The sequence below is a fragment of the Paracnuella aquatica genome (assembly GCF_003332885.2).
GTDB lineage: Bacteria > Bacteroidota > Bacteroidia > Chitinophagales > Chitinophagaceae > Flavisolibacter > Flavisolibacter aquaticus.
Window position 1 is genome coordinate 692,060 of the sequence record NZ_QOWJ01000001.1, and the last position, 57,671, is coordinate 749,730.

At 48.6% G+C, this 57,671-nt stretch carries 51 protein-coding genes and 1 tRNA gene (1 of these 52 cut by a window edge); 20 read left to right on the forward strand and 32 right to left on the reverse strand.

From position 1 onward, the window contains the following. Positions 1 to 87 carry the final stretch of an ABC-F family ATP-binding cassette domain-containing protein gene (locus DRJ53_RS02995; protein ID WP_114234076.1) on the forward strand. It extends 1,866 nt beyond the left edge of the window, so the window shows 87 of its 1,953 coding nt (coding positions 1,867–1,953); the start codon falls outside the window, past its left edge; the stop codon is at positions 85 to 87. A gap of 301 nt (positions 88 to 388) precedes the next feature. Here DRJ53_RS02995 and DRJ53_RS03000 read toward each other — a convergent pair whose 3' ends face one another. The 3 genes from DRJ53_RS03000 to hutH all read right to left on the reverse strand — a co-directional run bounded on the left by DRJ53_RS03000 (position 389) and on the right by hutH (position 5,696). Further along, entirely contained in the window at positions 389 to 1,450 is a 1,062-nt protein-coding gene (locus DRJ53_RS03000; protein WP_114234077.1) for an arginase family protein, read from the reverse strand. A 220-nt stretch (positions 1,451 to 1,670) separates the two neighbouring features. Further along, positions 1,671 to 3,899 carry a bifunctional alpha,alpha-trehalose-phosphate synthase (UDP-forming)/trehalose-phosphatase gene (locus DRJ53_RS03005; protein WP_114234078.1) on the reverse strand — a complete coding sequence of 743 codons (2,229 nt, stop codon included), beginning with the start codon at positions 3,897 to 3,899 and terminating at the stop codon, positions 1,671 to 1,673. Positions 3,900 to 4,136: 237 nt separating this feature from the next. Beyond that, entirely contained in the window at positions 4,137 to 5,696 is a 1,560-nt protein-coding gene (gene hutH / locus DRJ53_RS03010; RefSeq protein ID WP_114234079.1) for a histidine ammonia-lyase, read from the reverse strand. Positions 5,697 to 5,778: 82 nt separating this feature from the next. Between hutH and DRJ53_RS03015 the strand changes: the two genes are divergently transcribed. The 3 genes from DRJ53_RS03015 to DRJ53_RS03025 all read left to right on the forward strand — a co-directional run bounded on the left by DRJ53_RS03015 (position 5,779) and on the right by DRJ53_RS03025 (position 8,403). After that, entirely contained in the window at positions 5,779 to 7,026 is a 1,248-nt protein-coding gene (locus DRJ53_RS03015) for a nucleoside permease (RefSeq protein ID WP_114234080.1), read from the forward strand. 63 nt (positions 7,027 to 7,089) lie between these two features. Beyond that, positions 7,090 to 8,283, forward strand: a complete 1,194-nt coding sequence (locus DRJ53_RS03020) for a Gfo/Idh/MocA family protein (RefSeq protein WP_114234432.1) — start codon at positions 7,090 to 7,092, stop codon at positions 8,281 to 8,283. 46 nt (positions 8,284 to 8,329) lie between these two features. After that, positions 8,330 to 8,403, forward strand: a tRNA-Arg gene (locus DRJ53_RS03025). 165 nt (positions 8,404 to 8,568) lie between these two features. Here the strand turns inward: DRJ53_RS03025 and DRJ53_RS03030 are convergent. The 6 genes from DRJ53_RS03030 to DRJ53_RS03055 form a co-directional block, all read right to left on the reverse strand. After that, positions 8,569 to 9,393 (reverse strand): hypothetical protein, encoded by an 825-nt coding sequence (locus DRJ53_RS03030; protein ID WP_114234081.1) that lies wholly within the window; start codon positions 9,391 to 9,393, stop codon positions 8,569 to 8,571. Between the two features lie 402 nt (positions 9,394 to 9,795). After that, positions 9,796 to 10,560, reverse strand: coding sequence for an oxygenase MpaB family protein (locus tag DRJ53_RS03035; RefSeq protein WP_114234082.1), 765 nt, complete (start codon positions 10,558 to 10,560; stop codon positions 9,796 to 9,798). Between the two features lie 142 nt (positions 10,561 to 10,702). Next, positions 10,703 to 12,571 carry a glycoside hydrolase family 13 protein gene (locus tag DRJ53_RS03040; RefSeq protein WP_114234083.1) on the reverse strand — a complete coding sequence of 623 codons (1,869 nt, stop codon included), beginning with the start codon at positions 12,569 to 12,571 and terminating at the stop codon, positions 10,703 to 10,705. Next, a complete protein-coding gene (locus DRJ53_RS03045; RefSeq protein ID WP_206609708.1) occupies positions 12,568 to 13,974 on the reverse strand; it encodes an MFS transporter in 1,407 nt (468 codons plus the stop codon). Before DRJ53_RS03045 ends, DRJ53_RS03040 begins: the two co-directional genes overlap by 4 nt. A 288-nt stretch (positions 13,975 to 14,262) precedes the next feature. Then, positions 14,263 to 15,534 (reverse strand): glucose-1-phosphate adenylyltransferase, encoded by a 1,272-nt coding sequence (locus tag DRJ53_RS03050; RefSeq protein WP_114234085.1) that lies wholly within the window; start codon positions 15,532 to 15,534, stop codon positions 14,263 to 14,265. Next, a complete protein-coding gene (locus tag DRJ53_RS03055) occupies positions 15,531 to 16,982 on the reverse strand; it encodes a glycogen synthase (RefSeq protein ID WP_114234086.1) in 1,452 nt (483 codons plus the stop codon). Before DRJ53_RS03055 ends, DRJ53_RS03050 begins: the two co-directional genes overlap by 4 nt. 169 nt (positions 16,983 to 17,151) lie before the next feature. Here DRJ53_RS03055 and DRJ53_RS03060 point away from each other — a divergent pair, with 169 nt between their 5' ends. After that, positions 17,152 to 18,888 (forward strand): MFS transporter, encoded by a 1,737-nt coding sequence (locus DRJ53_RS03060; RefSeq protein ID WP_240040602.1) that lies wholly within the window; start codon positions 17,152 to 17,154, stop codon positions 18,886 to 18,888. Between the two features lie 47 nt (positions 18,889 to 18,935). Then, positions 18,936 to 19,898: an ROK family protein gene (locus DRJ53_RS03065; RefSeq protein ID WP_206609709.1), complete on the forward strand. Its 963-nt coding sequence runs from the start codon at positions 18,936 to 18,938 to the stop codon at positions 19,896 to 19,898. Between the two features lie 170 nt (positions 19,899 to 20,068). Here the strand turns inward: DRJ53_RS03065 and DRJ53_RS03070 are convergent, their stop codons facing one another. Next, positions 20,069 to 20,944, reverse strand: a complete 876-nt coding sequence (locus DRJ53_RS03070) for a VOC family protein (protein ID WP_123893328.1) — start codon at positions 20,942 to 20,944, stop codon at positions 20,069 to 20,071. Between the two features lie 190 nt (positions 20,945 to 21,134). Between DRJ53_RS03070 and DRJ53_RS03075 the strand changes: the two genes are divergently transcribed. After that, on the forward strand, positions 21,135 to 22,118 hold the full coding sequence (locus DRJ53_RS03075; protein WP_114234089.1) for a GlxA family transcriptional regulator: 984 nt from the start codon (positions 21,135 to 21,137) through the stop codon (positions 22,116 to 22,118). A 37-nt stretch (positions 22,119 to 22,155) separates the two neighbouring features. Here the strand turns inward: DRJ53_RS03075 and DRJ53_RS03080 are convergent, their stop codons facing one another. The 4 genes from DRJ53_RS03080 to DRJ53_RS03095 all read right to left on the reverse strand — a co-directional run bounded on the left by DRJ53_RS03080 (position 22,156) and on the right by DRJ53_RS03095 (position 26,388). Next, positions 22,156 to 22,974, reverse strand: coding sequence for a universal stress protein (locus DRJ53_RS03080; protein WP_114234090.1), 819 nt, complete (start codon positions 22,972 to 22,974; stop codon positions 22,156 to 22,158). Between the two features lie 135 nt (positions 22,975 to 23,109). Further along, on the reverse strand, positions 23,110 to 24,090 hold the full coding sequence (locus tag DRJ53_RS03085; protein WP_114234091.1) for a calcium/sodium antiporter: 981 nt from the start codon (positions 24,088 to 24,090) through the stop codon (positions 23,110 to 23,112). A 335-nt stretch (positions 24,091 to 24,425) separates the two neighbouring features. Continuing rightward, entirely contained in the window at positions 24,426 to 25,358 is a 933-nt protein-coding gene (gene lipA / locus DRJ53_RS03090; RefSeq protein WP_114234092.1) for a lipoyl synthase, read from the reverse strand. A gap of 226 nt (positions 25,359 to 25,584) precedes the next feature. Continuing rightward, complete coding sequence (locus tag DRJ53_RS03095; protein WP_123893330.1) at positions 25,585 to 26,388, reverse strand: hypothetical protein; 804 nt, start codon at positions 26,386 to 26,388, stop codon at positions 25,585 to 25,587. A gap of 43 nt (positions 26,389 to 26,431) precedes the next feature. Here DRJ53_RS03095 and DRJ53_RS03100 point away from each other — a divergent pair, with 43 nt between their 5' ends. After that, positions 26,432 to 26,845: an OsmC family protein gene (locus DRJ53_RS03100; RefSeq protein ID WP_175580730.1), complete on the forward strand. Its 414-nt coding sequence runs from the start codon at positions 26,432 to 26,434 to the stop codon at positions 26,843 to 26,845. A gap of 280 nt (positions 26,846 to 27,125) precedes the next feature. On the opposite strand, the gene DRJ53_RS03105 is transcribed toward DRJ53_RS03100, so the two are convergent. From DRJ53_RS03105 to DRJ53_RS03135, 7 genes are all read right to left on the reverse strand, one after another. After that, the gene (locus tag DRJ53_RS03105) at positions 27,126 to 28,418 is read right to left on the reverse strand and encodes a DUF2851 family protein (protein ID WP_114234435.1); all 1,293 of its coding nucleotides are present in this window, start codon (positions 28,416 to 28,418) and stop codon (positions 27,126 to 27,128) included. Positions 28,419 to 28,787: 369 nt separating this feature from the next. Beyond that, positions 28,788 to 29,360, reverse strand: a complete 573-nt coding sequence (locus tag DRJ53_RS03110; RefSeq protein ID WP_114234094.1) for a Maf family protein — start codon at positions 29,358 to 29,360, stop codon at positions 28,788 to 28,790. A gap of 3 nt (positions 29,361 to 29,363) precedes the next feature. Further along, a complete protein-coding gene (locus tag DRJ53_RS03115) occupies positions 29,364 to 30,278 on the reverse strand; it encodes a geranylgeranylglycerol-phosphate geranylgeranyltransferase (RefSeq protein WP_114234095.1) in 915 nt (304 codons plus the stop codon). A 9-nt stretch (positions 30,279 to 30,287) separates the two neighbouring features. Beyond that, the gene (locus tag DRJ53_RS03120; RefSeq protein ID WP_114234096.1) at positions 30,288 to 30,809 is read right to left on the reverse strand and encodes a KdsC family phosphatase; all 522 of its coding nucleotides are present in this window, start codon (positions 30,807 to 30,809) and stop codon (positions 30,288 to 30,290) included. Positions 30,810 to 30,933: 124 nt separating this feature from the next. Next, positions 30,934 to 31,173: a Fe-S cluster assembly protein IscX gene (iscX, locus tag DRJ53_RS03125; protein WP_114234097.1), complete on the reverse strand. Its 240-nt coding sequence runs from the start codon at positions 31,171 to 31,173 to the stop codon at positions 30,934 to 30,936. Positions 31,174 to 31,315: 142 nt separating this feature from the next. Next, on the reverse strand, positions 31,316 to 31,651 hold the full coding sequence (locus DRJ53_RS03130; protein WP_114234098.1) for a 2Fe-2S iron-sulfur cluster-binding protein: 336 nt from the start codon (positions 31,649 to 31,651) through the stop codon (positions 31,316 to 31,318). A 43-nt stretch (positions 31,652 to 31,694) separates the two neighbouring features. After that, positions 31,695 to 32,453 (reverse strand): Rossmann-like and DUF2520 domain-containing protein, encoded by a 759-nt coding sequence (locus DRJ53_RS03135; RefSeq protein ID WP_114234099.1) that lies wholly within the window; start codon positions 32,451 to 32,453, stop codon positions 31,695 to 31,697. 145 nt (positions 32,454 to 32,598) lie between these two features. Here DRJ53_RS03135 and DRJ53_RS03140 point away from each other — a divergent pair, with 145 nt between their 5' ends. Next, positions 32,599 to 33,441, forward strand: a complete 843-nt coding sequence (locus DRJ53_RS03140; RefSeq protein ID WP_114234100.1) for an alpha/beta hydrolase — start codon at positions 32,599 to 32,601, stop codon at positions 33,439 to 33,441. Positions 33,442 to 33,530: 89 nt separating this feature from the next. After that, on the forward strand, positions 33,531 to 34,142 hold the full coding sequence (locus tag DRJ53_RS03145; RefSeq protein WP_206609710.1) for an SGNH/GDSL hydrolase family protein: 612 nt from the start codon (positions 33,531 to 33,533) through the stop codon (positions 34,140 to 34,142). Between the two features lie 16 nt (positions 34,143 to 34,158). On the opposite strand, the gene DRJ53_RS03150 is transcribed toward DRJ53_RS03145, so the two are convergent. Further along, on the reverse strand, positions 34,159 to 34,860 hold the full coding sequence (locus DRJ53_RS03150; RefSeq protein ID WP_114234102.1) for a DUF3575 domain-containing protein: 702 nt from the start codon (positions 34,858 to 34,860) through the stop codon (positions 34,159 to 34,161). Positions 34,861 to 35,033: 173 nt separating this feature from the next. Between DRJ53_RS03150 and topA the strand changes: the two genes are divergently transcribed. The 4 genes from topA to DRJ53_RS03170 all read left to right on the forward strand — a co-directional run bounded on the left by topA (position 35,034) and on the right by DRJ53_RS03170 (position 39,417). Continuing rightward, positions 35,034 to 37,640 (forward strand): type I DNA topoisomerase, encoded by a 2,607-nt coding sequence (gene topA, locus DRJ53_RS03155; RefSeq protein ID WP_114234103.1) that lies wholly within the window; start codon positions 35,034 to 35,036, stop codon positions 37,638 to 37,640. An 18-nt stretch (positions 37,641 to 37,658) separates the two neighbouring features. After that, the gene (locus tag DRJ53_RS03160; RefSeq protein WP_114234104.1) at positions 37,659 to 38,519 is read left to right on the forward strand and encodes a transglutaminase family protein; all 861 of its coding nucleotides are present in this window, start codon (positions 37,659 to 37,661) and stop codon (positions 38,517 to 38,519) included. A 65-nt stretch (positions 38,520 to 38,584) separates the two neighbouring features. Next, a complete protein-coding gene (locus tag DRJ53_RS03165) occupies positions 38,585 to 38,923 on the forward strand; it encodes a tRNA-binding protein (protein WP_114234105.1) in 339 nt (112 codons plus the stop codon). Beyond that, complete coding sequence (locus DRJ53_RS03170; RefSeq protein ID WP_114234106.1) at positions 38,923 to 39,417, forward strand: methylated-DNA--[protein]-cysteine S-methyltransferase; 495 nt, start codon at positions 38,923 to 38,925, stop codon at positions 39,415 to 39,417. Before DRJ53_RS03165 ends, DRJ53_RS03170 begins: the two co-directional genes overlap by 1 nt. A gap of 11 nt (positions 39,418 to 39,428) precedes the next feature. On the opposite strand, the gene DRJ53_RS03175 is transcribed toward DRJ53_RS03170, so the two are convergent. Next, positions 39,429 to 39,914 carry a cytidine deaminase gene (locus DRJ53_RS03175; RefSeq protein WP_114234107.1) on the reverse strand — a complete coding sequence of 162 codons (486 nt, stop codon included), beginning with the start codon at positions 39,912 to 39,914 and terminating at the stop codon, positions 39,429 to 39,431. A gap of 55 nt (positions 39,915 to 39,969) precedes the next feature. Next, positions 39,970 to 41,511 (reverse strand): signal peptidase I, encoded by a 1,542-nt coding sequence (gene lepB / locus DRJ53_RS03180; protein WP_114234108.1) that lies wholly within the window; start codon positions 41,509 to 41,511, stop codon positions 39,970 to 39,972. A 110-nt stretch (positions 41,512 to 41,621) separates the two neighbouring features. Between lepB and DRJ53_RS03185 the strand changes: the two genes are divergently transcribed. The 6 genes from DRJ53_RS03185 to DRJ53_RS03210 all read left to right on the forward strand — a co-directional run bounded on the left by DRJ53_RS03185 (position 41,622) and on the right by DRJ53_RS03210 (position 50,883). Beyond that, positions 41,622 to 42,515, forward strand: a complete 894-nt coding sequence (locus DRJ53_RS03185) for a MerR family transcriptional regulator (RefSeq protein WP_114234109.1) — start codon at positions 41,622 to 41,624, stop codon at positions 42,513 to 42,515. 125 nt (positions 42,516 to 42,640) lie between these two features. Next, positions 42,641 to 43,084 (forward strand): hypothetical protein, encoded by a 444-nt coding sequence (locus tag DRJ53_RS03190; protein WP_123893331.1) that lies wholly within the window; start codon positions 42,641 to 42,643, stop codon positions 43,082 to 43,084. Between the two features lie 177 nt (positions 43,085 to 43,261). Then, positions 43,262 to 44,041 carry a DeoR/GlpR family DNA-binding transcription regulator gene (locus tag DRJ53_RS03195; protein WP_241558436.1) on the forward strand — a complete coding sequence of 260 codons (780 nt, stop codon included), beginning with the start codon at positions 43,262 to 43,264 and terminating at the stop codon, positions 44,039 to 44,041. A gap of 68 nt (positions 44,042 to 44,109) precedes the next feature. Further along, positions 44,110 to 47,295: a SusC/RagA family TonB-linked outer membrane protein gene (locus tag DRJ53_RS03200; RefSeq protein ID WP_114234111.1), complete on the forward strand. Its 3,186-nt coding sequence runs from the start codon at positions 44,110 to 44,112 to the stop codon at positions 47,293 to 47,295. 18 nt (positions 47,296 to 47,313) lie between these two features. After that, positions 47,314 to 48,969: a RagB/SusD family nutrient uptake outer membrane protein gene (locus DRJ53_RS03205; RefSeq protein WP_114234112.1), complete on the forward strand. Its 1,656-nt coding sequence runs from the start codon at positions 47,314 to 47,316 to the stop codon at positions 48,967 to 48,969. A gap of 69 nt (positions 48,970 to 49,038) precedes the next feature. After that, positions 49,039 to 50,883: an outer membrane protein assembly factor BamB family protein gene (locus DRJ53_RS03210; protein WP_114234113.1), complete on the forward strand. Its 1,845-nt coding sequence runs from the start codon at positions 49,039 to 49,041 to the stop codon at positions 50,881 to 50,883. A 34-nt stretch (positions 50,884 to 50,917) separates the two neighbouring features. On the opposite strand, the gene DRJ53_RS03215 is transcribed toward DRJ53_RS03210, so the two are convergent. The 8 genes from DRJ53_RS03215 to DRJ53_RS03250 form a co-directional block, all read right to left on the reverse strand. Continuing rightward, entirely contained in the window at positions 50,918 to 52,834 is a 1,917-nt protein-coding gene (locus DRJ53_RS03215) for a monovalent cation:proton antiporter-2 (CPA2) family protein (RefSeq protein ID WP_114234114.1), read from the reverse strand. Then, positions 52,821 to 53,444, reverse strand: a complete 624-nt coding sequence (locus DRJ53_RS03220) for an NAD(P)H-dependent oxidoreductase (RefSeq protein ID WP_114234115.1) — start codon at positions 53,442 to 53,444, stop codon at positions 52,821 to 52,823. Before DRJ53_RS03220 ends, DRJ53_RS03215 begins: the two co-directional genes overlap by 14 nt. Before the next feature lie 167 nt (positions 53,445 to 53,611). Then, positions 53,612 to 53,980 carry a hypothetical protein gene (locus tag DRJ53_RS03225; RefSeq protein WP_123893333.1) on the reverse strand — a complete coding sequence of 123 codons (369 nt, stop codon included), beginning with the start codon at positions 53,978 to 53,980 and terminating at the stop codon, positions 53,612 to 53,614. A gap of 47 nt (positions 53,981 to 54,027) precedes the next feature. Then, positions 54,028 to 54,792, reverse strand: a complete 765-nt coding sequence (gene tpiA / locus DRJ53_RS03230; protein WP_114234117.1) for a triose-phosphate isomerase — start codon at positions 54,790 to 54,792, stop codon at positions 54,028 to 54,030. A 2-nt stretch (positions 54,793 to 54,794) separates the two neighbouring features. Then, on the reverse strand, positions 54,795 to 54,998 hold the full coding sequence (locus DRJ53_RS03235) for a DUF4177 domain-containing protein (protein ID WP_114234118.1): 204 nt from the start codon (positions 54,996 to 54,998) through the stop codon (positions 54,795 to 54,797). Between the two features lie 43 nt (positions 54,999 to 55,041). Continuing rightward, a complete protein-coding gene (locus DRJ53_RS03240) occupies positions 55,042 to 56,223 on the reverse strand; it encodes a putative sugar nucleotidyl transferase (RefSeq protein WP_114234119.1) in 1,182 nt (393 codons plus the stop codon). Positions 56,224 to 56,638: 415 nt separating this feature from the next. Beyond that, positions 56,639 to 56,887 (reverse strand): type B 50S ribosomal protein L31, encoded by a 249-nt coding sequence (locus tag DRJ53_RS03245; RefSeq protein WP_114234120.1) that lies wholly within the window; start codon positions 56,885 to 56,887, stop codon positions 56,639 to 56,641. A 138-nt stretch (positions 56,888 to 57,025) separates the two neighbouring features. After that, positions 57,026 to 57,517 (reverse strand): YajQ family cyclic di-GMP-binding protein, encoded by a 492-nt coding sequence (locus DRJ53_RS03250; RefSeq protein ID WP_114234121.1) that lies wholly within the window; start codon positions 57,515 to 57,517, stop codon positions 57,026 to 57,028. Positions 57,518 to 57,671: the final 154 nt, after the last annotated feature.

Here is a 57,671-nt window from a genome sequence, read left to right on the forward strand (position 1 = left end):
AAAGCAGTAGCCGATATTGCTATCCTGACGAAAGAATACGAACAGCTATTTGAGCAGTTGATGGATCTGGAAGAAAAAGCAAAATAGTTGTTGATAGAAATAGAAAAGCGCATCCACTTTTAGGTGCGCTTTTTTTAATATATAGCACTTTGTAAAAAGACTATTTAACCAACCATTTACCTATTCTATTTAAAATTGAGTAAACAATGTCCTGTCGGAGTTGTCATGCCGAACTTGTTTCGGCATCTCCATTAACTTAAGGACACTTCATTAGGTGTGGTGGTATTTGTATATCTTTTTTAAAACATCTGTTATGCAGGAGATGCCGAAACAAGTTCGGCATGACAACCTCCAAAGACAAATGGTGCTTTGTAATTAGCACGTAGCACTAATCCGCATTCTCCTCAATCGCCTTTATAAAATCAATCACCAGGCAAGCAATCAATTGTCCCACTGCCCCATCACCGCCGTTCTGAAAGTTGGCAGCGCCTTCGCAGATATGCAGGTAAGCGGCTTGTGCTGATGACGCAGTAAGCGTAACATATTGACGGGCTTCTCTTGCACTTATTCCGGCCGGCGATGCGCCGGTACACAGCAGTCCTTGTACGGCGTCGAGGTCTAATTCCAGCCCGGTATAACCCTCGGCAGTAAATCCGATTGCATCGGCAACAGCCTGCACAAAGGTTCGTTTACCCCGCACGAAAATGTCTTCGAAAGTGATGCAATCCATAAATGGATTGTTTACCATATCTACCCACACGTTCTGCTGCAGGTATGTTTCCTGCAATCCAAGCACACAATATTTCTGCAAAAAGCCATCGTCCTCGGCATACCGGAACGGGTTATCGCTGTGCCTGCCTTCTGCCGGGCCATAGCCTGAATGCGCATCGAGGTTAATGCAATTCAATTGCGGCAGATCAAGTTTGCCCGCTTGCTGTAAACCTTTTGCCGCGCCTTTCAATAATGGGTACGCGTTGTTGTGTCCACCTCCAATCACGATCGGGATTTTGCCCGCCTGTACAATGGCCTTTGCCAATCCTTCCACTTCGGCATCTATGGTGTTTACGGCATGGCGAAAAGCTCCGATTTTTTCTTCTTCGTTCAAGGCCATTTTATCGATCAGGTCTTGCATGGCCTTAAAGTCAAATGCACCCAGCAACAGAATTTCGTCGCCATCCAAAAAGTCGTTGCTCTGCGCATTTAAAAAAGATTTGAGAAACAGGGGCCATGCCTGGCTCGATCCCGCCAAACCTAGATTTGCCTGAACACCCATATCTTCCGGTATACCAAAAATGACGTACGATGCGGTGCTTTGATCGAGTTCTTTTTGAAGGGTTAAACCCTGCTGCGGCGTTTGCACGGTTTCGCCCAGTTTGGTTTCAAACTTACGTACCTGTGTCAACGCCTGCAGATCGGCTTTTTTATAAAAATTGAAGTGTGTAAGGTTCATGGATATTTCCTTTTAGTGAAGCAAACAATGGCCTGCATGCTCCCGAACAAGAAGTTTGCCCAAGAGCATGTTGTTGCTTAAAGGTATTGCCAAATGGCACTTAAAAGGTTAACCAATCACAGGAAAAATAAAATATTTTTCAACCAATTTTCCGTGAGAAATCCATCTTCCTTCTTGGTTTTTCTTACTACAAAATTATGGTGCAAAAAGCACCAAGCATTTAATGCTGGTATGAATTTCTCGGGGTCCGCATCACCAGTTGCCGCAGCAGCGGCAGCACGTCCATTTGAGCACCCATCGAATAACGGGCCGCTGTATTACCGCGTCCAATTTTAATTGTATAAGCGTCATCTTTCAACGCCTTGAACATATCTTCATCGGTGGTATCATCGCCAATGCACAAAGTAAATTCCGGCTTGAACTGGTTAATCAAATTAAGCGCTGTGGATCCTTTGTCAACACCCAATAACCGCACCTCAATTACTTTATTTCCATCCACTACATGCAACGGCGTATTGGTAGTCAATTGCAGCAGGCTGTTGCGCAATTCCCGCGACCTGTTGAAACCCAAATCGGGATCGGTGTTGCGGTAATGCCATGCAAGCGTATTCTTTTTTTCTTCTATAAAAGAATTGGGACAACGGTTCACAAATAATTCCAAAATCGGCCTGATCTGCGCCTTCCAATCGTCGGGCTGGGTAACAAGCGTTTGCCATTCGCCGCCATGAAAGCGGATACAAGCACCGTGCTCGGCCACCAACGTTAGCGGCAAATGCCCGAGCCACTCCTGCAGGGTGGTCGCGTCGCGGCCGCTGATGATGATCAGTTCATTTTCTTCCGCAGCAGATAGTGCACTCAATACTTCGAGTAAATCACCGCCCGGCGCAGCCATCGAAGGCAGTCGCACAATAGGCGCCAGTGTGCCATCGTAGTCGAGCATGATGCACCGCTTTTGTGCATTGGCATAATCGTCCAACATCCGGTTGATGGCCAGTGGATCCAACAGGCGGATGCGATTTTTCTCTTGCATTTCTCGGGCCTGTTGCAATTGCGCTAAAAAGTCATGTATCCAGGTTTGCACATTGTATTCCGACAATCGGCGCTGCATGCCCTTGATTCGGGCAATCTGTTCATGTGGCGGCATGGCCAATGCCTGCTGAATGGCTGCCATCACTTCGGTAGTGTCGGTTGGGTTTACCTGCAGCGCCTCGGCCAGTTCGCTGGCTGCGCCGGTGAGTTCGCTCAGGATCAGCACACCTTTGTCTTCGCAGCAGGCAACAAATTCTTTTGCCACCAGGTTCATACCGTCGCGAAGCGGCGTGATGAGGGCAATGTCAGCGGTGAGGTACAGCGCACATAACTCCTCAAACGAAATATGGTTGTACCGGTATAAAATGGGTTGCCAGTCGAGGGTAGAAAAGCGGCCGTTGATCGTGCTCACCTTTTCTTCAATCTGGCGTTTGCGCTCTACATAAGTTGGAATCAGGTCACGCGAAGGCACAACCGTAAAAACAAACACGATTTTTTGCTGCCATTCGGGATAGGTTTCCAAAAAACTTTCATACGCATTCAATCGGTAGTTTAATCCCTTGGTATAATCCAGCCGGTCCACCGAAAAAATAATCTTACGATAACCGTATCGCTCCTGCAACTTGTTCGACAGATCTACAACACTTTCTTCTTTTACTGTTTTACGGAATTTTTCAAAATCAATACCTATGGGAAAAAGATCCGATTTGATGGTGCGGTTGCCATAATATATGGTGTTGTATTGCGACTCGACCTTGAGTGCCATTTTCACCGAGTGGATAAAATGCTGCACATAATCGTGGGTGTGAAAACCAATCAGGTCGGCGCCGAGCAGGCCTTGCAACAAAGCCATTTTCCAATCGGTTGGCATGAGCCGGAATATTTCGTACGACGGAAACGGAATGTGCAGGAAAAAGCCCAATTGCACGTCTGGTATGGCTTTCCGCACCATTGCGGGCAGCGCCATCAATTGATAATCGTGTATCCACACCACATCGCCGGGGCGGTATATTTCTTTTATTTTTTGTGCAAACAGTGCGTTGATGCGCATATATGCATCAAACTGGCTGCGTTCGTAAGTAACAATGGAAGGAAAATAATGGAACAGCGGCCACAACGTAGAATTAGAAAATCCGTTGTAAAATTCGTCGTACGTATCCTTGTCGGTAAATACCGGCTCAATGTTGAACGTGGTGGACAGGCCGCCCTGCTCCAATACTTTATACCAGTCTTCTTCCGGTGCATCAAACGTGCCTACCCAAATGCGTTCGTCGAACTGCTGCGTTTGGGGATCGTCCTTTTCAAAAAAACTTTTTATTGCCGAAACCAGCCCGCCCGAGCTTTGGCGCAACTGTACTTCATCGCCGTTTCTTTCAATTGAATAAGGAAGCCTGTTGGAAACAATGATCAATCTGTTCATGCGTTCAATCTCCTCTTTTTACATTCGAAAAATTGCGCCACAGGGATCCGGAACTGCATGGTTCGGCAATTACAAAACCGGATGGTGATGGCAAGGATGTCGGTTGCAAGTTACGGCATTACAATTTGACGGTCTTTGCACCACCGTTGAACGGAGCGTCGCCACTGCAGCATCATAGTTGTATTGCAGTTGGTCGACACAAAAATTTAGCCATTACAAATTGCAGCAACTGGTCATTTATAAAACAAACCCTGCAAAGTTTTTGTTGAGTTCGACATTACTATGTGCTGCTACGGCATTCACCTCGGCCACAAAAGAAAAAGATGCGATGAGCTCCTTGATCTCGGCAACATCAGATGCAAAAACGCGGTCTTCAGCAGCAAAGGCAACTTTTTCCCGCACAAGGCTGTGCGCTGCTTCCAACAACTTGCTGCTCTTCAACGGCCTTCGAAATTCAATGGCCTGGCTTGCCGAAAGCAGTTCGATAGCGAGGATGTATTCGAGGTTGTCCAGAATGGTGTTGAGTTTGCGGCCACTGATGGAGCCCATACTTACATGGTCTTCCTGCCCCAGCGATGTCGGAATGGAATCGGCAGAGGCCGGAAAACAATGGGTTTTGTTTTCGGTGACCAGCGCGGCTGTGGTGTATTGCGGGATCATAAAGCCACTGTTGATGCCCACATTGTTCATGAGCAGCGTGGGCAAACCCCATTTTCCTTCAAGCAACAGGTAACAACGCCGGTCGGAAATATTGCCCAGTTCGGCAGCGGCAAGGCAAGCATAATCGAGCGGCAGCGCCAAAGGTTGGCCATGAAAATTACCGCCGCTCAGGGTTTCGCCATCGGCAAAAACCAGCGGATTGTCGGTCACCGAATTCAGCTCCGTTTCCACCGTTTCTTTTAGGTGCAGCCATGCGTTGCGGCTGGCGCCATGCACCTGCGGCATGCAGCGCAAGGAATACGGATCCTGCACCCGGCCGCAATCCACATGGCTTTGCATGATGTCTGAATCCTGCAGCAGCATGCGCAATCGCTGCGCGACCAATTGCCCCCCCGAGAAAGGCCGCAGCTGGTGCAGGCGTTCATCAAAGGGCGCCTTGGTGCCGGTCAGTGCTTCGAGGCTCATGGCGCCAATAATGTCGGCAGCTTCGAGGCAGTTGTGCATGCGTTGCACGCCGGCCACGGCATGCGCTAAAATAAATTGCGTGCCGTTGATTAGGGCCAGCCCTTCCTTGGGGCCGAGTTGTAACGGCTGCAGCCCAAATATATCCAGCACCCGCTGTGCAGGGTAACGGCTGCCACCATACCACAACTCGCCCAAACCAATCAATGGAAGAAACAGATGCGCCAGTGGCGCCAGATCGCCTGAAGCGCCAACGCTGCCTTTTTCCGGAACCGCAGGGATCACATCATTTTCAATATGCCATTGAATCCGTTGCAGGGTTTGGAGTTGCACACCGGAATATCCTTTTGCCAGCGCATGCAGCTTGGTAATGAGCATGAGTTTCGAAAGAAAAATCGAGATCGGTGCCCCCACTCCTACGCTGTGACTTTGTAAAATTTTATGTTGCAGCAGCTGCGTATCAGTGTCGGAAATTTTGGTGTTGGCCAGTGCGCCAAACCCGGTGTTGATGCCGTACACCGTTTTTTGTTCGGCCACAATTTGGGCTACCCTTGCGGCACTTTGCGCAATCGTTTGCTCTGCATTTTCGCTGATGGTACCCTTCACATTTTCCAGTGCAAGTGCCACCGCCGTTTGCACGGTTAAATGCCCCGTTCCGTATTCAAAAGTTTGCATAATCAAAGTGTTGCTTCAAAGTAAATGCTTTGTAGCGATATCGTTTTTGTTTGTAATTTCCTTTGCAAGAACCACTGCACATATGAAACGATCCACCGGCATTTCACTGTCTATCATGATGTTGCTGCAATACTTTATATGGGGCGCATGGTACGTAACCATGAGCACTTATATGAAAGTAAACCTTGGCGCAACCGATGCCCAGATTGGCGCAGCATATGGTGCACTGGCCATTGCCACCATCATCTCGCCTTTTTTTGTGGGCATGATTGCAGACCGGTACTTTGCGGCGCAACGCATCATGGGTGTGTTGCACCTGGTGGGTGCTGCTTTGTTGTATCTCGCCACCATGGTTTCCGATCCTTCCACTTTTTACTGGGTCATTCTTTTTTATTCCTTGTTGTACATGCCCACCATTGCACTGAGCAACAGTGTGGCGTTCAGCCAAATGACCGATCCGGGCAGCCAGTTTCCGTGGATTCGGGTATTCGGCACCGTTGGATGGATTGTTGCGGGTTTGCTGATTGGCGCATTGGTGATTGAAAAAACAGACGCCACATTTTACCTGGCTGCGGCCGCATCGGTGCTGCTGGGAATTTTTTCTTTTATGCTGCCCAATACGCCCCCCAAAGGCCGCTCGGCCGATGCATCCGCATCAGGCGCTTTGGGTGCCGAAGCCTTTGTGTTGCTGCGCAACAGGCCATACCTGATCTTTTTCATTGCTGCTATTTTGGTGTGTATCCCGCTTTCATTTTACTACGGTTTTGCCAACCTGTTTTTAAATGAAGCCGGGATGGAAAATGCCGCATCGAAAATGATCCTCGGCCAGGTTTCCGAAGGGGTTTTTATCCTGGCAATCCCATTTTTGTTTAACCGCATTGGCGTTAAAAACATGCTGTTGCTGGGCATGGTTGCGTGGATACTGCGGTATGTTTGTTTTGCCTACGGCGATGCCGGCGGCAACCTTTGGATGCTGTATGCAGGCATCATCCTGCACGGCATATGCTACGATTTCTTTTTTGTGACCGGATATATGTACACCGAGAAAAAGGCAGGGCCGCAAATTAAAAACGCAGCACAAGGCCTCTTTACATTTGCCACGTACGGGCTTGGTATGTTTATCGGCACTTATTTCTCCGGCTGGTTCGCCGGCATGTACACGCTGCCGCAAATCAATTCATTTACAGGCGAGCAGGGCCACGACTGGAAAAGCATCTGGTACATTCCCGCATTTATAGCAGCTGCGGTACTCATTTATTTTGTGCTTTTTTTCAAAGAAAAAAAATCTATTCCTGCACCTGCTGCAGCGCCGCCGCCGATGCAACAATAATGCCTTTTATTGTTGGAAAGATGAATGAGCTATTTTAAAAAACTTAAAAATCACCATTTCAATATGATCAAAATTGCCATGCTTGGCTCGGGCTTTATCGGCCGCTTTTACGCCGACTCCCTGCAGGGTTACCGCAGCCGCGACAAAATCGTTTCCATTTATTCGCGCCGCGAAGAATCGGCCCGCAAGTTTGCAGAAGATTATGGCGTGGCCCACTGGACCACGGAAATGGAAGAAGCCATTGCACGGCCCGAAGTGGATATTGTATGTATTTCGCTGCCCAACAACCTGCACGAAGCTGCGGTGATGCTGTGCTGCAAACACAAAAAAGCAGTGATGACCACCAAGCCATTGGGCCGCAACGCTACCGAAGCCAAACGCATGCTCGAAGCTGTTGAAGCTGCCGGCATTTTTAATGGATACCTCGAAGACTTGGTGTACACGCCGAAGTTTTTAAAAGCAATGGGCTCGGTACAAAGCGGTGCACTGGGAAGAATTTTGTGGGCAAAAAGCCGCGAAACCCACCCCGGGCCGCACAGCGATTGGTTTTGGGACCTGGAGCAGGCAGGTGGCGGTTGCATCCTCGACCTTGGTTGCCACTGCGTGGAAATTGCACGCAGTTATATTGGTAAAGACATCAAGCCTGTGGAAGTAATGTGCTGGGCCGATACGCAGGTAAAACCCATCGAGGCCGAAGACCACGCCATTGGGTTGGTAAAATATGAAAACGGCGCCATTGGACAGTTTGAAGTTAGCTGGACGTTCCGCGGCGGCCTCGACCTGCGCGACGAAGTGATGGGCACCGAAGGCACCATCTGGATCAACAACTTTTTGCGCACCGGTATGGAAATGTTTACAACCGGCAAAGGCGCCGATTACGTTGCTGAAAAAGCAGAAAGCAATACGGGCTGGCTCTTTCCCGTGGGCGACGAACTGAATGAACTTGGTTACAACCATATGTTCATGGATATGTTCGATGCGCTGGAAGCAGGGCGGGCACCAAAGGAAACGTTTTACGATGGCTACGTGGTGAATGCCGTGCTGGATGCGGCTTACCGGTCGGCCAAGAGTAAGTTATGGGAGCCCGTGCAGCTGGAGGTTTGGCGCGGACAGGAGGGCTTATCCAAACCAAGCCAGTACACCGAATGGGACGCAGATCATTACCTGGTGAAAGAAGAAATGACGCATTACGGTGCCCGCAAACTGATCCTGAAACATAAAGTTTCCGGCGAGTTTTTACAGAAAGTGTTGGACTAAAATAGCGTGTTTGTAAGGAATGGCTATATTTGCGGCCTTGCAAACCGGACCGGTAGCTCAGCTGGATAGAGCAACTGCCTTCTAAGCAGTAGGTCATTGGTTCGAATCCAATCCGGTTCACTTTCAATAAAATGGCCCTTGTAAATGATTATTTACAAGGGCTTCTTCGTTTAGTATGATTCGTAAAAGATTTTGTGGTGAACTGCTTAAACGAAACCTGCATTTGAAAATAGAAGGCATGAAGCTTTCTCCAATCCCAATATGGTTGTAAGCTGGGAGTAAATCCTAAATAGTTTCAATTTGCAAATGGCCGTAGTGTGTTTTTATATAATCCAGCAGAGCATAAATAAAAATAACAACACCTAACATTTCCAACACTTCCTCAACCGGGTATAAAATTGCATTAGCCAAGGTACCCGAACCATAAGTCACTTGGATATGCGATTCGAAAAATTCAAGAAAAAGGGCAGCAAACACGTATACAAATCCGGAAAGAAAGAACAGCTTTTTAGTTTTCGCCGGCAGCTTCCAGATAAACTTTAAATAGTAAAGCCCCACGGCCAGCGTCAAAGCACTGTAAGGCACCATCCATGCCCATTGCAAAAACGCTGGCGGCTCCTTAATGTACGTATTGACCTTATTGCCCACTAGCCCGCCAAAATTTTCATGCAACTGTGTCGATTCATCGATCGAAAGGAAAAGGAACAAAAAGCTTAATAGCAGCCAATGTGTTTTCATTTGTTGCTCGTGCTTGTAAATCAAATACAGTAACAGTGCTGCCATCGCAAGCAATAGCGACGAGAAGTAAGTGGGGATGTTTCCATCGAGTGCTAATGAGAATTGCTGGTACAGAGCATCGTAAAAAGCACGGTAGCCGGCATAGTGTGGCCAGCTTTTTACTCTGTACAACAAATCATCGGCAACGTGCACAATGAACACATGACAAACCAGTAAAAACAGGGTCGATAAAACAAGCCACTGGGTGACCCGTTGCGGAGCCAACAAAATTGTTGCAGTGTTATTGGTGAACTGGTATGTAGGGCCCGTTTCAACGATGGCCGCAGCAGATAGGGTTTGCAAACCCGGTTCCTTCTTTACAGACGATTCCATGGGTATTTGTACAAAGTATTAATGAAAAGAGAAACGTCGGGAAAAGGGTGGTTGGAGTTTTAAACGCAAAAAGAGGGATCAGGCAAACAATTTCACATATCAAATCGACTGCCTAACAGCTACAAAAGGAAAAAGCAATTAATTGCCGGATTGTAGTTGTATCAGTACCGATGGTTTTGGCAAGGACGGATTTTGTTCATTACGTTTTAAAATCCTTCGGTATAAGAAAGCTGTTGTATCGATAGGTTTAATCGCTAAAAAAAATAAATTAAATACGAATATGATTACCTGGTAGGTTGCTGCTTTTGAAAAGTGCTGCAGTCTATTTCTTATGAAGCGATTGATAGACTTCTTAACTGCATTACTAGTGAGATTTTTGACAAATTCAATCAGGCTTTCCGATCAATCCTTCACCACATCCAATTCGGCTATTTGTTCCCGGTAGGCTGCCGGTAACACAATAGCTTTAATTAACCGGTCCATCCCCACGCTCCTGCTCCACTTGTAAATAGGCACCGCTGGCGCCAGCAGTGAAAAGCGGTTAAATTGCAGCAGGACTGCAACCCTGTGTGGCACTACCAGTTTTTGTGCTTCAATTAAAATGCGGTAACGTATGCCACCCAAGTGTTTTTTATACTGTAAAAAAAGATCGTCGGTGTATTTGCTGCGTTCCAGGTTTTCAACTAAATGAGCTTGCCGCACCGGCTGCCAATTCTTATAATTTGCAGGCAATTCCACTAGCCCCATGCGCAACCCCACCCGGTAAAAAACATTGAAGACTTCCTCCTTTTCCGCGTCGCTCAATGGATGCTCCAACAATTCATACGCAGCAATGGAATAGTGTATGAGCATAAACAAAACGTCGCGGTAAGCCCATGCCGGAATGGCTGCGCCACGGGCACTTTCTACGGCACTATGAATATGCCGCATGGTATCGATGGCTTTGTTGGCGTCAGCCAGCGGCGCGAATATGATTTTTCGGGCATACTTCACCGTTGAAAAAAGACGGCCAATCGGATCGGCAGGCAATTTACCCGTAAAATACAGCCAGTCTACAGCTTTGTTCAACGCAAATTCTGCGGCTGCACCAGCAAAGATGAACAGCACGGTATCGCTCTTGCCCCATATTTTTCGAACCACCGAATTTTCTGCTACAAATACCTGCATGGCCACGGATTGCTTTGCTTAAAGTTACCACAGCCAGTTTATGGCCATGAAAACAATATGACCAGATACCCAAACTGCGTCATGCACGGGCAAAAAAAGCCCGGAGCGGTGGGCCCCGGGCTTGGTATTACCGCCGTAGTTTTTACTTCAATAGCTCCATTACAAAACTTTCTTTAGGCTTGAGCACAAAATCAGCTAGCGGCCGCACTTCGCCGCTTTGCACGTCGCGCATTTTAGTAAAGCCATTGGTGCGTTCCGCAAAACGGTTCATGGCAACCGTTTTATCTTCTTTACCGGTGTGGCTGATCACCATCACGGTTTGTTCAGGACTGTAGCGGAAGTAAGTATACAGGCCATCTTCCGGCACAAACTGCATCAGTTTGCCACGCGTAACGGCCGGCGACGCTTTGCGGAAATTGGCCAGCCGCGAAACAAATTCGTAGGCTGCCTGCTCCTGGCTGTTGCGGCCGCCCTGCTCAAATTTGTTTTCCTTATCGCCAGCCCAGCCGCCCGGAAAGCCACGCCGTACTTCGGCATCAGAAGGGTTTTTGAAATTCTTCATCAGGATTTCGGTGCCATAATACAGTTGCGGAATACCACGCAAAGTCAGCAGCCAGTTGATGCCCATTTTATATTTATCAAAGTCTTCTCCCACAACCGAATAAAAACGGTCCAGGTCATGGTTGTCGAGGTGGATGCTATTGCGGGTTGGGTCTTTGTACATGATGTCCTGCACCAGCGTGCCGTACACACGGTTTACGCCTTCGGCCCAGCCAAAGGGTTGGTTCAAACCATCGAGCATGGCAAAGTACAGGGGGAAATCGGTGATGCCCTGAACATTGTGCTTGAATGGCAGCGACATCGTGTTTTGTGTAAAATAGGCGCTACTGGCCACGGTCTGCACCCAGGTTTCGCCGAAAACGGTGAGCTTTGGAAATTCGCGCAACAGTTCGGTATTTACACGGTTTAAAAATTTTGGATCGCTGTAAAAATAGGTGTCAACACGCCAGCCGTCCAGCTCGAATTCCTGGGTGCTCCAAATGGCATGCTGCACCAGGAAATTGGCCACCAGCGGGTTGTTTTGGTTCAGGTCGGCCATGAACGGTGTAAACCAACCGCTCACCGAAATGGCACTGTCCGCAGCAGAACGATAGGGATCGATCAGCGGCTGTTCTTTGAACGACGTGTTTTGATATTTAGGCCATTGGTTCACCCAATCTTTCGAGGGCATATCAAGGATAAAAAAATGATCGCGGCCCACGTGGTTGTACACCGCATCCTGCACCAGTTTCATGCCGCGGCGCTTTAGTTCCCTGCCCAGCTCTTTATATTTTTCATTGCCACCAAACCGGCGGTCTACCTGGTAATGATTGGTAAATGCATAGCCATGATAGGTGCTGCGCGAAGCGCCGCCTTCATCGGTGCGGGCCATATCGTTTTCAACTACAGGTGTCATCCAAAGCGCGGTTACACCAAGCCCTTTGAGGTAATCCAGGTTGTTGATCACACCCTGCAAGTCGCCGCCATGGCGGTCAAACGGGTTGTTGCGGTTGGCCGCGCCATCACGCATACCGGCAACAATGTCGTTCGACGGATCGCCGTTGGCAAACCGATCGGGCATCAACAGGTACACCATATCGGCCTGCGTTACGCCTTTTGCCCATGTGGTACCATTGCCTGCCGGCTTTGCTTTCAATTCGTAGCTCAGCGAACGGTTGCCGCTGCCGCCGGTCATTTTAATGGTCAGTTTGCCCGGCCTGGCCGCTGGCTGAATATTCAGGTCAAGAAAAGCATAGTTTGGATTTTCAACTTTGTGCGTTTTTTCCAGCCGCACACCGGGGTAGGCAATGCTGTAGGTAAAATTGCCGGCGCCGGGTTCGTGGATCATCAGTTGCAGCTTGGGGCTTTTCATGCCTACCCACCAATGCGTTGGGTACACGCCTTTTTCCTGCGCAAAAACACCGGTTGCCAAACACAGGAGCAACACCAATAGGTACAGTTTGTTGATCATATATACGTTTTAGGGCTTTGTTCCGAATCCATTACATCTGCTACTATTTTCGCTGCCGGTTCATCGGCTGTCTCTTTTACAATTACGTTGAGCAGGCCCGCAATCACCATCGAAATACCGCCGATGACCAGTGCATAAATGCTGGCGCCATCAAACACATCTTTTACAAAAAAACCCAGGATGCCTGCCGCTACAATTTGCGGGATAACGATAAAGAAGTTAAAAACGCCCATGTAAAAACCCATTTTGCTGGGCGGCAATGCACCGGCCAGCATGGCATAAGGCATGGTGAGCGTGGAGGCCCACGCCAGTCCGACAAAAGCCATCGGCACCAGCAGCATATTGGCATCCTTAATAAAATAAATGGAAACCAGACCAACACCGCCAATGATGAGGGCCAGCATATGCGTGTATTTGCGGCCAATGCGTGCTGCGAGCATGGGCAACAGGAACGCAAAAATTGCGGAAATGCCATTATACACCATGAACATCACACCCACCCAATCACCTGCGTCCTGGTAGGCTTTGGTGGTCGTATCGGTAGTGCCATATGCATTTTGCGCCACGCCGGCAGTGGTATAGATCCACATGGAGAAAAATGCTACCCAGGTAAAAAATTGCACGACAGCGAGTTGCACCATGGTTTTGGGCATGGTGCCAATGCCCTGTACAATTTCAGCTATGCCTTTGCCAAAACCGCTGGAGCGGGCTTTTTCTGCCTCAAACTCCTGCATGTTCTCAGGTGGGTATTCTTTGGAGGTAAATACTGTCCATATAACGGCCGCAAGGAAAACAACACCCCCAATATAAAAGGAGTATTTAACCGAGTCGGGGATGATGCCTTCCGGCGCAGTATTGCTGATGCCAAACCAGTTGGTAAAAATATACGGCAGAAGCGAAGCCACTACCGCGCCGATGCCAATGAAAAAAGTTTGGAATGCAAAACCCGTGGTGCGTTGCGAAGCCGACAATTTATCCCCCACAAAAGCCCGAAACGGCTCCATGGAAATATTGATGGAAGCATCGAGCACCCAAAGCAACAGCGCGGCCATGAGCAGCACAGGCGAGTTGGGCATTAAAAAAAGAGAAATGGAAGCCAATATGGCACCGATGAAAAAGAACGGCCGGCGCCTGCCCCAGTACGGGTGCCAGGTGCGGTCGCTAAGGTAACCGATGATGGGTTGCACCAGCAAACCCGTTACCGGCGCAGCAATCCACAAAAACGCGATCTCATCGATCTCGGCACCAAGGGTTTGAAAAATGCGGCTGACGTTTGCATTTTGCAGGGCAAAACCAAACTGTATACCCAAAAAACCAAAGCTCATATTCCAGAGCTGCGAGAAACTGAGTCGGGGGCGATGCGGCGTTACCGGGTGGGTTGTTTTTGCGGAAACATCGGGCATGACAATCGTAGTTTTGAGGGCTTGAAGATAGTGTATCTGTTACACATTAATGCAAATATGGGGAAAACAAATTTGCTACGACATGAGTTTTAGCATGCGGAGTACTGGGCTTTTTCGAACCACGAAGGCACGAAGATGGGAAGGTGCACAAAGATTTTTTCGGGAACCTCCATGTACCAATCTGTCGGTAGTGCCTCGGTGGTACAAATCCTTATACCGACAATAAAAAACCGCAAGGCCGAAAGCATTTGCTCCGAACCTTGCGGTGAAATATAAATTGCGCTATTCTTATCCGATGGTGAAACCGTTGGGCAGGATGGATCCTTTTTTCACAACCACAATACCATCTTTAATGGTATACAACGGCGTGTCGGCGTCGGCCAGGTGTTTGCCACCAATGATTTTTACGTCATCTCCAATGCGGCAATCTTTATCGATAATGGCCCGCTCAATGTAGCAACGGTTGCCGATACCCAGTAGCGGCGTGCCGGTGCGTTTGGCTTCTTCGATCTGGTCGAGGGTTTCAAAAAAGTCGTTACCCATGAGGTAAGTATGCACCATGGTAGTGCCATAGCCAATGCGGGAACGGATACCAATAACCGAAGATTCGATCTTCGAGGCATTGATGATCGATGCTTCAGCAATCAGCGTATGATCGAGTGTAGTGCCGCTGATTTTTGCCGGTGGCAGCAGGCGCGGACGGGTAAACACCGCATGCTGGCTGCTGAACAGGTTAAACTCCGGCAGGTCCTTCGTAAGTGCCAGGTTGGCTTCAAAAAACGCAGAAATGTTGCCGATGTCTTCCCAATAACCCTCGTATTGATAAGATGCGATGCGGTATTTGCCAATAGATTGCGGAATGATTTCCTTGCCAAAATCGGCCGCTTCTTTTTTCTCGTGCTGCAACATATCAAACAGCAACTGCCGGTTGAAAATGTAAATGCCCATCGAGGCGAGGTACACTTTTCCTTTCGACTGCATTTCGGTACCGGTATCGCTTACCCATTCTTCCAGCCCGGTCTTTGGTTTTTCTATAAAAGAAGTAACCATGCCGTCTTCGGTTTTTAAAATACCAAACTCCGAAGCTTCTTTTTGGGCCACGGGAATGGTAGCAAGCGTGATGTCAGCATTGGCAGCTTTGTGCGCTGCCAGCATTTCGGCAAAATCAATTTGATACAGCTGGTCGCCGGAAAGGATCAGCACATATTCGGAATCGAACGGCTCAATGTGGCGCAAGCACTGGCGAACCGCATCGGCGGTCCCAAGAAACCAGGCCGGGTTATCGGGTGTTTGCTCCGCAGCCAGGATATCAACAAACGCTGACGAGAAAGCACTGAAGTGATAAGTATTTTTAATATGCCGGTTGAGCGAGGCCGAGTTGTACATGGTCAGTACAAACATCCGCCGGATCTCGGAGTTGAGGCAATTGGAAATGGGTATGTCTACCAACCGGTACTTACCGGCAATGGGTACCGCAGGTTTGGAGCGTGTTGCTGTGAGGGGAAACAATCGTGTGCCGGCGCCTCCGCCCAGGATCACGGACAGAATTTCATTATTCATATGTCTGTACTTGGTTGATTTGGTTGATAAACAAGGGTTGATTCATATAAGTTGATATAAGTAATGGCGGATCTTTCCCAGCTATGATCGATCTGCATCATATAACTGCGCATCCAGCCAAACAAGTCGGGTTTGTTGTAATACAGATCCTGTGCACGCCCCAACGAATACACAATATCGTCTACGCTGGCCTGGTCGAAGCGGATACCAAATCCCTGCCAATCCCCAAAATCTTTTACAGTATCGCGCAGGCCGCCGGTGCTCCGCACCATAGGCACCGTGCCGTAGCGCAGTGCATACAGTTGGTTAAGGCCACACGGCTCTACCCTGCTGGGCATCAGCAAAAAGTCGGCCCCAGCATACATTTGGTGCGCCAGCGCTTCGTTGTAGCCGATAAATGTATTGACAAAGCCGCCAAATTGGTCGCGGAGGTAAGTGAGCCGCACCTCAACCTGAGGTTCGCCGGAGCCCAAAATAAGATAACATGCCCCGGTTTGCTGTTGGTAAATAGCATTGCGGATAGCGTCGGGCAAAAGGTCGGCTGCTTTTTCGCCCACCAGCCGGCCGATGAATACAATCAGCGGCTTGTCGGGATCGAGGCCAAAACGCTGGCAGAGTTCCTTTTTATTTTTACGCTTGCCTTCTTTCGCTGTTTCCGCATCGAAGTTTTTATGAAGCAATGGATCGGTAGCCGGGTCCCATACTTCGTTGTCGATACCATTTAAGATGCCGGTGCATTTGCCACGCTCATATTCAAAAAGTGCTTCGAGGCCATTGGCGCCGTAGCGCAGTTCTTCCATGTACGAGGGGCTCACTGTATTTACCTTCCACGCACATTTTACCGCCGATGCCAACGAGTTGATGGTGCCGCCCCATTCCAGCATGCCTGTCTTCCAATCATCATAATGTGGCAGCAGGTGGGCTTTGTCCCAGCCAATCCAGCCCTGGTATTCGGCATTGTGTATGGTAAATATGGAAGGCACACCGGCCAGCCGGTTAAAGGCGTAGGTGTGTTTTATAAAAAATGGAATAAGGCCGGTATGGTGGTCGTGGCAATGAATGATGTCGGGTTGGTGCTGCCATTGCACCAGCCAGTCGCATACGGCAAGTTGAAAAGAAAGAAAGCGCTCCAGGTCATCGGCATAGCCGTAAACCTTTTCACGATCGAGCAGGCCGTTGATGTCAACAAGGTACAGGTCGAAGCCAAGCTTATTGGTTTGCTCCCTGATGATGCTGTAATGAAACCATTGTCCGCCTAGGTACTGGCCGCCTTCGTGTACCAGCTCCCAATCATTATCGTATAAAAACTTGGTGCGGTACATGGGCATTACCACCTTGGCCGAATGCCCCAGCAAATTTTGATACTTGGGTAAAGCACCCACTACATCTCCGAGCCCGCCTGCCTTTGCTACCGGGTAGCATTCGGCAGAAACATGAATTATCTCCATAGTTTATTCTTTCAACCGGCAGTCAAGATAATTAAGAAAACACAATTACCGCCCAACACTAATCAACAATGCGCAGGTCGTTTTGCACAAGGTGTTCAAGTTAGTTTTTTCGTGAACAATTTCTCTTTACTTTGACGGAATTTTAGAGCCTTTTGCAAAAAACAATACTATGTCGCAACAATCAAAAGCTGATGCTAATGAACACGTTAACCCGCACGGCGCGGTTGACCTTGATTTTGACAATTCGGAGGGCGCCACAGCATCGGCGGCAACGGGGCAAACCAACTGGAGCCAGTTTGGTGTATTGATCTCGGTGTTCTTTTTCTGGGGTTTTGTTGCGGCGTCCAATTCCATCTTCATCCCGTTTTGTAAAGAATATTTCAACCTCGACCAGATCCAATCGCAACTGATCGGCTCTGCATTTTACGGCGCCTACTTTTATGGATCGCTGGCGCTGTACCTTGCGTCATATCTTTCGGGCACTGATATTTTAAATAAGATCGGTTATAAAAAAGGCATCATTTACGGTCTGCTTATTTCAATGGTGGGCGCCATTGCACTGGCTTATATTTCGGGTTCGGGCAATGCTACATTCCCGATGATCCTCGTAGCGTTTTTTATTATAGCGCTTGGTTTTTCACTACAACAAACCTCTGCACAACCATTTGCCGCTTCGCTTGGATCGCCTGAAACCGGTGCGCACCGCCTCAACATGGCCGGTGGCGTTAACTCGTTTGGAACCCTGCTGGGACCATTGATTGTTTCGTTCCTGCTTTTTGGCGCAGCCAATAGCACCGGCACCGAAGCCGATGTAAGCTCCATTCAAACGCTTTATTTTTTCCTCGCCGGCCTGTTCATTTTTGCAGCCATTGTATTTAGCCTGGCTAAACTGCCCAAAACAACTTCCAACGAAAAGCTGGAGCGCAGCCCCAAAGCCTTGCAGGTGCTGGTGTTGATCGGGCTGGTGTTTTTGCCGGTGTTGTTTGCCGAATCGATCAAAGAAAATACAGGCATCCAGAAGTCATACATCATCATCGGCAGCCTGCTTGTTATCCTCGGCCTCCTTTTTGGCTCGATGTTGTTGGCAAAACGCAACCCAAGCGGTTGGGGCGCTATGTCGTACCCGCAATTGGTGTTGGGCATGATCGCCATTTTTGTGTATGTGGGTGTGGAAGTAACGGTGGACAACAATTTTGGCGCCCTGCTGAAACGCCCTGAGTTTGGCGGTTTTGATGAAAGCGAAATGTCGCACCTTATTGCCTTGTACTGGGGTAGTTTGATGATCGGCCGCTGGACCGGTGCCATCTCGGTGTTCAACGTTTCCAAACAAACAAAGAAGACACTGACAATCGTAGTGCCGTTTATTGCGTTTGCCGTTATCGTATTGGCAAATATTGTAAAAGGCAGCCCTATCGGCGATTACAAGTACTACCCCATTTTTATTGTGTTCCTGATCGCTGCTAACCTGTATGCGCAGGAACGGCCCATCACTTTGTTGTTATCGGTATCGGTACTTGGTGCGCTGTTCATATTAGTATCACTTTTATCAACCGGCATGGTGGCCAACTATTGCATCATTGCCACCGGTCTTTGCTGCAGCGTAATGTGGCCCTGCATTTTTGCACTGGCCATTACCGGCCTGGGCAAATACACCAGCCAGGCATCTGCGTTCCTTATCACCATGATCCTTGGTGGTGCCATCATTCCACCGGCACAGGGCGCCATCATTGACCTGGATGCAGTAACCGCTAATGCCGAAGGCATCACCACCGGCCCTTACACACACTTGTCATACATAGTGCCCCTGCTTTGCTTTGCTTACCTGGCCTGGCATACCATCAAAACAAGATCTGTGCTGAAGGCGCAAGGACTGGATGTGGACCAACAGGTTTCCGGTGCACATTAATGTTGTAGATAAATAAGTTCATTAACTGCAAAACATAAATAATTAGAATGGCTGACAGCACCCAGAAGTTTGCATTTGGTGTAGATATCGGCGGCACCAATACCAAATATGGTTTGGTAAACCACCGAGGCGAAATCACCCACAAGGGCGATCTGCCCACCAATAAATACGAACAGGTTTCCGACTTTGTGGAAGCTTTGTACAATGCCCTGAAACCTGCGATCGATGATGTGGGTTTTGAAAACATCAAAGGCATTGGTGTGGGCGCACCCAACGGCAACTATTACACCGGCACCATCGATTATGCACCCAACCTGCACTGGCGTGATATTGTGCCGCTGGCGCAACTGGTGACTGATAAATTCAATTTGCCGTGTTGGCTTACCAACGACGCTAATGCTGCTGCAGTTGGCGAAATGATGTATGGCGCAGCCCGCGGCATGAAAGATTTTATCATGATCACATTGGGTACTGGCGTGGGCAGTGGGATTGTTGCCAATGGCCACCTTATTTATGGCCACGATGGTTTTGCAGGCGAACTGGGCCACACTGTTATTCGCCCCGGTGGCCGGCCACACTGGTCCACCGACCTGGATGGTTCATTAGAAGCTTATGCATCCGCTACCGGCATTGTGCTGACTGCAAAAGAGCTGCTGGAAAAAAGCCCGAAAGAAAGCAGCATGCGCCAATACAGCGGCGAAGAACTGAACTCAAAAATCGTGTATGAATGTGCCATGGCCGGTGATGAACTGGCGCAGGAGGCATACCGTTTTACCGGGCAAATTTTAGGTGAGGCTTTGGCTAATTTCATTATGTTCTCGTCGCCACAAGCCATCATTCTATTTGGCGGCGTTATCAAGGCCGGCGACCTATTATTGAAGCCTACCCGCGAACATATGGAGCGCAACCTGTTGCCGATATTCCAAAACAAAGTTCAACTCCTCTTTTCCGAACTGGCCGAAGCCGACGCCGCGATCCTGGGCGCCAGCGCACTGGTCTGGGAAAACTAAAACGGTTTTAATTTGTATATAAAAAAACTCCGGAGCAAAGTGCTGCCGGAGTTTTTTATAACTGCAAATGCTTTTTCATTCCTAATCAATGAGGCCGACGAAAAATCGATCACCGCTGATCTGGAATCACCTTTGCAGAATCATTTTTATTAAATGACATACTTTTTTTATTAAGCAGGCACTGCTGCAGTTTCAGCCAGCGAACGAACAATCTGCAGTGCTTTTTGCCAAGAACTTTCCATGTGCTTTTTGTATTCGTCGATCACATCCACTTCAATACTAAGCAGCGTGCCATCACCAATATCTTCGGCTTTATAAATCTCCCTTGCACCGCGCCAACGCTCCGATTCGGGATGGTTTGGCACTGCTGCGTTATTGTGCAGAACACCTTCGTGGACAAATGAAATGATCGTTCCCGGTTGGTGCGCCGCTACCCTGCTCACCATTCCGTCGCCTTCGGGTGTTTTAAAATACACGGCGCCTCCTTCGCTCCAGTCGCCTTCGGCAAAAGAACCTGGGTGAAAAGCGGCTGTCCATTGCCGGTAGTAATGGTCTTCCAGCAATACTTCCCAAACTTTTTCCCGCGGCGCATTGATTTGCACCGAGAAATGCATGGTTTCAAATTTTGGTTTGCCTGCGATTGCTGCGGCATTCAACGCCCAGCGCACACCAAATTTATCTTTCAGGTTGCCAAACAGGTCGCCCCAAAACTGGCGCTGTACCGCTTCGGTTACCGCTCCGCCTTCTGATAATTGTTCAAACAACTGGTGGATCTCGTCTTCACCACAACTGTACGATAGCGAAAAATTGTTGCCCACTATCCAGCCTTCCGGGCAGCACATATCAGAGCCCATCAGGAGTATGCCGTTTTTGCCGGTTAGCACTGCATGCACTACCTGGTCCTGCATGTCGTCGGGAAATTGTTCCGCAATTGGCGATCCCGCCACTGTTTGGAGTTCCGTTGTGGCGCCCAGGCATTGCGCATAAAAAGCAAACGCTTCGCGGCAGTGGCCATTAAAATTGAGGTAAGGGGTGATCTGGTTCATATCGTTGCATTTTGGGTTTGAGGTGTAAAAATATGTGCGGTAGCAGCGGCCAAGCAGGTACAAAAATTTTGATTGGCATGATCGTTCCGTTTTGTCCATACAAACTTAGCCTCCATATTCCGGCACAGTGGTGTGCAAAAACGACATTTTCCAGGGTTGATTCCGACACTGTTTTCGTTAACTTGGTGAAATGAAGCATGTTTCCATAGTAGTGCCGCAGGGGCATTTCAGCCTGGTCAATGTTGAAGGTTCGCACCAGGTTTTATCTTGGGTAAACCAGTTGTTGCAGCAGGCCGGTGAGCCGCCACTTTTCGATATTCAACTGGTGGGCATTGCGCCGAACACGAAACAAACGAGCGGATTGTTTACCATCCACCCCGACGTGCTCCTGGAGGATGTGGTGCGCACCGACCTGATCATTCTACCTGCTGTGATGGGCCCGCTGCCCGAAGCGCTGCAACAGAACAGTGCGATCATTCCATGGCTGGTGCAGCAATACAAAGCGGGTGCGGAAATCGTGGCGTTTTGCATCGGCACTTTCCTGCTGGCGTCCACCGGACTGCTCGATGGCAGGCAATGCGCTACGCACTGGTTTTATGCAAACGAGTTTCGCAAAATGTTTCCGCAGGCGCACCTGCTCGATGACCGCATACTTACCGAATTGGACGGTATTTACACCAGTGGCGGTGCCTATTCATTTACCAACCTCCTCATTTACCTGGTAGAAAAATTTGCCGGCAGGGAAATTGCCATCCGCACTGCCAAAACCTTTATGATCGATATCGATCGCAGCAGCCAGTCGCCCTTTATTATGTTCAGCGGGCAAAAAGCCCACGACGATGCGGCAGTGCTGCAGGCGCAGGCTTATATTGAGCAACACCTCGATGAAAAGATCAGCGTGGAAAGCCTGGCTGACAAACTGGGCGTGGGCCGCCGCACATTTGAGCGGCGCTTTAAAAAAGCCACGGCCAATACTGTGGCCGAATATATTCAGCGGGTAAAAATGGAAGCTGCTAAAAAGGCACTGGAATCAAGCCGCAAAAATGTGGCGGAGGCGATGTACGAAGTAGGCTACACCGATAATAAAGCGTTCAGGGATGTGTTTAAAAAAGTAACCGGCATGTCGCCCGTTGCTTACCGCCATAAATACCGGAAAGCCGCTGTGGTGGCTTAATACGCATAGAAATTTTAAAACAGAATTTGTACTGCTTTTATGGGATGACAACCAACGGTGTTTGTCCTTCGTATACCAGTTCGTTGATCAATAACCTCCGGAAAAGTTGGTCGGTCAACAGCCGCGAACCACGCTGCACGACCAGCATTTCTTCATGCTTGTTGCTGATTATATTTTTGATGCCCTCAATTGCATCGGCTTCTTCGTAAACGGCCACTTCAGTATGAAAACGGTGGGTAAAAAGCGCCGCTACTTTCCCCAGGCTTTCTTCTATTTCCGCCTTTTGATCAGCCGGCTGGGCCAGATGAAAAAACGTAAGTTGCATGATGCGACTGCCGACAAACCCCAAAAACTTATTCAGTTCAAAATAATTGAGCGGGTGGTCTTCGGAAACGGCAATATAAGCCCGCGTGTGCTTAAAACTGCTGACGCCCTTTGGTATAGCCACAACCACGTTGTTGATGTTTTCAATGACCTGTAATGCCACGCTGCCAAGGAATATTTTTTTGAGCAATCCTGTTCCTTTGATGCCGGTGAAAATCAGGTGATTGAACGGCTCCGCGAGTAACTCGTTCAGCGTATTTTCCAAATGACTTTCCGAAACGCTGTAAGAAACTTTTACTGTTGGTGGCACAAATGCATCCGCCAGCTTTTTTAGTTGGTGCAATGCGTTGTTATTGTCGTCTTCGGCAAACTGTTGCTTGGTTTCGTTATCGAGCATGCCAGGTGCCAGCACAATAGTTTGATGCACCAGCACAATGCTTGCTTTGACCTTTGTGCTCCAATCTGCAGCGAACCGCACAAGGCCGGCAGAATAATCAGAAAAGTCCACCAGTACAAGAAAACGTTTTTCCATAGCCTATGATTTTTGAACCATTAAATTGAGCGATAACCTGTCTTTGTTTTTGCCATCATCCGTTGCAAATTCCTGCCCATAGGTTACACAGTTTGCTTGCTAAAATTTCAACCGCAGTTTAATAGGTAATTCTGTTCAGGTACGCAGCAACAACAGTGTGCTCAGGTACAACAAGTAAATCAAAACAAACACCAGTCCTTCTTTTTGCGACACCATCCGGTCACTTCGAAACACCGGGTAGCAGGCAATGGCAACGGCCGCGGCCAGGGGCAGATCAAACCACAAAACATCGTTGCTTACCTGCACACCATTGGGTGCAGCTATACAGGTAAGACCAAGTATGACCAATATATTGGTGCTGCTGCTGCCAATAAGATTGCCAACAGCCACATCGCGGTCGTTTTTGATGGTGCCAACAACAGTGGTAGCCAACTCAGGCGCCGACGTACCGATGGCAACAATAGTAAGCCCAACCACCGACTCTGAAATGCCTAAAGACAACGCAATGTTTACTGCACCGGCTACCAGCAAATGAGCACCAAGTACCGACAAGCCAATCCCCGTTACCAGCATGACCAAAAACATTAAGCTGGGTGTGCTTTTTTGCACATGTAACGCCTGCTTTCCAAAATCGGCGGCAAATTCTTTTTTAATGACAGCCGTTTCCTTTCGGCTGATCTGGATTAATTTAATAAGATAGGCAACGGCACCGAGCAACAAGATTGCGCCTTCGCGCCGGCTGAGCACACCGTCGGCCGCCATCACCACTAAAACAACCGCCGAAACGATCATTACCGGAACATCGAGCCTGATGCTCATAAGTTGCAACGGCAGCGGCTTGATGTCCGCACTCAAACCCAGTATCAGCAAAATGTTTACAATATTGGTTCCGGCAATGTTGCCCACGGCAAGTGTGCCAAATCCATCGGCAACGGCCGTGATGCCAATGGCCAACTCGGGCATGCTGGTGCCCACAGACACAATGGTAAGGCCGATGATGATGGGATTGATGCCGAGCATTGCCGCAAACCTGGTGGCACCCCGCAACACCAACTCGGCGCCCAGCAAAATAATCACCAGGCCACCAAAAAAGCTTATTGCCGGATGTAAGTCCATAGGCGGTTTTTTTGAGGGTGATGGCAAATTGGCTATCCTGCATTTATTGCGATAAGGAATGTTTGCAAACGCCTGAATAGACAGGTGCTATTACTTTAAAGATAAGCAGCAGGAAGTAGTTAAAACCTGATGAAAATCGGGAACGGTACAGTGAAAGCCATAGTGCAATGGCCTTTTTTTTAGAAAACTTGGCGCAGGCTCTTTCAACTAAAATTGCGTTTACAAACCATTCGCCAAGGACTAGACGTTATGTGGTACCGCAAGTGATCATTTAGATAAAATGACTTCGTTTTGTGAAACATAAAAAAAGCACCGGTAAAAACCAGTGCTCCTTTTTATGCGATCATCGTAGCTTTTTCTGCTTCCCATTTGGCCCGACCATAACCGGCAATTACATGTCGGTCGCTGTGGTACGAAGAACGCACCAACGGGCCACTCTCCACGTAATCAAGACCAATACTGTAACCAAACTCGCGGTACTCGGCAAACTCCGCTGGCGGCACAAAACGATGTACCGGCAGATGCCTTTTTGTAGGCTGCAGGTATTGGCCGATCGTTACCACATCGCAACCGGCTTGGTGCAGGTCGCGCAGGGTTTGAAACACTTCTTCCCGCTCCTCGCCCAATCCCAGCATGATGCCGCTTTTGGTACGCATGCCACCGGCTTTGAGCGTTGAAATTACATCCATGCTGCGCCAGTATTTTGCCTGGATGCGCACCTGGCGGGTTAGTCGTTCTACCGTTTCAATATTGTGCGATACCACTTCCGGCGCCGCATCGATCACCTGTTGAATGTCTTCCTTTTTTCCCTTAAAATCGGGGATTAGGGTTTCCAATGTTGTATTTGGATTGAGCGCCTTGACAGCCTTGATGGTGTTGTGCCAAATGGAAGCGCCACCATCTTTCAGTTCATCGCGGTCAACGGAGGTGATCACGGCATGTTTCACCTTCATCAGGTAAATGGCTTCAGCCACGCGTTGTGGCTCATCGAAATCCACGGGTTCGGGCCGGCCAGTGGCCACAGCGCAAAAGCCGCAACTGCGGGTGCACACATTGCCCAGGATCATAAATGTAGCGGTGCCTTCGCCCCAGCATTCGCCCATATTCGGGCAGTTGCCGCTTTCGCAAATAGTGTGCAGCTTGTGCTGGTCCACCAGCCCGCGAACATTTTTATAGCTTTCACCGATGGGCAGCTTAACCCGCAGCCAATCGGGCTTTTTTATTTTCGATTCCTGCGGCTGTGCCGCCACTACCGGAAGTTCAATCATGTTCTTTTCTTTTAACGGCCGAATAATGTGTTGCCTGCAAACCAGTTGATCCTAACAAATGCATTGAAACAATTGATCACAAATGCAACCAGATTTTCCGCCGGGATGCCTGCAAAGTTACAATTCGTAACCTTTCCAAAAACTTCGTTGTCCGGGCTAAATGTTAAGCTTCGGTGCATAAAAAAAGGACCGTGTCGGTCCTCTATATTTTTTCGGTTGACATGAACTACTTACGGTTGCCGAATACCATCGCCACATGCACCTGTAAAAAAGTGCGGCGCGGCTCTACGGCGATCATTTGTTCAATTTCCTTGGCATAACCTTCGGCTGAAAAGCCGATCTCCAGCGCCGAAATAGATTCGTTATAAGAGCCAAAATCAAAACGTAAACTGGCTTTTGCAAAAAGGCCCGGACGCAGCTTTACTTCGCTCCAGCCTTTGGTAAATCCAGCCGAACCCAGAATGCTGTTGGATAAAAACAGGGCACTGTCCTGCGGCGTGTATTTGATTTCGCGGTCGGCGCCCTGGTCGTTTACCTGCAGGTAATAAGGCTTTAGCAGCCCCATCGAAAGGCCGCCCATGGCAGTGCCGATGACCGCAACGCCGTTTTTATTTCCTTTTTGTCCAAAAATATACTGGCGACCATAACCCAGTTTTGCCTGGTAAAAATTGTTCATTTTACCATACTTAAACGAGTTGCCCAGCAAAAAGCCCTGTGCGCTGGACGACCGCTCTTCTTTTGGGTGCATGACCTCGGTAAACTCGAAGCCATAAATATTAGCCCAGCGTGGCGAGGTCATTTTGCCCCGCTCGTAAAAAAAGCCGTAACCATTGCTGCGCAGCTGCAGGCCAAACGCATTGTGTTTGTTGTATGAAAGCACGCCTTCTTCTTCCTGCCGGATCATGGCGTTGGTGCGCTGGCGTTTTTCTTCTTTGCGGGTCTGGCGGTCTTCGCGCCGGCCGCCGCGGTCCTGTGCCACCAGCACGGTAGTGCTGCACAGAAGTATTGCGATTGCTAAAAATTGCTTCACTGAAAACATGTTGGTAGTTAAACGTAAATTTAGGCGAAAAATTATGACCTCTGTTGTAGTTTATGAAGGCGGCCTCCGTACCACCTGCACGCATCTTCAGTCGCAATCTTCTATTGAAACCGATGCCCCAACCGACAACCATGGCAAGGGCGAACGCTTTTCGCCAACCGACCTGATGGCTACTTCGCTGGCCGCTTGCATGCTCACGGTTATGGGTATCAAAGCACGGACCATGGACATTGAATTGGACGGCACCAAAACCGAAGTGGAAAAAATAATGAAGGCCGAACCGCGCCGTGTGGGCGGCATCAACATAACGTTCCGTATTCCTGAAAGCCTGCAACAAATAGGCGACAAAGAAAAAACCATCCTGAAAAACACGGCCCACACCTGCCCTGTTGCCCAAAGCATCCACCCGGATATTGAAGTAAATGTGAATTGGGGCGCATGGAGTTAAGGATTCACCATTTTTTGCAAAAAGCATTTTACGGCAAAATGAATTGCATTGTGTAAAAGTCATTTTACAGCAAAAGGGCTTTAAAGCTTTTTGGATAAAACAACGCTAACGGGAAAGAGTTTAGCGTTGAATGAAAATAACAGAGCCAGCGAACATATTTGCCGGCTCTGTTATTTTGTATAAGCGTGATTGTTCCAAGATTTACTGAAAAAAGAAAAATGATGTGCTACAAATTAATGGTGCATTATAATGCTGCTTTATTATGCCGTTAGTCTAAAAGTTATATAAACGACAGCCCGCTTCGTTGCGGTTCCGAATCCCTGCGCAAAATAGCATTGCCCACAGCACACTCCAGGCAGCGGCGGTTGTTGCAGTAATTGTTCTTTAACTCGATCAGTGCCTGCGATGCTGCTGCATGTTCGGTCTTAACGCCCAGTTTTGCAAAACCGGATATGATCGCATTTTTTTCGGGTGGCAATGTTGCCAGCAGCTCAACCGCCCGGCTAGTGTAATGATCTTGCTTGTGGTGCAAACCGAATGCAAACAACGCCGGGGCCACTACGTTGATCATTAAATGATGCAACATATCCTGCCCAATTTTTTTGGGCAGGTATCCCGTTTGTTCATCAAAACGATAATGATAATGCCAGTAATCGTTGGCTGTGGCGTGCAACATGTCTTGTATGTCGGCAACTGCTTTTGCTTCAATAATTCGGGAGAACAAATGGCTGGAACGGTGCAGCAATGCTGCTAATTGTGCCAGCCGGATGGTGGGAAAATTAGGTGGGCGCATGCGCAAAAAATGCACGGGCATATTGATCGGCTGCAGGTTGTATTTTACTTTTAGAAACTGGTATTCGCGCCAAAGCAACTGTGCATAATCGTCCTGCCATTTCGGGCCCAGCAGGTTAGCGCTGCCCAGGAGCATAGCCTCCAACTGATGAATGCTGGACTTGTGTTTGCCCAACAATTTTACCGGCACCGACCGGGCAATGGCTTCGAATGCATCGGCATTAGTAGCGGCACCAAAACTGCGGGCCAGCATTTGCCAAAAAGCTTCTTCCCAACTGCCGTTGTTCTGATCGCGCAGTGTGAGTAACTGTGTTGCTTTTCGCTGCAGGCGTTCGGCCAGTAATCGGTCGAGCCAGGCCTGCATGGTGAGCGGCGGAACCGTTGCAATGGCATTGCCGCAGGGAATAAAATCAGCGCATTGCATCAGGGCCTCGTAACGTTGGTAAAGCATTGAATGAATGCGTGGCTGCAATTCTAGTACCGGAATTTTCGGGTTGGGCAGACCATCATGCTGGTAAACCACATGCAGTACAACATTGTTGTAATTAGCATCACCGCTATGCCCGTGCCGGTCCCAGTCAGATGTTTTGAGGTGCAATTCAATAGAGCCGGCAAGTTTTGTGGCGCCTATACGAACCCGGGCCTGCAGAAAGTCGGGGCCCTGTTCGGTATTATGTTGGCCGGGAAAAATAATGTCGATCGGATCGTTGGAAGTGGTGCGCAGTGCAGCGCGGTTGAAATACTGGAACTTCCAGATGAATTGGAGCAGTTTTTCGGTCATACCCTGGCGTTTTGGTTTGGGGCTGCCCGCAACGTTAGTCTGTCCGTTGTTGCTGTTTGACAACCGCGTTGGTAAAATACAAAACGCTTTTGGAGATTTGAAATGTTATGGCAAAGATTGTTGAACTAAAAAGTGATTTACCGTTGGTAAGATTAAACTTTTAAGTAGAGCTAATGTAAGGTTGTGTCAATCCTACATCAATAATTTGGCTTTCGAATGTGAGGATCAATTATTGGTAAAACGAAGTCCGAAACCCTGCTCGGGCAAATGGCATTGCATGGATAAATAAAGCTGAATAGCATTACCGAACGTACAAGTGAGTGACACAACAGGCGCTGAACAATCGTTTGCTGCTAGTTCACAAAAATACTATGGCAGCAAACCCTGCTGCTGCAACAATTGCACTACCCTGCTCACGGGCAGCCCCATTACGTTGTAAAAATCGCCCTGCACCGATTTGATGCCTACCACGCCAATCCACTCCTGGATGGCATAAGCACCGGCTTTGTCGTAGGGCTGGTATTTATCTACATAAAATTGAAGTTGCTCGTTTGTCAATTGGTGAAACACCACTTCAGTCGTATCGGCAAAACAAAAAGTGTTGCCTGCATGCAACAGGCAAACACCGGTAATTACACGGTGGGTTTGCCCGCTCAGCCGCGATAAGATATCCACTGCATCTTGGCGGTCACGCGGTTTGCCGATGATCTCGTTGCCCAATACCACGATGGTATCCGCAGCAATAATGGGCCGCTCGGCTCCTGCTTTTGCCTGCACCGCCAACGCTTTTTCCCGGGCTATGTGCACAGCCACTTCTGCTTCGCTCAAATGATCGGGAAAAGTTTCATCGGTGTTGGCCACGATGATGTCGAAAGGAACTTCAGCCCATTCGAGCAATTGTTTGCGGCGCGGCGATGCCGAAGCCAGTATGATGGGTGCCATAGATTAAAAATAAATCCGGAAAAAAATCATGGTTAAGATGCCGGTGAACATCACCCATTTGGCGAGGTTGCTCAACTGGTGGTATTCGGCGGCGGAGTGGGCGGTAAATAACTGGCGGAATAATTTGAACAAGGGATAGATGACAAGCACCACACAAAAAGCAACGGCTGCATACCAGCCAAATTGCAGGATGTACAGTTGCAACACAATCAGCGCTGCAATGAGCACTACCGACCAAACGGCAACATATACTTTTGTAGCCCTTGTGCCTGCAACAATAGGAAGTGTACGGCATCCGTAACGCTCATCGCCGACCATGTCTTCCATGTCTTTCACCGCTTCGCGGATGAGTGAAATGATGAATGCAAAACCGCCGTATAAAAACGATACACGGAAGAATTTGGAAATTGTTTCGTCGCTATTGAATGCGGCGGAGAACGGAACTTTTAGAAAAAATAGAATTAAAACTGTCCATGCAGTAAGCACTGATATAACAATGTTGCCCACTAACAATTTACGCTTGAGCGTGGTGGAGTAAAACCAGAGCAGCAACACGCATGCAACGTTTGCCAGCACCAGGTACCATTTGTCGAAACGCGTGGCCAGCATGGTACAAAAGACACCGGCAACACTCAGGAACAGGTGCCAGAAAATAGCCCACCTGCGGTTGATGCCCGTATTGAGCACGTTTTTATCAGGCTTGTTGATGCGGTCGATATTGAGATCGAAATAGTCGTTGATGATGTAGCCGGCTGCCGCAATAAATACCGATGCCACCACCAGCAATGCAAGCTGCACCCAGTCGGCGGTTTGGAACAGCGGCACATACACCGAAACATAAAACAGTACCTGCGTAAGAATAATGAACAGGAGATTAGGCCAGCGGATCAACCGTAAAAATGCAGGAACCAACCTCATGCAGGAGTTTTAACGTGAAGTTACACTGGTATCGAAGATCCAATGGTTATTTAGCTTGAGTACTTTCTCGATCACATCCCGCACACAACCGTAACCGCCCCGTACCGGCGAGATGTATTTGGCGGCAGCCTTTGCCTCGCTTACGGCATCGGCCGGGCAGGCAGATGCGCCAACCAATTGCAGCAGGGCCACATCGGGCAGGTCGTCGCCCATGAATAAAACTTCCTGCCACTGCAGTCGGTTCTGCTCCAGGTAATTTTCCAAAAAAGCCTTTTTATCGTGGATGCGCAAGTGCACTTCTTGTACTCCCAGCTTTTCAAAGCGGCCCACTACCGGCTCGGAGTAACCGCCGGAAAGAATCACCACGCGATAGCCCCATTTCAGTGCCATTTGTAGTGCTAGTCCATCTTTTACATGCATCTGCCGCGCCTGTAACCCATTTTCCAACAGGAGCACCGTACCATCGGTGAGCACGCCATCGATGTCGAACACAAATGTGGTGACCTTTTGAAAATGGGTAAGTACGTTCATGGAAGGAATGATGAATTGAGAATTATGGGTTAGGAATGGTGAGTGGTGAATGGGCAGTATTAATGTCGACTATCTGCAGCATTCATTCATAATTCACCATTCATAACTCATGATTCAAGAAGGCTTATTTCTGGTTGTCGCGCCACTCATATACCCAGGCGCTTTGGATCATTTCCAGGTGGCCTTCGTTGCTTTCTTCGCGGGTGCCGGTAAAGTTGGGCAGGGTCAGTACCCATTCGAGCAGGTCAGTAAAACGGATGCGGTAAATTTTGCTTTCCGAAAAATCATCGCCAAACTTCTCATAAAGCTTCAGTGCAATGTCTTCGTAATCGTTCCAATGTATCGGCGGTTCAAAATGAGCCATGGTAGTAATGTGCTGATTTGGGAATTTGAAAATTTGAAAATGATAAAGCGATGGTGATCAAAAAAACGATCTACATTATACAAAAAGCATTTACTTCCTCGCCATTTTCAAATCTTCAAATCTTATAATTTTCAAATTGTATTTATTCTCCCAAAAACTGGGTTTGATCAGGAAGCGTTACTTCAATGTTGCCGCTGTCTTCGAGCAGTACGCATTGGCATCCCAGGCGTGAATTGAGCCGCGGGTTCACTGCGCGGTCGATAAAGTCCTCTTCACGATCGGTCAGTTCCTCCACAAAATCTTCGCCCTGCTGCACATACAGGTGGCAGGTGCTGCAGGCGCAAACGCCGCCGCAGTTGTGGTGCAGCTCGATGTCGTTTTTCAGGCACACTTCCAACAGGCTCTGTCCGGGCTCAACATTTTCAAGGGTTACTGTCTCGAGGCCCTTTTGTTCAAAATTGATCTTAATCGTGTACATCAGGAGTTGTTTCGGCCGCAAAAGTATTGCAAAGCATCCGTTTTTATAGGGCCGGGTTTTGAATACTGTTGGTAAATAGCTGGTAAAAGGCGGCAAGATGCGGATGCGCTTGCAATAATTGCCGGTGCTTTTCCAGCGTATTTTCGTCGTTGCGGATGGCCGGTCCGGTTTGCGCAGCCCGCGGCGACAACTCCCCTACCCGCTCTGCCGTTTCAAGGATCAGCGGGTGCAGTATCGAAAAATCCAACCCTTCTTTGATACAATACGACTCGGTAAGGGCATACAGGTGGTTCACAAAATTATTGCAAAACACAGCAGCCACATGCAGTTTCAGGCGTTGTTCATCAGACGCAACTGCCACTTTGTTGGAAATGGTGTAGGCCAGCGCTTCCAGCTGCCGCAGCGTTGCGTCATCGCTGGCGTCGATGATGATGGGAATATCAGGGGAACCGGCCGCTTCCTTTTTCAGTGTTTGCAACGGGTAAAAAACACCGTAATGTGCCGCTTCGTTCAGCACATCTTTGGAAACCGAGGCGGCAGAGTGCACCACCGTGCCATTGGGTAGGCTCAGTTCGTTGAGCACGTCGGCTATCGCAATGTCCGAAACGGCCAATAAGTATAGGTCGGCATCCCTGGTAACCACGCTCCAATAATTGGTGCTTTCAGTATCCAGTTCATACGCCAGTTCAGAAGCGGCATGCGCATCCCGCCCGAAAATTTGCAGGATCTGATGCCCGGCGTTTTTAAAACAACGGCCCAGTACCGATGCCGTATTGCCCGTTCCAATAATCACAATATTCATAATGCCGATTATTAAAATTCGCTGTCGTTATGGTTGACAAACCAAACACAAGATAAGCCAAGCATCTTTTTTGGCTAACGCCTTAACAGCGAAATGTCGCCATTTCCGCCTGCCGCTTATAACTTCGCAGATCTTTTCAATACATATGCGTTTTTCCCAAAAACTGGTATTGCAGCTGGTGCGCACAAAATTTACCGTCTGGAGCACGTTTTCCAAAAAGAAGGCAGCGCGGAAGGCATTTGAACTTTTTTGCACTCCACAGCACCGCAATAAAAAAGAGTTGCCCCGGATTTTTAACGAGGCGGAGGTGATTCGTTTTACATTTCAAAAACACAATATCCAAGGGTATCGCTGGCAAAAAGGCGGCACTCGGAGAGTGTTGATCCTGCATGGGTTTGAAAGCAGCGTGGTTAATTTCGACCGCTATGTGCGGCCGCTGTTGCGCAAAGGCTACGAAGTGCTGGCGTTTGATGCACCCGGCCATGGCCGCAGCACGGGCCGCCAGATCAATGTGCAGGTGTATAAAGAGTTCATCATGCACCTGTATCAAACCTACGGTCCCATTCAATCGTTCATGGCGCATTCGCTGGGCGGCTTGTCGTTGAGCATGGCGCTGGAAGAGTTGCCGCATGACGAGGACACCCGCGTGGCGCTGATAGCGCCGGCCACGGAAACCACAACGGCCATTGATTCTTATTTCCGTTTTTTAAAACTGGAAGATGATGTACGGGTCGAGTTCGATGCGCTGATCAAAAAAATAAGCGGACACGATCCCGAATGGTTTTCGGTGGCGCGGGTAGTGCCGCACTTAAAAGCACAGGTGCTTTGGGCCCACGACCGCGACGATCACATGACTCCGATATCTGATGTGGAGCCGGTGATGAGACAAGGTTATGCGCATGTGCAGTTTATGATGACCGAGGGATTGGGGCATCGCCGCATTTACCGCGATAACAATGTTACGAAGGCGGTTGTTGCATTTTTGTAAGTAAATGCTTTATCGAATTTTATTAAAGCCGTTTTTATAAACTTCAATCGCTGATGGATACAAGCGCACCTGCAAATGAGCAAACACCAATGACCTACCTGGCGTTGGGCGATTCCTATACAATCGGAGAAGCGGTGCATTTAAGTGAAGCGTTTCCGAGCCAATTAGTGCAATTGTTGCGGCAGCAGGGCTGGGCCGTTGCGGCGCCGGAAATTGTAGCTACTACCGGCTGGACTACTGATGAACTAATGGCGGCAATCCAGGCGCATCACTTATTACCACGCTATGATCTGGTGACGCTGCTCATTGGTGTAAACAACCAATACCGCGGCTGGCCACTGGCAAATTATAAAACTGACTTTGCCGAACTGTTGCAGCAAGCCATTCAATTTGCCGGGGGCAATAAAGACGCGGTGGTTGTATTGTCCATTCCCGATTGGGGCGCTACGCCTTTTGCGAAAGACCGAAACCGGGAACAAATTGCACAGGAGATTGACTTATTTAACAATGCAGCTAATGAAATCTGTGATCATCAAAAGATCGTGTTTGTTGATATTACGGTGGGCTCTCGGGCGGCGTTAAATGATTCCACATTAGTTGCAGCAGATGGATTGCATCCGTCGGGAAGGGAATATAAAAAATGGGCAGAGGCGGTTGCGCAAGTTTATTTAGAATCTCCGTTGCAAGAGAAATATAAATGATACTAAGTGTAGTGATTTAGAAAATGCGGTATCCAAGTCTGATAGTGAAGGATAAATGCATGCTGGAACTCGGGCCTTCCTTAGTGTCAACTCCGGTCCAGCCAAAAAGATCGTTGATTTCTTCAATTACTGGAAGGAACGACTGCCGCGACGAAGGTTTAATATTACTGTGCTTATATCGTCGCTGGCGATAGCCTAGGCCGCCAGAAGTTTCGAATAAGAACTTTTTGCGTTTATCTAAAAAAATCTCATACCCGCCTTTTACGCTAAAGCCCTTTATTGTGCGTGCTACCGACACAGTATCGTAGTACAACTGCTGATTTGAGTTTGGAAACAACATTTTGCCATTGAACAACTGGTAATTTTGCTCCATCCAAAATCCTTCAATGGCAATGAAAAATGCGCTTTGTTTCTTTTTATTATTTGAATTGGCTGTGTAATAACGAAGCTCGGTACGAATACGATTGGTTGTTAAGCCGTTCTTTTGATTAGCCCTATCCCAATTAAACGGGTTAAAATGAAATCCATATTCGGCATGTACACCAAATCGATCATTGACTATAAAACCCACCCCAGGTTGCAATGTTGGGGAATTAGCTTCGAACAGCGCTAATGGTGCCCATTTAGCCCACAGTGAAAACACCGGCGGTTTTTCATTTTGCGCAGTGGCGCAAAAACAACCGAGCAACAAAAACGTTAGTGCAAGAATATGTTTCATTGCAGTTTTAAGTGGCTAAAATGAAGAAGTACAAAGAGCAGAACTATAGTTAAATTAAGACCATTTATCCCCATTTGCAAGCTCCGCCAAAAAACGCCAAAAAGAAAAATTCCGTTACTTATCCTATAATTGCATTATTCGCATGGCGAATATTTAATAAAGAAAGGACTGATATGCCCAAGAATTTGCTGATAGTGGAATCGCCTGCCAAGGCCAAAACAATTGAGAAAATACTGGGCAGCGATTTTGAGGTGAAGAGCTGCTATGGTCACATTCGCGACCTCGAAAAAGATGATATGGGTATTGATATAAAAAACCAATACCGGCCCCGCTATATTGTTCCGGAAGAAAAAAGAAAAGTGGTTGCCGACCTGAAAAGCCTCGCCAAAAAAAGCGGCGAAGTATGGCTGGCAACGGATGAGGACCGTGAAGGTGAAGCCATCAGTTGGCACCTGTGCGAAGTGCTTGGCCTCGACCCTGAACGTACCAAGCGCATCGTGTTTCACGAGATCACCAAGCCGGCTATCAAGCGTGCAGTGGAGCAGCCCCGCACAGTGAATATGAACCTGGTAAATGCGCAGCAGGCACGCCGTGTGCTCGACCGCATTGTGGGCTTTGAACTCAGCCCCGTGCTCTGGCGCAAAATGAGCATGAAGAACAACCTCAGTGCGGGCAGGGTGCAAAGTGTGGCTGTACGGCTGGTGGCGGAACGCGAACGCGAGATCAACGCCTTTAACGTGCAAAGTGCCTTCCGCATCGAAGCCATTTTCACCGCACCGGATACTGCAGGTCGTAATATTTCTTTTAAAGCAGAAGGCGCCCGTTTTGATGAAGTGCAGGGCGCCGAAGCATTTTTAAATAGTTGCAAGGGTGCGGATTACACCGTAAAAGATATCCAGGTAAAGCCAACGCGCCGCTCACCAGCTGCTCCTTTTACCACATCTACATTGCAACAGGAAGCGAGCCGCAAACTGGGTTATAGCGTGAGCCGCACGATGCAGCTGGCGCAAAAGCTGTATGAGAATGGTCACATTACTTACATGCGTACAGACAGTGTGAACCTGAGCGAAACGGCGATGGACGATATCCAAAAAAACATCAAAGGTTCATTTGGCGACCGCTATTACAAAGCCCGCAAATACAAGAATAAAAACGAGTCGGCACAGGAAGCACACGAAGCCATCCGCCCTACTTATATGAGCCACACTTCGGTGGATGATCCCGAGCTGCGCCGCTTGTATGAGTTGATCTGGAAGCGTACCATGGCGTCGCAAATGGCCGATGCAGAGTTGGAAAAAACCATCGCGAAAATTGGCATTTCCACCAACAAAAACGAACTCACTGCAACCGGTGAAGTAATGAAGTTTGAAGGCTTCATTAAAGTGTACCGGGAGGATAAAGACGATGAAGATATTGTGGATGGTGAAGAAGGTGCCGAAGGCGTGTTGCCGCCATTGCGCACCGGCCAGAACCTCCCGCTTACCGAGATGAAAGCGATTGAGCGGTTCAGCCGTCCGCTGCCCCGCTACACGGAAGCATCATTGGTGAAAAAGCTGGAAGAGCTGGGCATTGGCCGCCCTTCTACTTATGCGCCTACCATTTCTACCATCCTTAAAAGAGGCTATGTAGAAAAACGCGACAAAGAAGGTGTGCAGCGCAAGTACCGGGTGCTTACACTGGCAAAAGACAACCTTACACAAAAGACTGAAACCGAAAATACCGGTGCGGAAAAATCAAAGCTATTCCCCACCGACCTGGGCCTTGTGGTAACCGATTTCCTCAAACAATATTTTGATGAAATCATGGACTATGGCTTCACGGCCCGCATCGAAAATGAGTTTGATGAAGTGGCCGGTGGCCGTATGCGTTGGGACCGAATGATCGACGAGTTTTACAACCCTTTTAAAAAGGATGTAGAAAAAACAATTGAGACTGCTGAACGCATCAAAGGCGAACGTGTTTTAGGCAACGATCCGCAATCGGGTAAACCCGTTGTGGCCCGTATGGGACGCTATGGCCCGATGGTGCAGATCGGCTCCACCGACAGTGAGGAAAAGCCTCGTTTTGCACGGTTGAAACAACAGCAAAGCATCGAAACCATTAACCTTGATGAGGCGCTTGATTTATTTAAACTGCCACTGTCGTTGGGTCATTACGAAGGGCAGGAAGTGGCTGTCAATGCCGGTCGCTTTGGACCGTATGTAAAATTTGGTGAGCAATTTATTTCATTGCCCAAAGGCAAAGATCCACTGGATGTAACCATTGAAGAAGCCATTGCACTGATTGCAGAAAAGCAGCAGGCCGATGCGCCAATTGCTCATTACGAAGGCCAACCTGTAACCAAAGGCAAGGGCCGCTTTGGACCATTTATCAAGTGGAATGATCTTTTTATAAATGTTCCCAGGGCATACAATTTCGACAACCTGTCTCAGCGCGACGTTGACGAATTGATCGAGAAAAAAGTGGACAAAGAAGCCAACCGTTATATAAAACAATGGGCGGCTGAAAAGATTTCGATTGAAAATGGCCGTTGGGGACCGTTCATTCGTTTTGGCAAAAAAATGCTGAAACTGGATCGCAAAGCAAACGGTGAAAAATATACCGCCGAAGACCTGGCCGATGTAGAATTGGACGCCATCAAAAAAATGATTGAAGCGCAGGTGCCGGGTGCTTTTGCAAAGGCTGCTGCCAAAAAAACGGCATCGAAATCAGCGGCACCAAAAGCAAAAACGGCCGCGAAAAAAACAGCTGCAAAAAAAGCGGCCACCAAAAAGAAATAAACCGGAGCGTGTTGCTTGATGGAAGAGAACAATGAAATATCGGCCTTACTGCACTTGATCGAAGACCCCGACCACGAAGTGTTTGATGCCGTTTCGGAGCGTATCGTGGAATATGGCAAACCCATTATTCCCAACCTCGAAAACCTGTGGGAGAATACGCCGGATGAAGAAGTGCAGAACCGCATTGAAATGCTCATCCACCGGCTGCATTACACCGACCTGACGGAAGATTTCCGGCAGTGGAGCCTTTCCGGTCATTACGACTTAATGTTAGGCTCGTTGCTTGCTGCGAAATTTCAATACCCCGATTTAACTACCGCATCAGCCCTGCTCGAAGTGGAAAAGATTCGCCGCAACATCTGGCTGGAGTTAAACAATTACCTCACACCGCTGGAGCAGGTCAGGATTGTAACAGGTATTTTGTATGGATATTACGGGCTAAAAGGTTCGGAAACATCGGCGGCGCACCTCAATGATTTTCTTATTCCAAAAGTGCTGGAAAGCAAAAAGGGAAATCAATTGAGCAACGGCGTGCTCTATCTTATTTTATGCGAGATGCTCGACATTCCTGTGCGAGCCATCGGCATACCCAAGCAATTTGTGTTGGCTTATTTCCGGCCCGGCTATGGGCAGGAATCGGAGGACGCACAACGCATCGAATTTTTTATAGAACCCGCGTCGGGTCAGGTTTTTTCGCAAAAAGATATCGAGAGTTATTTTAAAAGGATTGGGGTTCCATCCACGCCGGCGTATTTTAAACCACTGTCCAACAAAAGGGTGATTCAACACTTGCTGGAAGAAATGGCGCAGTGCTTTAACGAACCTAAAAATGAGTACAAACGCGATGAACTCATCAAGTTGGCTGCGATGCTGGATTAGCAGGGATTTGTATCGAAAAATTTCCGCAAAATTGATTCTCGGCGCCGCCAAATAACGAACTGTTTATGTCCACCATCACTTGGAATGATTTTGAAAAACTGGATATCCGCGTGGGTACCATCACCGAAGTCGCTCCTTTCCCAAAAGCAAGAAAACCGGCGTATCAACTGGTAATCGACTTTGGCGCAACATTGGGTCAACGGCGGTCATCGGCGCAAATTACGCACCATTACACCACCGATGAATTGATCGGCAAACAAGTAGTGGCGGTGGTAAATTTTCCACCCAAACAAATTGCTAACTTCATTTCGGAATGCCTGGTGCTAGGCGTTTATGACGATGAGGGCGATGTGGTTTTGTTGCACCCGGGCAAAACGGTAACCAACGGACAAAAAATCGGTTAATGTCAACCTACACAAAAATTATTGCTTCGCCATTAGGCCCGCTTCGGTTAGGCTGCACCGATAGTGCCATCACCGAAGTCGTTTTTCTAAATGAGCAACCCGAAGTAGAAATTACTCCCAGCCAAAATCATCCGCTGCTCGACCAATGTGCTGCGCAACTCGAGGATTATTTTTCCGGTAAAACACTGGCATTTGATTTACCGTTAGCACAAACTGGCACCGCGTTTCAACAAAAGGTATGGGACCTGCTCCTGCAGATCCCATTTGGAAAAACACTTTCTTATCAAACACTTTCCAAGCAATACGGCGATGTAAAAGCGATTCGTGCCGTGGCGGCGGCGAATGGTAAAAACAACATCGCCATCATTGTGCCGTGTCACCGCGTTATTGGGTCTAATCAAAGCCTTACCGGTTATGCAGGTGGGCTTATGCGCAAACAATGGCTGCTGGCCCACGAACAAAAGTTTGCCTTGGGCGTGCAACAGTTGTTTTAATCGCCGGCGTTTTATTTCAACTCTTCACTGGTAAATGCCAAGGGCAACAAACGGCTGGCGCTGTCAATAACATACACCGGGCCTTCCATACCGCCCAAAATCAATTGCACCGGGTGCCCTACCCTGCTTTCAAATTCCTGCAGGCTCTGGCGGCAAATGCCACATGGCGAAATGGGGTGGTCGCTTTTTTGGCTGTCGCTTTTGTAAGAAATAGCCATTGTTTCAATTGGTATTTTCGGGAAAACCGAAGAGGCTGCAGCGAGCAAAACCCTTTCGGCACAAAGGCCGACAGGGAAAGATGCATTCTCCTGGTTGGAACCCGCCACCAATTCTCCATTCACTAATTTGGCAACAGCACCCACCTGGAAGTTGGAATATGGTGCGTAAGCCTGTCCTGTAACATCACGAGCCTCCTGCAACAACCATTGTTGTTCCTGCGGTAGCTCGTTGATGCTGTTGTACACTTTGTATTTAAATTCAAAGATTGCTTCTTTCATATGTAGGGTGACAAAAATGCCCCTGTTTTGGCAGAGGCATTAGCGTAAAGTTAATCTATTTCACGATGCGGAACAGGCGGTTCCAACGCGGTCCTCCCTCCCAGCTAAACCAGATCATCCACGCTTTGCCAACGATATGATTTTCGGGAACAAAACCCCAGAAACGGGAATCCTGCGAACCATGACGGTTGTCGCCCATCATCCAGTAATAATCCATTTTAAAAGTGTAGCGATCCACCTGTGCGCCGTTCAGGAAAAACTTGCCGTCTTTCATGTAAAACTCATTTTGTTCATACACCCGGATCACCCGCTCGTAAATCGAATAAAGTCTTGGGTCGAGCACCATGGTGCCACCTTTTTTGGGCACCCAGATCGGGCCATAGTTATCAACGGTCCAACCATTTTCTACCACGTAGTTATTAAACGAAGGGCTGTAAAAAGCAGTATCCTCCAGTTGCGGCTCCATCATTTTTACCAGCCGGCTGCCTTTTAATTTGTTCACTGCTTCGGCGGTCAAAGCCATTAAATAAGTATTGTTGCCGCCGGGCTGAAACTGGTCAGGGTTGGTGATGTCGATGTTGTATTCTTCTTTCATCACCGTTTCATCCAGTTGCTGCCCGTTGGTTTGTACAATGTAGGGCATCACCGATTGTGGCGGCGGGTTTTGCAGCGCACTGTTTATGTACACATTGCCCCTGCGTATTTGCAGTGTGTCACCGGCAACAGCTACGCAACGTTTGATATAGTTATCTGTTTTATCAACCGGGTGAATGGCCAATGGAAATTCATCAGGACTGGCAAACACCGCTTCCCTGCCCCTGGCTTCGTTGCCGCCACCCATTTGCCGGATGATCTCGTAATAAGGCCGGTAAGATTGATAATCGGGGCGATTGATGACCGTGTCGCCTGCGGGGAAATTGAACACTACCACATCACCACGTTTTACCGGCGACTGGAACCAGCGGATATACGGAAGTTTGATCAACCCTGAGTAAGACTTGCGGTCTGATCCCGGGATATAATTGTGTACAAAAGGAATAGACAATGGCGTGTTGGGAATGCGCGGACCGTAGCTGAATTTTGATACAAACAAAAAGTCGTTCACCAGCAATGTACGCTCCATCGATCCCGAAGGAATGGTATAAGCTTCAAAAATAAAAGTGCGGATCAGCGTAGCAGCAACAATAGCAAAAACAGCAGCGTCGATCCATTCGCGCCAGCCCGGTTTTACATAGCGCCGTACACCATCCGGCCCGATGTAGCGAACCCTATCGGAGTAGCCGAGGTAAGGAAAATAAAATGGCGCAGCCAGCGAAGCCAGTGTATGATCGAGCAGGGAAAAGCGGCCAAACAGTTTTACAAATTCAATAAAAATACCCGGCGTAATAAACCAACCTACGACGGGAATAAATTGCCAAAACACCCAATGCTTAGGCCTGCGGGCCAGCTCCTGCATTACCCATGTATTGTAAAAAGGAACGTAAGCTTTCCATGAAGCTACACCCGCTTTCTGGAACATTTTCGCGAGGCCAAACGAAGGAAGGAAAACGAGTAAAAATGAAATCAAATAAACAATCAGTATGTGGGAAAGCGGCATTAGCTTATTTTTAAGGCGCTCAAATGTAATTATATAAACAGGTGGTACCTCGGGTTACTAGCAAAGTTTTTGCTAAAGTAGGCGCCTGATGGCAAACGGCGAAAAAGAACATGCAGCAATTCACAATCAAGGACGTTGAAAACCTGTTGGGCATCAAAGCCCATACATTGCGCATCTGGGAGTTGCGGTACCCGTTTTTTGCGCCCAAGCGCAAGGAAAGCAAACACCGGTTTTACGACAATGAGGATTTGAAAATTTTACTGCAAGTTGCGTTTTTATACCACCTGGGCTGGAAGATTTCAAGGATAGCTGCGCTGGAACCGGAAGAAAGGTTGGCAGCCGTTGGTGCCATTGAACCTAACCGCAATACTTATCCGCATTTTGTGCTGCAACTCATGGCTTGTTCTATCGATTTTGACGAAGGCGGCTTTTCGGAAATCATCGAACGGCTGTCCGAAGAAATAGGATTTGAACGCACCATATTGGAAGTGTGCTTTCCATTTTTGCAACGTGTAGGTTTGTTGTGGGTAACCAACCGCATTGTGCCGGCACAGGAACATTTTTCTTCCTACCTCATTCAAAACAAGATCATTTCCGAAATAGAAAAAACGCCGCTGCCCAAGCATCCGCCCGAAGTATTGTTGTTTACACCCAAAGGCGAGTTTCACGAAATGCCTTTGCTGTTTCTGCACTATATGCTGCGCAAATGGGGCTGGAGCGTTTTGTTTTTGGGCAAAAACATCACTTTTGATGTACTGGATTCTTTCAAAGAAAATAAAGAGATCAAATACCTGTTCTTACACCTGCTTACCAACCTCACCCAGCTTGATCCTGAAGTGTACCTCGAACAATTGGTGCGGCATTTTCCCGATAAAAAGATCATCGCATCGGGCCGCGCCATCCAAGGTTTACAACGGTCCTTTGTCAATGTAATCCGGCTGCTTTCCGATGATGAGATCAGGCGATTTATTGAAAGCGGCCCAGCCGCGGAAGAACCGCAATAGATTCGATTTAGCTCAATAAAGTCATTTGTTACCGGCTTCCATGTTGTTGTCAATTTCTAACAGGAGGATTGCGCGGCTACACAAGTTTTGCCCAATTTTTGCGTTAGTCATGCAAATCGCTTTTTATGAAGAAGATGTTGACAGCGCTTTTTTGTTTCGTTTTATTCACCCAATTTTCGGCTACTGCTCAGAGTTATAAATCGGCAGTAGGCGTCCGTTTTTCCAATAGCGATGCATTCATTGGCACCGGCATTTCGTTCAAGCATTTTGTAAAAAGCAATACAGCCCTGGAAGCGATCATGGCCTTTGACCCGTTGGCGCTGGGCCTGATGGTGGAACGGCACTACCCTACCAAGGCCGCCGGCCTCGATTGGTTTGTGGGCGGTGGCGCCTATGTAGGTTTTGAGGGCCGCAACAACCTGGGTTTGCTCGGCATCATTGGCATTGACTATAAAATACCGCAGGTGCCGCTCAACATCGCGTTGGATTGGAAACCCGAATTATACCTCATTGAACGGACCGATTTCGAACCGGCCGCAGTCGGCGTTTCGGTGCGCTTTGCATTTTAGAAAAAAGAGCTCAATAATTATATCCTGTTCTTTACCATCCAATTGCCGCGTGGTGAAGAACAGGATTTTTTTATGTCCGCCCATTTTCATTTCTGCGGCTCTCGTTTTGACCAAATAATTCATATTGTCAAAAACCGCAATAACCGCAAAAAAATTTGCGGGAAAATGCGGATTTAAATGTTATTTAGCAGGACGATTGCACTGCTTATGCTGAAAAAAGAACGGCAAGCCTTTATCATACACCAGGTAGAGCTTCATAATAAGGTATTGTGCACCGACCTGTGCGCTAAAATGCAGGTGTCGGACGACACGGTTCGGCGCGACCTGGTGGAACTTTCCGAAAAAGGCCTGATCATTAAAGTGCATGGTGGTGCGCTGTCGCGGTCGTTTTTTAGCGGGCAAACAACAAGGGAGCTCACCTATTCTTTTCAGCAAAAACAAAGCATTGCCAGCAAAGCCGTATCCCTTATCAGTAACGGAATGTATGTGCTGACCAGTGGCGGAACCACCATTGTAGAAATGGCCCACGCCCTGCCGCAGAACCTGCAGGCGACTTTTATTTCGGGCAGCATTCCGGCGTTAATGGCTTATGCACAGCATCCTTTGTGCGATGTAATTGTGCTGGGCGATAAACTTTCTAAAACATCCAATATCACTGTGGGGCCGGGAGCCATTGCACAAATCGGCAACCTCCATGTAGACCTTTGTTTTTTGGGCATCAATGCCTTTGACCCACAGGTAGGCGTAACCGATAATGACTGGGAAGTAGTGCAACTGAAGAAGGCCATGATTGGTGCTGCACGCAAAACAGTTTGCCTCACCATTTCCGAAAAACTGCATACCGTGCAAACGTTGAAGGTTTGTGCGGCCAATGCCATTCACACACTGATCACTGAACTTGACCCTGACGACAAAATATTAAAACCGTTTCGCGACGCCGGGATCCAGGTTTTATAAAACAATAACCCCAAGCCCAAACCACTGTAAACCAAATTTTCTAAAAAGCAAAGCGCAAAATCAACCACATGAGAAAAATCCTAATGCTGTTGGTCCTCCTGATCGGACTGCTACAAACAGCCATTCCTGTGCATGCACAGGAACGAACCATTTCCGGGGTCGTTTCCTCCGGCGTAGACCAAGCACCGCTGGGTGGCGTTACCGTTCGGGTAAAAGGCACCACACGTAATGCCGTTACCAATGCCACCGGCCAGTTCACTATTTCCGCAGCCAAAGGCCAGGTGCTGCAGGTATCCTATGTTGGCTTTCAGCCGCTCGACTTCACTGTGGGCGACGATGACAACATCGGGCTGGTGCTGCAACAGCAGCAGGGCCAACTGGGCGAAGTGGTAGTGGTAGGTTATGGCACACAGAAAAAAGCCAACCTCACCGGCGCAGTTTCTACTGTTGATGTTTCTAAAACAATGGAGTCGCGGCCCATCAATGATCCTACCAAAGCCTTGCAGGGCGTGGTTCCGGGCCTTACCATCACTTACGGAAACGGTGGCCTTACTGCCGGTGCTTCTATCAACATCCGCGGAGTTGGTTCGCCTAACGGTAGCGGACGACCGCTTATTTTGGTGGATAACGTTGAAACCTCCGACCTGTCGGTGATCAACCCGAATGACATTGAAAGCATTTCAGTATTGAAAGACGCTGCTTCCACTTCTATTTACGGTGCCCGCGCCGCATTTGGCGTGGTGCTGGTAAAAACAAAATCGGGCAAGCGCAACCAAAAAGCTACGGTTACCTATTCCAACAACTTTGCTTGGAGCAAACCAACGGTACTCCCCGATTTTTCAGACCCGGAGCTGGAGTTGGATGCACTGCACGGCGCTTCGCAACGCAGCGGCATCACCACACCAGAAATTTTTGGCATGCAGCTGACCCGTTTGCGTGAAGGCATTGCCAACTGGAAACGCAATTATGCAGGCAAACGCAGCGGCAGCGAAATGATAGAAGGCGAGGATTTTAAAATGGAATCCGATGGCCGCATGTATTTCTACCGTGTGTGGGATCCAAAAGAAGAAATGCTAGAAGATTACACACAACAGCAGCAACACAACATCCGCTTGCAAGGCGGTGGTGATAAAGTGGGTTACTATCTTTCGTTTAACTACGCAAACGATGGCGGTATCCTGAAGCTGAACCCGGATAATTTGAAAAAATACAACATCACCGCTTCCATCAATTCAACCGTAAACAAATGGCTGGATGTGGATGCCCGCATGCTGTACCGCAATTTTAACTACGAGTCGCCATTTGGCTACCAGGATTACTGGTACTATTTCTGGCGCTGGGGTTCCTACTTTCCATACGGCACCTGGAAAGGAAATTATTTCCGCCATACACCTGCTTACCTGGCAGAGGCCAATACCAACAGCGTTACCGACAACTACCAGCGTGTCGATCTTGGCGCTACCATTAAGCTGCATAAAAACCTGAACATCCGTGCTGATTATACCATCGGCCGCTCCAACACCATCCGCCACGAGGCCGGCGGCCCCGTGTACGCATGGGACTTTTGGAGCCCAGGCGACCCTCGTTTGAACAACATTGCTACCGCTGCTCAAGATCGCGTGGCCTACAACAGCGGCCGCTATGCAGTGAACACACTCAACGCATACGCTACCTACAACAAGAGCTTCAAAGGCGATCACAACCTGAAATTAATGTCGGGTGTGAACTGGGAAGAAAACGAAGGCCTGAATTTTAATGCGCAGCGCCTCAACCCGCTCGACCCAAACAAACCAGAACTGAACCTGGCCACAGGCGAGCAAACAACCACCAGCGGCCATTCGATGGCAGCTTATGCCGGATATTTTGGCCGGGTGAACTACAACTTCAAAGGCAAATACCTGCTGGAATTAAATGGCCGTTACGATGGATCTTCGTTGTTTTCCAGGCTTGACCGTTGGGCCTTGTTTACCTCTGCTTCTGCCGGTTACCGCATCAGCGAAGAGAACTTTATGCAGTTCCTCAAACCTGTTGTCAGCGACTGGAAACTGCGGGTATCTTACGGCACGGTCGGCAACCAGGACGTAGGCGGCAGCAACGTGTTTTTGCCCCTCATGACCGGTTCGGCTGTGCCCTGGGTTGTTGGCAACACAAGGGTTCAGGGCATTTCGGCGCCCCGCTCTGTTGCATCTTCACTTACATGGGAAAAAGTTCGCACGCTGGATTTTGGTACCGACCTGCGGCTATTTAAAAACAAAGTGGGCGTAACATTCGACTGGTACGAACGCAACACCGAAGGCATCCAGGCGCCTGTGGCCGTGCCTGCAACATTTGGCACAACCGGCCCACGCATCAACTCGGGCACGCTGCGCAACCGCGGTTGGGAAGTAGCTGTGGACATCAACCACGAAGTAAACCGCGACCTGAACCTGTATGGCATCTTTACACTTGCCGATAACAAAGCGGTGTACACCAAGTGGGACAATCCTTCGATGCTGATCATGCAAAACTACCAAGGCAAAACCTATGGTGAAATCTGGGGTTTTGAAACCGACCGTTATTTTGAATCGGCCGATGACGTAACCAAATCGCCCAGCCAAACTATTTTGCAAAGCGGCAATTTTGTATTCGGTCCTGGCGATGTGAAATACAAAGACCTGAATGGCGATAACGTGATCAATGGCGGTAAAATGAGCCTCTCTGATCCCGGCGACCTGAAAGTGATCGGCAACAACCAACCCCGCTACCAGTACGGCATTCGGCTTGGTGGCACGTTCAAAGGCATTGATGCAGATATCTTTATCCAGGGCGTAGGTAAACGTGATTATTGGGGATTGGGCAACGTATCGGTTCCGCTGTACCAGGGTGCTGATATTTTGTATGCTCACCAGCTCGATTTCTGGACGGCTGAAAACACCTATGCGCAATACCCAAGGCCTTATATCGGCAACAACGCTACACGCCTTGCCGGGATGCCTACATCGGGCAATAACTATTACCCACAAACGAAATACCTGTTGAACCTGGCTTATGCCCGTTTGAAAAACGTAACCATTGGTTATGCGCTGCCTACCAACGTGCTCAACCGGTTTAATGTGCAGAAGCTGCGGTTTTATGTAAGCGGACAGAACCTGGCGGAAATCTCCAACGTGGGCCTGCCCCTCGATCCGGAAATTACCGATGGCGAACTGGGCTTCCTCGGCCGTACGTTCCCCTTCCAGCGCATGTTTACATTCGGTGCACAGCTTACTTTTTAACCGGTTAAAAAAAGAATCATGAACAAAAGATTTCCCATATTATTTTTTATAGCAGCATTGCTGCTGGCCGGCTGTACCAAGGAGCTGGACAAAGACACGCCGGATGCGTTTTCCGACCTCAATTACTGGACCGGCGAAAACAACGTTCGTACCTACACCTGGGGTTTTTATGAACTGTTTACTGGCTACGGCACCGGCACCACCGGCGATTTTTATTTCTCCAACTTTACCGACGACCAGGCCGCAACAGCGTTCCCGATTTTTGCAGCGTCTGCACCGGCTACTTCGTCGGCCTGGGATTGGTCCTATATCCGCAAGGCCAACATCATGCTGGAGCGCATCGATGGCGTGCCCATGAGCGATGAAGCAAAAGCACACTGGAAAGGCGTTGCCCGCTTTTTCCGCGCCATGGATTATTTCAACAAAGTGCGCCTTTTTGGCGGCGTTCCCTGGATCGGTAAATCATTGGATATTTCGGAGCAAAACGAGATCCTGAAAAAACGCGATACCCGACAACTGGTGATGGATTCCATCATGGCAGACATCAACTTTGCAGTGGCCAACATCCGCACCAATGATGGGGTTAACACGGTAAATAAATTCGTGGCACTGGCACTGGAATCACGCATTGGCTTGTACGAGGGCACCTATCGTAAGTACCACACGGAATTGGGATTGAACGACGGCGACCGCTTTTTGCAGGAAGCAAAAGACGCCGCCGACCAGTTGATGACCACCGGTACGTTTACACTGAACCCGAACTATCAAACCGTGTACAACAGCATGGACCTGGCAGGCAACCGCGAAATCATTTTGTACAAACGTTACATTGCCGGCGCCATGACGCATTCCGTTATTGGCTACACCAACAGCAGCACGCAAATGCATGGTTTAACTAAATCGGCTGTTGAATCGTATGTGGCAACGGACGGTTTGCCCATTTCGCTGTCGCCGCTGTACCAGGGCGATGACAACATCAAAGCCGTACGTGCCAACCGCGACAAACGCCTGCTGGCTACAGTAGACACGTTTTTGGCTTACAACGGAACGCTGGTGAGTGGCCTGAGCTCGAGCACTGGTTATCGTCCTTCAAAATTCCTGCAACCTGCATCGGTTCAGTTAGCACCCAACAACGAAACCGACGCCCCTATTTTTTGGCTGGCAGAAGTGTTGTTGAACTACGCGGAAGCCGCTGCTGAACTGGATGCATTGGGTAAATACACTTTGACCCAGGCAGACCTGGATCGCTCAGTAAATTTGCTGCGTGCCCGTGCAGGCGTTGCCAAACTGGAAGCGCCGGGCGGACAACAAGTAGCGGTAAACGGAGTAACCTTTGTGGACCCGAAAAAAGACGCCGATGTAACGCCATTGATTTGGGAAATTCGCCGCGAACGCCGCGTAGAGCTGATGATGGACGGATTCCGCTACCAGGACCTGATGCGCTGGAAAAAAGGCGAATACCTCGATACGCAGAAAAATCCTGATGCGATTCTGGGTGCAAAAGTGCCTGCAAATGGACGGGTGCTGCGGAATGCTGACGGCCACATTATGCCTTATGCCGCAACCGTTTCCCGCACCTTTATCGACCCTAAACATTACCTCTCGCCAATACCCACCGGACAGATTTCGTTGTACCCCAATGGTGCACTGGAGCAAAACCCCGGTTGGCAATAAGTATAGCTTTGCTTTAAAAAATCGGAAGCCCTCACCGGCTTCCGATTTTTATTTAAATAAATACAGCGCATGATCAAAAAACTGTTCACCCTTTGTTTTCTATACTGCTTGCTGCACACGGCCCAAGCACAAAGCTTTCATTTTGCGCATGTAAGCGATACGCATATCGGCAACCAAACCGCGGCCGAAGATTTGCGCCGCACGGTAGCTGATATTAATGGAAATGATTCGCTTTCGTTTGTGATCCTTTCCGGTGATATTACCGAGTTTGGATCGGACGAAGAGTTAGCGCTGGCGCGGCAAATCCTGGACAGCCTCAACAAACCCTGGTACATTATTCCTGGCAACCACGACGGCAACTGGTCGGAAAGCGGCGCTAATTCGTTCCGCCGCATTTTTGGTGCGGAGCATTTTCGGTTCAGTCATGGCGGCTATGTTTTTTTGGGAACCAACTGCGGGCCCAACCTGCGTATGAGCCCCGGCCAGGTGCCCCGCGAACATATTGTTTGGCTGGACAGCACCCTCAAAACCCTGCCCGATGATCAGCCCATTATTTATGTAAACCATTACCCGCAGGATACATCGCTGAACAACTGGTACGAAGCAACGGACAGGCTTAAGCGAAAAAACATCCAGCTCATTTTGTTGGGGCACGGGCACGCCAACAGGCAATATAATTTTGAAGGCATTCCCAGCATCATGGGCCGCTCCAACCTGCGGGCAAAAGACAGTATTGGAGCCTATAATATTGTATCGATTGCCAATGGCAAAGCCATTTACCGCGAACGCAAACCCTTAACCACAACCGGCAGCCCCTGGGCTGAAGTGGTGTTGAAAAAGCATGATTTTAAAAACGATACTACCCGATATTATCGACCATCATTTGCTATTAATAAAGCCTACCCGCAAGTAAAAGCGGTATGGAACTACCAGGACCACAGCGATATCGGCAATGGCGCAGCGGCCAACGCCGAACTGGTGTTTTCTGCAAATACTGTTGGTGAAGTGTATGCGCTTAACCGCAAGACTGGCAAAAAGGTTTGGGTATTTAAAACCGGCGGCAAAGTGTTCTCCACTCCTGCCCTGTCCGGCAACCGGCTGGTGGTGGGATCGTCGGATGGAAACATTTTTGGCCTTGATGCGAAGAGTGGTAAAAAGCTCTGGCAGGTGCCGGCGCAAAAAGCCGTACTGGGCAGCCCGCTCATTCATGAAAGCATTGCGTTTATCGGCGCATCTGATGGCGTGTTCCGCGCTATTGATGTACAAACCGGGACAATCAAATGGCAGTTTGACCAGGTTGGCGGGTTTGTGGTGACGCGGCCGCTACTGTACCAGGGTAAAATATATTTCGGCTGCTGGAACAAAGACTTTTACGCATTGGATGCGCAAACTGGAAAGTTAGCATGGGTATGGAACAACGGCAATGCCAACCGGATGTTTTCGCCGGCTGCTTGTTATCCAGTTGCGGCCAACAACCGTATTTTTATTGTTGCCCCGGATCGCTACATGACCGCACTGGATGCCGCAACAGGAACACAGGTTTGGCGCAACCGAAATGCGGCTGTACGTGTCCGTGAGTCTATGGGAATGTCGGAAGATGCGACACTGGTGTACGGCAAAACTATGGAAGGAACGCTGGCGGTGTTTAACGCTGCTGCTGGTAGCATGCAACTGGTACGTGAAACCGACCTGAAACTAGGTTATGAACTAGCACCTACTGCAATGATTGAACAAAATGGATTGCTGTTCGTACCGTCCGACAACGGTGTAGTTACGGCGGTTCATCGTAAAGATGGCAGCATTGCCTGGCAGCATAAATTGTCAAATTGTCTTATCACCGGCATTTTACCGCTGGCCGATAAACAAGTAATTGTAACCACCATGGATGGCAAAGTTTCCTGCCTGAAATGGTAACGATACATTTACGAAAAAGAAAGTAAAAGCCGCACTATTTTGGTGCGGCTTTTTCTTGACCATTATTGATTGGATTGGGCTGTAAAGCTTCTGCAATAAGGCCTTCCTCGTCCCAACTTTTTTCCGATTTACCCAAATGGAACAAATCGGACTGCAAGGTTTGCTCCAGTTCTTCAATTTTTTCCCGGGCAGTATTAATGTATTCATCCGGGTCGCGAATGGACGAAAGCTTTTTCAGATTAGCCTCATCCAGCCGCAGGAATTGTCTGGCTGCACGGGTGGCGGTATAATTTCGATGTCCTAAAAAATGCATTGTATCTACACCCACCCGTAAAGCCGTGTCAATTGTTTCGCGGTAAATGTGCAACATGCCGGCGTTCATTTGATCATATGCATCAAAGCGGTTGCTGGCCCGCACCAGCATGCGCAGGTTGGGAAAATGTTTTTTAATGGTGTTGATTAATTCCAACCGCTTTTCCGAAGGTTCGATGGTAATGATGATCAGCTTTGCTTTGGCTGCACCAGCCGAAGCCAGCAGCTCCGACCGCGATGCATCGCCATAGTAAACTTTAAAGCCAAGCCGCCGCAACAACTCCACCCGTTCGACATCATTGTCCAGAATGGTAACGCCTACTTTATGTGCCCGCAGAAAGCGGCCGACCGCATTGCCAAAATCGCCAAAGCCGGCAATAATCACCGGGTTTTCTTCCATAATAGTATCAGCTGGTCGATCATCATCAGGAGTATTGGTAACAATGCGCTGCAACACAAAACGCTCCAACGCCAACAGCAGCAACGGCGATAAGGCCATACTAATCGCTACGGCAGCAATCATAGTATCGATAAGGGCTTGTGGCAAAATGCCATTTGATGCAGAAAAAGAAAACAGCACAAATGCAAACTCGCCTACCTGGCTCAATGCAACCGAATAGATAAGGTTTTGGTCCAAGCCCATTTTAAAGATCTTCCCAATCGCAAACAACACCAGCACTTTTAGCACCATCAATCCCAAAACAATTCCAGCGAGTTGAAGCGGTTGGTCCAATACCTGGCGAAAATCGATGGTAGCACCCACCGAGATAAAAAAGAGCCCAAGCAGCAAGCCTTTAAAAGGTTCGATATTGCTTTCCAATTCGTGCCGGTATTCGCTGTTTGCCAGCACCACACCTGCTAAAAAACTGCCTAATGCAGGGCTCAAACCCACCATCGTCATCAACACAGTAATGCCTACAACAATCAGCAGCGCGGTGGCCGTAAACATTTCGTGCAGCCGAGAAGCAGCAATGAGCCGGAACAAGGGCCGCATGATGAACCGTGCCGCAACAATGATCGACGCAACCACGCCGAGCAAAACCAGCGCCTGCAGCCATGCTGGTAAATGCGCCACCATGCTCGTACTGCTATGATCATCGGCCGAAGCAGGCAGCGGCAAATTTTGCAATAGCGGAAAAAGCGCCAGCATCGGGATGACGGCAATGTCTTGGAACAAGAGCACCGAAAAAGCACTTTGCCCGGATGCGGTTTTCATCAAGCCTTTTTCCTGCATGGTTTGCAAAACAATGGCCGTTGATGACAGCGCTAAAATGCCACCTAATGCCACGGCTTGTTGCCAGGGCAAACCAAACATCATTGCACCGGTAAAAAGTAACAAAGCCGTGCCGGCCACTTGCAAACCACCCATGCCTATTATGGAACGCCGCATGCGCCACAACACGGTCGGCTCCAACTCCAACCCAATGATAAATAGCATCATCACCACGCCAAACTCCGCAAAGTGCATCACGCTTTCGCCTTCATGCCCTACAAATCCTAAAACGGCTGGCCCAATAAGCACGCCTGCCAGCAGGTAACCCAGCACCGAACCGAGGTTCAATTTCTTGGCAATCGGCACCATCACCACCGCTGCAGCGAGGTACACCATTGCCTGGAAAAATATATTATTCTGGTCCATTGTTTAAAGCTTGTGTGTGTAAAGAAGGCGTTAGCCAGTCGTTTAAAAATGTGGCCGTGGAATCATGCGCTGCAACAGTTATTTCAGTCAGCATTTGCAGCAGTTGCCGGTACTGGCTGGCGTATTCGTCAATCATTTCTTTGCCCAGTTGATGCGATCCGGGCACCACAAACGGTGGCAGGTATTGCATGTGACACAGTGCGGCAGTTTGTTGAAAAGGCAGTAAAAACTGGCGGATTGGAAAAGCATGTTGCCCTTCGTTGGTGTAGGATGAAAGCGTACTACCCGCCGATAAAAAATTGCACAACATTTTACCGGTTAATTGTGTGCCGCCTTTACCGTAGGCCCAACCATGTTCCAGCACCAGATCGATCCACTGCTTCATGATTGGTGGCGCACTGTACCAGTAAAGGGGATGTTGCATCACGATCACATCGTGCCGCAGCAGCAACGATTGTTCAAAGGGCACGTTAATGTCAAAATCGGGATAGGCCTCGTACAGGTCATGAAAGGTCACATCCGGCAGACCTTTCAACTCTTTGATCAGCCTGCTGTGCACTCTTGATTTTTCGAGCAAGGGATGCGCAAACAGGATCAGCAGGCGGGGCATGAGCTTATTTATTTGCGCACAAATTAAAACACATTGGTGGTTTTTAGCATAAAGCAATTGCACAGCTGTTGGCGTGTCTTTTTATTTGCTAGAGCTCAAAAAAAGAATGGCCAATCAGTAAAATTTATTCGCTGTAGGTTCGGTAATAAGCTTGTACCAAAACTTTATTACGCAGCCATCCGTACTTGTAGAAAAGCCCTGCGGCGGATGTAATAATGAAACAGAAAATACAGGAGGGGCAAGAAGGATAAAAACTTCAGGAGGAGAATATCAGATATAACACCAACCACTGCACAAACACCCAGCAACAACAGGCCGGTGTAAAAAAGGCCGTCATCAATGGCGCAAACAACGTACAGGTGACAAGCCTTGCGGGGCGCACATTCCACCTGCAGCGGTGGCGAAATATGGTAGCCATCAGTTGCTACCAGCGACGATGGCTTTTTGGGCAATGTAATTACCACGGGTTCGTCGCGGCGAAGCGGGTAAATCACATTGCCATTGATCACCACCCGAACATCCAGGAAGTTGAGCAACACCCCGCTTTTCCGGGTGATGACCAGGACATATGTTTCTGCGCTATTTATTTTTTCAGTGCTTGAATGATTTGCACAAACTCGGGACCTTGCAACGATGCGCCGCCAACCAGGCCACCATCAACATCAGGCGCCCCAAAAATTTCTGCTGCATTCGCTGCTTTTACGCTACCGCCATACAATATAGAAATGTTATCGGCTACATCATTACCCCATTTCGACGCCAACACCGAACGCAGGTGTTGGTGCATATCCTGCGCCTGCTGTGTGCTGGCGGTTTTGCCGGTGCCAATGGCCCAAATAGGCTCGTAGGCAATCACCACTTTTTGTATGCTGTCGGCATCGAGGTGAAACAGCGATGCTTCCAGTTGTTTTTGCACAAAGCCATTTTCTTCACCGGCTTCGCGAACCGGCAGTGGTTCGCCGCAGCAGAAAATAGGCGTGATGCCATTGGCCAGGCAGATGTCAACCTTGGCGGCCAGTGTTGCGTTCGATTCTGCAAAATACTCGCGGCGTTCGCTGTGGCCAATCACGCACCAGTTGATGCCGATCGACTGCAGCATTTCGGCTGAAACTTCACCGGTATAGGCACCGCTTTTTTTATCGGAACAGTTTTGTGCCGCGATGGCAACATTCGCCTGGTCGGCCACTTCGCTATTGGCCATAATGAGGTATGGAAAAGGAACCGAAAACACCACCTGCTGGTGTGCTTCCAGCGAAAGCTTTTCGCTTAAAATGCTATCCAGCAAGGTTTCGGCCTGCTGGTAGGTAAGGTTCATTTTCCAGTTTGCTGCGGCAATTTGTTTTCTCATTGCTAAAGGTTATCGATTTTTCTTTTTAATAAAATGATCAGGGCATGCGTACCGCCCTGGTGCATATTGGTGTCGGTAGTACTTACTACCTCCCAGCCTTCGCGGCCGTGGGTATTGAGTGTGTTGGTCAGTTCCTGCAGGTCGATCTTTCCACTCCAAAATCCTTTCGTAGGCGCTTCCAAAAACTTGTATTCAAACTGGGTCATATCCATGCGGCGTTGCCGCAAAAATAGGCCTTCGGGTTTATGCTCAGTAATGATTGTAGATATGCTTTAAAATGAGTTCTTCATTGCTGGTGAGCGACTCGTCTTTCAACGCTTTCCATGATGCAATATCGGCGCAGGCTTTGTCAAACCGGTAACGTTCGATGCCGTCAAAACCCCAGGAAAAAGAAGGGATATATTTTGGCGACAGGCCGGCGCCAAAAATGTTGCTGCTGACGCCTACCACGGTGCCGGTATTGAGCGATGTGTTGATAGCGGTGCGTGAATAATCGCCCATGATGAGGCCGCATTTGAGGCCCACCACTACTTCACCGCGGGGCGTCCACACCTGCACGCCGGAGGCGGTATTTTTCACGTTGGAATTAGACGTGCCGGCACCCAGGTTGCACCACTCGCCAATCACCGAATCGCCCAGGTAACCATCATGCGCTTTGTTGGAGCAGCCAAACAGCACCGAGTTTTTTATTTCACCGCCAACCACGCATTTAGGCCCGATGGTGGTAGCACCATAAATACGGGTGCCCATTTTAATCACAGCTCCTTCGCCGATGGCGATTGGGCCACGCAGCAAACTGCCTTCCATGATGGTGGCATTTTTACCAATATAAATGGGCCCATCTGCAGCATTGAAAATTGCATGGTTGATCCTGGCGCCTTTTTCAATAAAAATGTTTTTTGAACCCGAAGCCGGGTTGGTTGGACCCAATTTTTGCGAAGTTCTTTTGCGGGTAAGCAGCTCAAAATCCTGCGCAATGGCCCATGCGTTGAGTGTAAAAATGTGCCACGGAAAACGAATCTCCCTGATCTCTTCATCAATCTCAATGGATCGGGTGATTTTGATCTTGTGCTCATTTTCAATTTCCCCTTTTGAAATGCAGTAAGCCACGCTTTCGCGGCCGCCGGCGGTAATACATTCGCCGGGTTTTAGTTTTTTGATGGCCCGAACCAGTTTGGGCGTTGGCAAAATATTGCCGTGAATAAGGTAAAGGATATCATCGCCAATCGATTGTGCATCTACGACCATGGCCCGGTCCAGATCTTTATAATCGTCTTCGTGTTTGTCGTAGGAATTGAGCCCTAGGTGGGCTTCCCATTTTTCCCGGATGGTCAGGATGCCGATGCGGATGTCCTGCACCTGGCGGGTAAGTGTAAAAGGATAGAGCTGTTCGGGCTGGCAGAATTCTTCGGTAAACACGATTTTTTTCATATCCGGAGGGGCTGGTTGTTTGGCAACTGAAAGATAACTCCAGATGAGCATGATTGGAGTGGATATGCAGGATGTTTGTGTGAGGTTGTTGAAAAATTCACACTGCGGAAGAAATTGCAATGGGCTCAAATCGAGTTGCTGTTGCATTGCAGTGTTGTCATGCCGAACTCGTTTCGGCATCTCCTTTAATCTTCGGATTTGCCTTATGATCGAAGAGATGCCGAAACAAGTTCGGCATGACATTGTCGAAGTTCGGAGACGCTTCGGGCTGGCAGGTTGGTAATGAATTTTCTGTTTAATCGAAAGTTGATTTCCTGAATAGATCATCTAAATCATTCCCAATCCCCACATCACCGGTCAAAAAAAATCCCGCTCCAAAGCGGAGCGGGATCCTATTATTTTGCCGGGGCAAAACTTATTTCTTTGCGTATTTTTTGTTGAACTTGTCGATACGACCAGCGGTGTCAACCAATACGTTTTTACCGGTAAAGAAAGGATGCGACTGGCTGGAAATTTCCAGCTTCACCAGCGGGTATTCGTTGCCGTCTTCCCACTGTACGGTTTCTTTAGTATTAGCTGTAGAGCGGCTCAGGAAAGAAAATCCGTTACTCATGTCTTTGAACACCACGTAACGGTAGTTTGCCGGATGAAGATCTTTTTTCATGATTGATGGGTTTTGCATGCCAGACGCCTCCATTGGCGACCTACATACGGTTATGTTATTTGCCGCCGGGGCGGATTTATGTTTACGAAGGCGCAAAGGTAGGATATTAGCGCAAAAAAGCAAAATCTAGTTTTCGGTTTAACTCCGCATATTGGTGTACTGCAGCGGCAGGTCGAGGTTGGCGCCTTTGCAGAGTTGGATCACCTGCTGCAGGTCGTCAATTTTTTTGGCGGTTACCCGCACGGTTTCATCCATGATCTGCGCCTGCACCTTCAGACCCGAGTCCTTAATGAGCTTCACAATTTTCTTGGCGTCGTCCTGTTTCAGGCCGTTGCGCACCGGCACTTCTTTTTTTACAACTTTGCCGCTTTGGTATGGCTCTTTCGAAACGTCCAGCGCCGAAGGATCGATGCCCTGCTTCATGGTGCGGCTGATGAGCACATCCACCAGCTGGCGCATCCGCATATCATCGGTTGTGGCAATGTCAATGGTGCCGTCTTTTTTGTTGAGGTCGATTTCAACAGCGGCATCCTTAAAATCAAACCGGTTGGTGATCTCTTTGCGGGTTACGTTAATGGCATTATCCAACAGCTGCATGTCGGTTTTGCTGACAATATCAAAAGAAGGCATGGGTTGAAAAGTTTGATGCAGATTTACGAATTTTTTGGTGCAGTTACAGCAGTTGCTATTATCCTAATACATTTAGATGAAACATCGCTTCGAGGAAATAAAGAAGCCCCTCTGGACAAAGGGGCCGAAGTTCACATGAGAAAAATACAGATTT

What these genes read in the sequence shown, in the direction of transcription:
- DRJ53_RS03000 (WP_114234077.1), bottom strand. Translation starts at nt 1,450, where the DNA reads ATGAACCTTACACACTTCAATTTTTATAAAAAAGCCGATCTGCAGGCG.
- DRJ53_RS03005 (WP_114234078.1), bottom strand. Translation starts at nt 3,899, where the DNA reads ATGAACAGATTGATCATTGTTTCCAACAGGCTTCCTTATTCAATTGAA.
- hutH (WP_114234079.1), bottom strand. Translation starts at nt 5,696, where the DNA reads ATGCAAACTTTTGAATACGGAACGGGGCATTTAACCGTGCAAACGGCG.
- DRJ53_RS03015 (WP_114234080.1), top strand. Translation starts at nt 5,779, where the DNA reads ATGAAACGATCCACCGGCATTTCACTGTCTATCATGATGTTGCTGCAA.
- DRJ53_RS03020 (WP_114234432.1), top strand. Translation starts at nt 7,090, where the DNA reads ATGATCAAAATTGCCATGCTTGGCTCGGGCTTTATCGGCCGCTTTTAC.
- DRJ53_RS03030 (WP_114234081.1), bottom strand. Translation starts at nt 9,393, where the DNA reads ATGGAATCGTCTGTAAAGAAGGAACCGGGTTTGCAAACCCTATCTGCT.
- DRJ53_RS03035 (WP_114234082.1), bottom strand. Translation starts at nt 10,560, where the DNA reads ATGCAGGTATTTGTAGCAGAAAATTCGGTGGTTCGAAAAATATGGGGC.
- DRJ53_RS03040 (WP_114234083.1), bottom strand. Translation starts at nt 12,571, where the DNA reads ATGATCAACAAACTGTACCTATTGGTGTTGCTCCTGTGTTTGGCAACC.
- DRJ53_RS03045 (WP_206609708.1), bottom strand. Translation starts at nt 13,974, where the DNA reads ATGCCCGATGTTTCCGCAAAAACAACCCACCCGGTAACGCCGCATCGC.
- DRJ53_RS03050 (WP_114234085.1), bottom strand. Translation starts at nt 15,534, where the DNA reads ATGAATAATGAAATTCTGTCCGTGATCCTGGGCGGAGGCGCCGGCACA.
- DRJ53_RS03055 (WP_114234086.1), bottom strand. Translation starts at nt 16,982, where the DNA reads ATGGAGATAATTCATGTTTCTGCCGAATGCTACCCGGTAGCAAAGGCA.
- DRJ53_RS03060 (WP_240040602.1), top strand. Translation starts at nt 17,152, where the DNA reads ATGTCGCAACAATCAAAAGCTGATGCTAATGAACACGTTAACCCGCAC.
- DRJ53_RS03065 (WP_206609709.1), top strand. Translation starts at nt 18,936, where the DNA reads ATGGCTGACAGCACCCAGAAGTTTGCATTTGGTGTAGATATCGGCGGC.
- DRJ53_RS03070 (WP_123893328.1), bottom strand. Translation starts at nt 20,944, where the DNA reads ATGAACCAGATCACCCCTTACCTCAATTTTAATGGCCACTGCCGCGAA.
- DRJ53_RS03075 (WP_114234089.1), top strand. Translation starts at nt 21,135, where the DNA reads ATGAAGCATGTTTCCATAGTAGTGCCGCAGGGGCATTTCAGCCTGGTC.
- DRJ53_RS03080 (WP_114234090.1), bottom strand. Translation starts at nt 22,974, where the DNA reads ATGGAAAAACGTTTTCTTGTACTGGTGGACTTTTCTGATTATTCTGCC.
- DRJ53_RS03085 (WP_114234091.1), bottom strand. Translation starts at nt 24,090, where the DNA reads ATGGACTTACATCCGGCAATAAGCTTTTTTGGTGGCCTGGTGATTATT.
- lipA (WP_114234092.1), bottom strand. Translation starts at nt 25,358, where the DNA reads ATGATTGAACTTCCGGTAGTGGCGGCACAGCCGCAGGAATCGAAAATA.
- DRJ53_RS03100 (WP_175580730.1), top strand. Translation starts at nt 26,432, where the DNA reads ATGACCTCTGTTGTAGTTTATGAAGGCGGCCTCCGTACCACCTGCACG.
- DRJ53_RS03105 (WP_114234435.1), bottom strand. Translation starts at nt 28,418, where the DNA reads ATGACCGAAAAACTGCTCCAATTCATCTGGAAGTTCCAGTATTTCAAC.
- DRJ53_RS03110 (WP_114234094.1), bottom strand. Translation starts at nt 29,360, where the DNA reads ATGGCACCCATCATACTGGCTTCGGCATCGCCGCGCCGCAAACAATTG.
- DRJ53_RS03115 (WP_114234095.1), bottom strand. Translation starts at nt 30,278, where the DNA reads ATGAGGTTGGTTCCTGCATTTTTACGGTTGATCCGCTGGCCTAATCTC.
- DRJ53_RS03120 (WP_114234096.1), bottom strand. Translation starts at nt 30,809, where the DNA reads ATGAACGTACTTACCCATTTTCAAAAGGTCACCACATTTGTGTTCGAC.
- iscX (WP_114234097.1), bottom strand. Translation starts at nt 31,173, where the DNA reads ATGGCTCATTTTGAACCGCCGATACATTGGAACGATTACGAAGACATT.
- DRJ53_RS03130 (WP_114234098.1), bottom strand. Translation starts at nt 31,651, where the DNA reads ATGTACACGATTAAGATCAATTTTGAACAAAAGGGCCTCGAGACAGTA.
- DRJ53_RS03135 (WP_114234099.1), bottom strand. Translation starts at nt 32,453, where the DNA reads ATGAATATTGTGATTATTGGAACGGGCAATACGGCATCGGTACTGGGC.
- DRJ53_RS03140 (WP_114234100.1), top strand. Translation starts at nt 32,599, where the DNA reads ATGCGTTTTTCCCAAAAACTGGTATTGCAGCTGGTGCGCACAAAATTT.
- DRJ53_RS03145 (WP_206609710.1), top strand. Translation starts at nt 33,531, where the DNA reads ATGACCTACCTGGCGTTGGGCGATTCCTATACAATCGGAGAAGCGGTG.
- DRJ53_RS03150 (WP_114234102.1), bottom strand. Translation starts at nt 34,860, where the DNA reads ATGAAACATATTCTTGCACTAACGTTTTTGTTGCTCGGTTGTTTTTGC.
- topA (WP_114234103.1), top strand. Translation starts at nt 35,034, where the DNA reads ATGCCCAAGAATTTGCTGATAGTGGAATCGCCTGCCAAGGCCAAAACA.
- DRJ53_RS03160 (WP_114234104.1), top strand. Translation starts at nt 37,659, where the DNA reads ATGGAAGAGAACAATGAAATATCGGCCTTACTGCACTTGATCGAAGAC.
- DRJ53_RS03165 (WP_114234105.1), top strand. Translation starts at nt 38,585, where the DNA reads ATGTCCACCATCACTTGGAATGATTTTGAAAAACTGGATATCCGCGTG.
- DRJ53_RS03170 (WP_114234106.1), top strand. Translation starts at nt 38,923, where the DNA reads ATGTCAACCTACACAAAAATTATTGCTTCGCCATTAGGCCCGCTTCGG.
- DRJ53_RS03175 (WP_114234107.1), bottom strand. Translation starts at nt 39,914, where the DNA reads ATGAAAGAAGCAATCTTTGAATTTAAATACAAAGTGTACAACAGCATC.
- lepB (WP_114234108.1), bottom strand. Translation starts at nt 41,511, where the DNA reads ATGCCGCTTTCCCACATACTGATTGTTTATTTGATTTCATTTTTACTC.
- DRJ53_RS03185 (WP_114234109.1), top strand. Translation starts at nt 41,622, where the DNA reads ATGCAGCAATTCACAATCAAGGACGTTGAAAACCTGTTGGGCATCAAA.
- DRJ53_RS03190 (WP_123893331.1), top strand. Translation starts at nt 42,641, where the DNA reads ATGAAGAAGATGTTGACAGCGCTTTTTTGTTTCGTTTTATTCACCCAA.
- DRJ53_RS03195 (WP_241558436.1), top strand. Translation starts at nt 43,262, where the DNA reads ATGTTATTTAGCAGGACGATTGCACTGCTTATGCTGAAAAAAGAACGG.
- DRJ53_RS03200 (WP_114234111.1), top strand. Translation starts at nt 44,110, where the DNA reads ATGAGAAAAATCCTAATGCTGTTGGTCCTCCTGATCGGACTGCTACAA.
- DRJ53_RS03205 (WP_114234112.1), top strand. Translation starts at nt 47,314, where the DNA reads ATGAACAAAAGATTTCCCATATTATTTTTTATAGCAGCATTGCTGCTG.
- DRJ53_RS03210 (WP_114234113.1), top strand. Translation starts at nt 49,039, where the DNA reads ATGATCAAAAAACTGTTCACCCTTTGTTTTCTATACTGCTTGCTGCAC.
- DRJ53_RS03215 (WP_114234114.1), bottom strand. Translation starts at nt 52,834, where the DNA reads ATGGACCAGAATAATATATTTTTCCAGGCAATGGTGTACCTCGCTGCA.
- DRJ53_RS03220 (WP_114234115.1), bottom strand. Translation starts at nt 53,444, where the DNA reads ATGCCCCGCCTGCTGATCCTGTTTGCGCATCCCTTGCTCGAAAAATCA.
- tpiA (WP_114234117.1), bottom strand. Translation starts at nt 54,792, where the DNA reads ATGAGAAAACAAATTGCCGCAGCAAACTGGAAAATGAACCTTACCTAC.
- DRJ53_RS03235 (WP_114234118.1), bottom strand. Translation starts at nt 54,998, where the DNA reads ATGACCCAGTTTGAATACAAGTTTTTGGAAGCGCCTACGAAAGGATTT.
- DRJ53_RS03240 (WP_114234119.1), bottom strand. Translation starts at nt 56,223, where the DNA reads ATGAAAAAAATCGTGTTTACCGAAGAATTCTGCCAGCCCGAACAGCTC.
- DRJ53_RS03245 (WP_114234120.1), bottom strand. Translation starts at nt 56,887, where the DNA reads ATGAAAAAAGATCTTCATCCGGCAAACTACCGTTACGTGGTGTTCAAA.
- DRJ53_RS03250 (WP_114234121.1), bottom strand. Translation starts at nt 57,517, where the DNA reads ATGCCTTCTTTTGATATTGTCAGCAAAACCGACATGCAGCTGTTGGAT.